45 protein-coding genes, 4 tRNA genes and 1 pseudogene are annotated in these 42,809 nt (G+C 68.8%); 38 read left to right on the top strand and 12 right to left on the bottom strand.

The features are described from left to right. Positions 1-225: pseudogene (locus ACFWY9_RS37630) on the top strand (ISAs1 family transposase); the annotation flags it as partial. A gap of 681 nt (positions 226-906) precedes the next feature. Here the strand turns inward: ACFWY9_RS37630 and ACFWY9_RS37625 are convergent. Together ACFWY9_RS37625 and ACFWY9_RS37620 are read right to left on the bottom strand one after the other, a co-directional pair. Further along, a complete protein-coding gene (locus ACFWY9_RS37625; RefSeq protein WP_378329680.1) occupies positions 907-1,317 on the bottom strand; it encodes an acyl-CoA thioesterase in 411 nt (136 codons plus the stop codon). After that, a complete protein-coding gene (locus tag ACFWY9_RS37620) occupies positions 1,311-2,588 on the bottom strand; it encodes a hydroxyacid-oxoacid transhydrogenase (protein WP_378329681.1) in 1,278 nt (425 codons plus the stop codon). Before ACFWY9_RS37620 ends, ACFWY9_RS37625 begins: the two co-directional genes overlap by 7 nt. Before the next feature lie 136 nt (positions 2,589-2,724). Here ACFWY9_RS37620 and ACFWY9_RS37615 point away from each other — a divergent pair, with 136 nt between their 5' ends. The 12 genes from ACFWY9_RS37615 to ACFWY9_RS37560 all read left to right on the top strand — a co-directional run bounded on the left by ACFWY9_RS37615 (position 2,725) and on the right by ACFWY9_RS37560 (position 12,546). Further along, positions 2,725-4,386: a thiamine pyrophosphate-dependent enzyme gene (locus ACFWY9_RS37615; protein WP_378329743.1), complete on the top strand. Its 1,662-nt coding sequence runs from the start codon at positions 2,725-2,727 to the stop codon at positions 4,384-4,386. 167 nt (positions 4,387-4,553) lie between these two features. Next, positions 4,554-4,724, top strand: coding sequence for a hypothetical protein (locus ACFWY9_RS37610; RefSeq protein WP_378329682.1), 171 nt, complete (start codon positions 4,554-4,556; stop codon positions 4,722-4,724). Positions 4,725-4,929: 205 nt separating this feature from the next. Then, a complete protein-coding gene (locus ACFWY9_RS37605) occupies positions 4,930-5,133 on the top strand; it encodes a cold-shock protein (protein WP_153036265.1) in 204 nt (67 codons plus the stop codon). Between the two features lie 145 nt (positions 5,134-5,278). After that, positions 5,279-5,503: a heavy-metal-associated domain-containing protein gene (locus ACFWY9_RS37600; protein ID WP_378329683.1), complete on the top strand. Its 225-nt coding sequence runs from the start codon at positions 5,279-5,281 to the stop codon at positions 5,501-5,503. Between the two features lie 108 nt (positions 5,504-5,611). Further along, positions 5,612-6,652 carry an ATP-NAD kinase family protein gene (locus ACFWY9_RS37595; RefSeq protein ID WP_378329684.1) on the top strand — a complete coding sequence of 347 codons (1,041 nt, stop codon included), beginning with the start codon at positions 5,612-5,614 and terminating at the stop codon, positions 6,650-6,652. Beyond that, complete coding sequence (locus ACFWY9_RS37590) at positions 6,649-7,539, top strand: thiamine pyrophosphate-dependent dehydrogenase E1 component subunit alpha (RefSeq protein WP_378329685.1); 891 nt, start codon at positions 6,649-6,651, stop codon at positions 7,537-7,539. The genes ACFWY9_RS37595 and ACFWY9_RS37590 overlap by 4 nt, the downstream gene beginning before the upstream one ends. Before the next feature lie 25 nt (positions 7,540-7,564). After that, a complete protein-coding gene (locus tag ACFWY9_RS37585) occupies positions 7,565-8,503 on the top strand; it encodes an alpha-ketoacid dehydrogenase subunit beta (RefSeq protein WP_378329686.1) in 939 nt (312 codons plus the stop codon). A gap of 88 nt (positions 8,504-8,591) precedes the next feature. Beyond that, positions 8,592-9,863, top strand: coding sequence for a GAF domain-containing protein (locus tag ACFWY9_RS37580; RefSeq protein ID WP_378329687.1), 1,272 nt, complete (start codon positions 8,592-8,594; stop codon positions 9,861-9,863). A gap of 262 nt (positions 9,864-10,125) precedes the next feature. Then, positions 10,126-11,268, top strand: a complete 1,143-nt coding sequence (locus ACFWY9_RS37575; protein ID WP_378329688.1) for a sensor histidine kinase — start codon at positions 10,126-10,128, stop codon at positions 11,266-11,268. After that, positions 11,265-11,903 carry a response regulator gene (locus tag ACFWY9_RS37570; protein WP_378329689.1) on the top strand — a complete coding sequence of 213 codons (639 nt, stop codon included), beginning with the start codon at positions 11,265-11,267 and terminating at the stop codon, positions 11,901-11,903. Before ACFWY9_RS37575 ends, ACFWY9_RS37570 begins: the two co-directional genes overlap by 4 nt. A gap of 108 nt (positions 11,904-12,011) precedes the next feature. Then, positions 12,012-12,359, top strand: a complete 348-nt coding sequence (locus tag ACFWY9_RS37565) for a hypothetical protein (RefSeq protein ID WP_378329690.1) — start codon at positions 12,012-12,014, stop codon at positions 12,357-12,359. Between the two features lie 31 nt (positions 12,360-12,390). Then, positions 12,391-12,546: a hypothetical protein gene (locus ACFWY9_RS37560; protein ID WP_378329691.1), complete on the top strand. Its 156-nt coding sequence runs from the start codon at positions 12,391-12,393 to the stop codon at positions 12,544-12,546. Between the two features lie 7 nt (positions 12,547-12,553). Here ACFWY9_RS37560 and ACFWY9_RS37555 read toward each other — a convergent pair whose 3' ends face one another. Both ACFWY9_RS37555 and ACFWY9_RS37550 read right to left on the bottom strand, forming a co-directional pair. Beyond that, positions 12,554-13,399 (bottom strand): LLM class F420-dependent oxidoreductase, encoded by an 846-nt coding sequence (locus ACFWY9_RS37555; RefSeq protein WP_378329692.1) that lies wholly within the window; start codon positions 13,397-13,399, stop codon positions 12,554-12,556. Positions 13,400-13,447: 48 nt separating this feature from the next. Continuing rightward, positions 13,448-14,368, bottom strand: coding sequence for an AraC family transcriptional regulator (locus tag ACFWY9_RS37550; protein WP_378329693.1), 921 nt, complete (start codon positions 14,366-14,368; stop codon positions 13,448-13,450). A 100-nt stretch (positions 14,369-14,468) separates the two neighbouring features. On the opposite strand from ACFWY9_RS37550, the gene ACFWY9_RS37545 reads away from it, so the two are divergent. From ACFWY9_RS37545 to ACFWY9_RS37520, 6 genes are all read left to right on the top strand, one after another. Beyond that, complete coding sequence (locus ACFWY9_RS37545; RefSeq protein WP_378329694.1) at positions 14,469-15,374, top strand: MBL fold metallo-hydrolase; 906 nt, start codon at positions 14,469-14,471, stop codon at positions 15,372-15,374. Between the two features lie 89 nt (positions 15,375-15,463). Next, complete coding sequence (locus ACFWY9_RS37540; protein WP_378329695.1) at positions 15,464-16,138, top strand: hypothetical protein; 675 nt, start codon at positions 15,464-15,466, stop codon at positions 16,136-16,138. Between the two features lie 207 nt (positions 16,139-16,345). After that, a complete protein-coding gene (locus ACFWY9_RS37535) occupies positions 16,346-17,740 on the top strand; it encodes a hypothetical protein (protein WP_378329696.1) in 1,395 nt (464 codons plus the stop codon). Then, positions 17,737-18,717: a glutamate ABC transporter substrate-binding protein gene (locus ACFWY9_RS37530; protein WP_378329697.1), complete on the top strand. Its 981-nt coding sequence runs from the start codon at positions 17,737-17,739 to the stop codon at positions 18,715-18,717. The genes ACFWY9_RS37535 and ACFWY9_RS37530 overlap by 4 nt, the downstream gene beginning before the upstream one ends. A 253-nt stretch (positions 18,718-18,970) precedes the next feature. Continuing rightward, a complete protein-coding gene (locus ACFWY9_RS37525; RefSeq protein WP_378329698.1) occupies positions 18,971-21,706 on the top strand; it encodes a tetratricopeptide repeat protein in 2,736 nt (911 codons plus the stop codon). A gap of 184 nt (positions 21,707-21,890) precedes the next feature. Then, positions 21,891-22,364 carry a carboxymuconolactone decarboxylase family protein gene (locus ACFWY9_RS37520; protein WP_378329699.1) on the top strand — a complete coding sequence of 158 codons (474 nt, stop codon included), beginning with the start codon at positions 21,891-21,893 and terminating at the stop codon, positions 22,362-22,364. 61 nt (positions 22,365-22,425) lie between these two features. Here ACFWY9_RS37520 and ACFWY9_RS37515 read toward each other — a convergent pair whose 3' ends face one another. Continuing rightward, a complete protein-coding gene (locus tag ACFWY9_RS37515; RefSeq protein ID WP_378329700.1) occupies positions 22,426-23,019 on the bottom strand; it encodes a PaaI family thioesterase in 594 nt (197 codons plus the stop codon). Between the two features lie 198 nt (positions 23,020-23,217). On the opposite strand from ACFWY9_RS37515, the gene ACFWY9_RS37510 reads away from it, so the two are divergent. After that, entirely contained in the window at positions 23,218-24,576 is a 1,359-nt protein-coding gene (locus ACFWY9_RS37510; protein WP_378329701.1) for an MFS transporter, read from the top strand. A 381-nt stretch (positions 24,577-24,957) separates the two neighbouring features. Here the strand turns inward: ACFWY9_RS37510 and ACFWY9_RS37505 are convergent, their stop codons facing one another. From ACFWY9_RS37505 to ACFWY9_RS37495, 3 genes are all read right to left on the bottom strand, one after another. Further along, a complete protein-coding gene (locus ACFWY9_RS37505; protein ID WP_378329702.1) occupies positions 24,958-25,428 on the bottom strand; it encodes a hypothetical protein in 471 nt (156 codons plus the stop codon). 4 nt (positions 25,429-25,432) lie between these two features. After that, positions 25,433-25,990: a SigE family RNA polymerase sigma factor gene (locus ACFWY9_RS37500; protein WP_378329703.1), complete on the bottom strand. Its 558-nt coding sequence runs from the start codon at positions 25,988-25,990 to the stop codon at positions 25,433-25,435. Between the two features lie 519 nt (positions 25,991-26,509). Continuing rightward, the gene (locus ACFWY9_RS37495; RefSeq protein ID WP_378329705.1) at positions 26,510-27,712 is read right to left on the bottom strand and encodes an Ig-like domain-containing protein; all 1,203 of its coding nucleotides are present in this window, start codon (positions 27,710-27,712) and stop codon (positions 26,510-26,512) included. Positions 27,713-28,171: 459 nt separating this feature from the next. On the opposite strand from ACFWY9_RS37495, the gene ACFWY9_RS37490 reads away from it, so the two are divergent. Then, on the top strand, positions 28,172-28,375 hold the full coding sequence (locus ACFWY9_RS37490; RefSeq protein WP_020669570.1) for a cold-shock protein: 204 nt from the start codon (positions 28,172-28,174) through the stop codon (positions 28,373-28,375). Between the two features lie 91 nt (positions 28,376-28,466). Here the strand turns inward: ACFWY9_RS37490 and ACFWY9_RS37485 are convergent, their stop codons facing one another. Next, positions 28,467-28,904, bottom strand: coding sequence for a hypothetical protein (locus tag ACFWY9_RS37485; protein WP_378329707.1), 438 nt, complete (start codon positions 28,902-28,904; stop codon positions 28,467-28,469). A 651-nt stretch (positions 28,905-29,555) separates the two neighbouring features. On the opposite strand from ACFWY9_RS37485, the gene ACFWY9_RS37480 reads away from it, so the two are divergent. The 6 genes from ACFWY9_RS37480 (at position 29,556) to ACFWY9_RS37455 (ending at position 32,307) form a co-directional block, all read left to right on the top strand. After that, a complete protein-coding gene (locus ACFWY9_RS37480; protein ID WP_378329708.1) occupies positions 29,556-29,810 on the top strand; it encodes a hypothetical protein in 255 nt (84 codons plus the stop codon). Positions 29,811-29,946: 136 nt separating this feature from the next. Next, positions 29,947-30,729: a hypothetical protein gene (locus ACFWY9_RS37475; RefSeq protein WP_378329709.1), complete on the top strand. Its 783-nt coding sequence runs from the start codon at positions 29,947-29,949 to the stop codon at positions 30,727-30,729. Positions 30,730-30,870: 141 nt separating this feature from the next. Beyond that, positions 30,871-30,943, top strand: a tRNA-Glu gene (locus ACFWY9_RS37470). A gap of 31 nt (positions 30,944-30,974) precedes the next feature. Then, positions 30,975-31,048, top strand: a tRNA-Asp gene (locus tag ACFWY9_RS37465). Between the two features lie 31 nt (positions 31,049-31,079). Continuing rightward, a tRNA-Phe gene (locus ACFWY9_RS37460) sits at positions 31,080-31,153 on the top strand. A gap of 860 nt (positions 31,154-32,013) precedes the next feature. Then, positions 32,014-32,307, top strand: a complete 294-nt coding sequence (locus tag ACFWY9_RS37455; RefSeq protein WP_378341133.1) for a YegP family protein — start codon at positions 32,014-32,016, stop codon at positions 32,305-32,307. 174 nt (positions 32,308-32,481) lie between these two features. Here the strand turns inward: ACFWY9_RS37455 and ACFWY9_RS37450 are convergent, their stop codons facing one another. The 3 genes from ACFWY9_RS37450 to ACFWY9_RS37440 all read right to left on the bottom strand — a co-directional run bounded on the left by ACFWY9_RS37450 (position 32,482) and on the right by ACFWY9_RS37440 (position 34,804). Continuing rightward, complete coding sequence (locus ACFWY9_RS37450) at positions 32,482-33,018, bottom strand: aminoglycoside phosphotransferase family protein (RefSeq protein ID WP_378341132.1); 537 nt, start codon at positions 33,016-33,018, stop codon at positions 32,482-32,484. 275 nt (positions 33,019-33,293) lie between these two features. Next, positions 33,294-33,965 carry an HAD family hydrolase gene (locus tag ACFWY9_RS37445; RefSeq protein ID WP_378341131.1) on the bottom strand — a complete coding sequence of 224 codons (672 nt, stop codon included), beginning with the start codon at positions 33,963-33,965 and terminating at the stop codon, positions 33,294-33,296. Then, positions 33,962-34,804 carry a GntR family transcriptional regulator gene (locus tag ACFWY9_RS37440; protein ID WP_378341130.1) on the bottom strand — a complete coding sequence of 281 codons (843 nt, stop codon included), beginning with the start codon at positions 34,802-34,804 and terminating at the stop codon, positions 33,962-33,964. Before ACFWY9_RS37440 ends, ACFWY9_RS37445 begins: the two co-directional genes overlap by 4 nt. A gap of 196 nt (positions 34,805-35,000) precedes the next feature. Between ACFWY9_RS37440 and ACFWY9_RS37435 the strand changes: the two genes are divergently transcribed. From ACFWY9_RS37435 to ACFWY9_RS37385, 11 genes are all read left to right on the top strand, one after another. Further along, complete coding sequence (locus tag ACFWY9_RS37435) at positions 35,001-35,471, top strand: hypothetical protein (RefSeq protein ID WP_378341129.1); 471 nt, start codon at positions 35,001-35,003, stop codon at positions 35,469-35,471. An 80-nt stretch (positions 35,472-35,551) separates the two neighbouring features. Continuing rightward, positions 35,552-35,764 carry a hypothetical protein gene (locus ACFWY9_RS37430; RefSeq protein WP_378341128.1) on the top strand — a complete coding sequence of 71 codons (213 nt, stop codon included), beginning with the start codon at positions 35,552-35,554 and terminating at the stop codon, positions 35,762-35,764. Positions 35,765-36,037: 273 nt separating this feature from the next. Further along, entirely contained in the window at positions 36,038-36,316 is a 279-nt protein-coding gene (locus ACFWY9_RS37425) for a hypothetical protein (RefSeq protein WP_378341127.1), read from the top strand. Next, complete coding sequence (locus ACFWY9_RS37420) at positions 36,291-36,554, top strand: AMED_5909 family protein (protein WP_378341126.1); 264 nt, start codon at positions 36,291-36,293, stop codon at positions 36,552-36,554. The genes ACFWY9_RS37425 and ACFWY9_RS37420 overlap by 26 nt, the downstream gene beginning before the upstream one ends. A 338-nt stretch (positions 36,555-36,892) precedes the next feature. Then, positions 36,893-38,470 (top strand): FtsK/SpoIIIE domain-containing protein, encoded by a 1,578-nt coding sequence (locus ACFWY9_RS37415; protein WP_378341125.1) that lies wholly within the window; start codon positions 36,893-36,895, stop codon positions 38,468-38,470. Further along, positions 38,470-38,856 (top strand): hypothetical protein, encoded by a 387-nt coding sequence (locus ACFWY9_RS37410; RefSeq protein WP_378341134.1) that lies wholly within the window; start codon positions 38,470-38,472, stop codon positions 38,854-38,856. Before ACFWY9_RS37415 ends, ACFWY9_RS37410 begins: the two co-directional genes overlap by 1 nt. Further along, positions 38,856-40,493 carry a replication initiator gene (locus tag ACFWY9_RS37405; protein WP_378341124.1) on the top strand — a complete coding sequence of 546 codons (1,638 nt, stop codon included), beginning with the start codon at positions 38,856-38,858 and terminating at the stop codon, positions 40,491-40,493. The genes ACFWY9_RS37410 and ACFWY9_RS37405 overlap by 1 nt, the downstream gene beginning before the upstream one ends. Positions 40,494-40,506: 13 nt before the next feature. Continuing rightward, positions 40,507-40,719: an excisionase family DNA-binding protein gene (locus ACFWY9_RS37400; protein WP_378341123.1), complete on the top strand. Its 213-nt coding sequence runs from the start codon at positions 40,507-40,509 to the stop codon at positions 40,717-40,719. Next, positions 40,719-41,852, top strand: coding sequence for a tyrosine-type recombinase/integrase (locus ACFWY9_RS37395; RefSeq protein WP_378341122.1), 1,134 nt, complete (start codon positions 40,719-40,721; stop codon positions 41,850-41,852). The genes ACFWY9_RS37400 and ACFWY9_RS37395 overlap by 1 nt, the downstream gene beginning before the upstream one ends. Positions 41,853-42,050: 198 nt before the next feature. Then, the gene (locus tag ACFWY9_RS37390) at positions 42,051-42,548 is read left to right on the top strand and encodes a hypothetical protein (protein WP_378341121.1); all 498 of its coding nucleotides are present in this window, start codon (positions 42,051-42,053) and stop codon (positions 42,546-42,548) included. After that, positions 42,513-42,609, top strand: a tRNA-Phe gene (locus tag ACFWY9_RS37385). Before ACFWY9_RS37390 ends, ACFWY9_RS37385 begins: the two co-directional genes overlap by 36 nt. Positions 42,610-42,809 lie beyond the last annotated feature (200 nt).

Here is a 42,809-nt window from a genome sequence, read left to right as displayed (position 1 = left end):
GGCCACTGGCACATCGAAAACAAACTCCACTACGTCCGCGACGTCACCTACCACGAAGACGCATCCCGAACCCGCACCGGCACCGCACCCCGCGTTATGGCCACCCTCCGCAACCTCATCACCAGCGCACTCAGACAAACCGGCTGGACCAACATCGCCAAAGGGCTACGCCACATGACCCGAGACATCAACCGACCACTCACCCTGCTCGGCATCCACCCCTAACCCCACAACGACTTTGCCGGAACCCTGCCCTCCCTTGGGGGGACTGCCCAGCAGCAGTCTACCGCGCACCCATGACAATTCCGGGGCGATGACGGAAACGGGGCCGAGTTGTCCACAATCGCCGGTGGCTGTGGACAAGTGGGTTCTCGTGTGGGCAGGGGTGCGCTGACGGATCATCTGGACGCCGCCCCTTGAAGTCCATTGTGGACGGTTACGTGACGAGGGGGCCCTTTGGTGCGTCCAGCGCACCGAAGGGCCCCCTCGTCACATCGGCGCCCCTTGTGGGAAGGGGCGGGAGAGGCTGCTGCGCCCGGTGGTGCGGCTGGTGCATCTCCTCGGCAAAAGGGCGGGCCCAGCCGACGCTGGACCGCCCGTTCGCTCGCTGCGACGCCGCTCGCCCCGAACGCTCCGAACGCGACACTCATCGTCCCGAACGGAGCGTTCGCGACGATGAGGCGTGGCGACCCTCGCGCCGCGCCAGTGCCGTGAACGACGCGTTCGCGACGTTCACCGTCTCCAACGACGCGTTCGAGACATCGCCGCCGACCCCTGGAGCCAGACTCGGCGCCCAAAGACCGTTCAACGGCATAACCATCCACAAAGGACAAACCAGCACGCCCCGCCCAGCGCGCACCCGAACCGATGGATCCAGCGCGGGCGATCTCGGCGGCAGTCAGCCCTTCAGACTCGCAACTCCTCCAGCGACTCCCGCAGTTTCCCCGCCACCGGAACCGGCCGCCGTGTCTCCCGGTCCACGAACACGTGCACGAAGTGCCCCTCCGCGACCAGCGTCTCGTCCGCCGTGTACATCCCGACCTCGTACCGCACACTGGATTTCCCCAGATGTGCCACCCGAAGCCCGACCCGCAGCGTCCCGGGGAAGGACACCGACGCGTGGTACCCGCACTTCGATTCCACGCACAACCCGATGACCTCACCGAGCGAGAAATCGAGCCCGCCCCGCTCGATCAGCCAGGTGTTGATCACCGTGTCCATGATCGAGTAGTGCACGACGTTGTTGACGTGCCCGTAGACGTCGTTGTCCTTCCAGCGCAACGGAACCGTCTGCCAGTGCGGGTACCCGTTCACCACAGCGTCACCGAGTCCCGGAGGATCGCTGCAAGATCCGAAGCAGACGCCGTGCGCGGAGCCATTGTCAAAAGCCGTTGCTGTTTCAGCGTTCCCTCCACCAGATTGTCCACATCGGACTCCGAATATCCGACGGCGCCGAGCCCGTTCGGGATACCGATCTCCCGCATCAGGCCGGTCAGCACCGCGGGCAGATGATCGGCGAAGTCGCCGGGCCATTCGAAGTCGGGTGCCAGCAGCCGGGCGACGCGCAGATGCCGGTCCGGCGCCGCCCCGAAGGTGAAGCGGAACGCGGCGGGCGCGGTCAGCGACACCGCCATCCCGTGTGGTACCAACGATTCCGAGGCAGGGTAACCGGAAGGGTGGAATTCGCCCACCTGCCCGGCGATCGGGTACGCGTTGGCGTGCGGGATGTGCACGCCCGCGTTGCCGAAGCCGAGCCCGGCGAGCGTCGCGGCCAGCGCCATCGCCTCGCGGGCCGCCGTGTCCGAACCGTCCCGCACGGCGGCGGGCAGCGCCCACGAAAGCAGCTGCAGCGACTGCTCGGCGAACATGTCGGCCAACGGATTCGAGCCGCAGTACGGCACCCGCTGCTCGGGACGTTTGCGTTCGAACGAGGTGAACGGTTTCGCGGTGTAGCTCTCCGCCGCGTGGCACAGGATGTCCATCCCGGCCGCCGCGGTCACCCCGGCGGGCTGGCTCACCGTGAGGCGCGGGTCGACGACCGCGAGCGTCGGGCGCAGCCGCAGGTGGCTGATCCCGCTCTTGACCCGCAGGGACAGCACGTCGAGCACGCACACCGTGGTGCTCTCCGCACCGGTCCCGGTCGTCGTCGGCACCGCGACCAGCGGTTTCAGCGGGTTCACCGGTGCTCGGCCGCCGCCGACCGGCACGTTGACGTAGTCCATCAGGTCGCCGTCGTTGCTGGTCAGCAGGTTCGCCGCCTTCGCGGTGTCGATGCTCGAACCGCCACCGACCGCGACGAACGCGTCCCACGGCCCGGTCCCGCGCGCGAACTCGACGGCCTTGCGCATGCTGACGTCGGTGGGTTCGACGTGCACGCCGTCGAACACCTCGGCTTCGATGCCGTAGCCGGTGATCCCCTCGGCGATGCGCCGCGGCCAGCCCGTCGCGGCGACGCCGGGATCGGTGAGCACGAGCACGCGCCGCGCGCCGAACTGCGTCAGGTCGTACCCGATCTCGTCGCTGGCGCCCGACCCGAATTTGAGCCCCGGCGCACCATACGTGAAGACTGTTTCATATTCGGTTGCCAAGGCCCTCGTCCTCGCTCTCTGCTCGGCCGAACGGATCTGTCGAAAGCGGACATTCAGTGCTATCCCAGTGTCTCTTCGTCCTGATCCGCCGAAGATCACTTGACGGCACTGAACGGTTCCCGCCTAAGCTTTCCCCATTAGATACCAACTAGGAGCGACCGTCGCCCAGACGGCAGTACGGATACTGACCGAAGCGGGAGTGGATCGGGTATACGCGGTCGTCGGGGAGTCCTTCCTGGAGCTTCTCGACGCTGTCCAGCGCGAGCGCTCGATCACCCTCGTCTCGGCGAGGCATGACGCCGGTGCCGCCTTCATGGCCGAGGCCGAGGGCAAGCTCACCGAGCGTCCCGCCGTGCTGCTCGCCGGCAGGGGGCCGAGCGCGGCGAACCTGGCCGTCGGCGTGCAGACCGCCTACCAGGACGAGACGCCGATGGTGGTGTTCCTGGAGACGCCGGCGATGGACCCGGCGCCCGGCAGCTCGCTGCCCGCCAGCGACCTCACCGCGATGTTCGAGCCGATCAGCAAGTCGTGTGTGCGGGCGCAGGACCCCGACGAGGTGCCCGGCCTGCTGGCCGAGGCGCTGACCTCCTCCCGTGAGGGACGGCCGGGGCCGGTCGTGATCGGCGTGCCCAGCGACGCGTGGGGAGTGCCCTACGACTCGGCGAAGCCGGTCGCCACGGTCCGCCCGCCCGCCACCGGCACTCTCGGCCGCTCCGCCGACGCGGTCGCGCAGCTGGTGGACGAGGCGCGGTATCCGGTGGTCATCGTCGGCGGCAGGGCCCGCTCGGCGCGCGAAGAGCTGATCGCCGTCGCCGACGAACTCTCCCTGCCGGTGTACAACGCGTTCCGGCGGCAGGACGCCTTCCCGGAGAACCACGCGCGCTACGCCGGTCACCTCGGCCTCGGCATCCCCGCCCGCCAGCTCGACGCGCTCGAGCGCGCCGACCTGGTGCTCGCGCTGGGCACCCGGCTGGACGAGGTCACCACCCAGTCCTACCGGTACCCGACCCCACAGCAGACCCTCGTGCTGGTCGGCACGGGCAGTGACGACACGCCGCGGCGCGGGCTGACGTTCCGGATCGACGCCGAGGTCGAGCCGTTCCTGCGTGAGCTGCGTTCGGTGGCCTCGCCGCGGACACGCCGGGCTTCGGCGGCCAACGCGGCGGTGCACACCTTCATGACCCCGCCCGACACCAGCGGCAACAGCAGGGTGCATCCGGCCGACGTCGTCCGCGCGCTGCGGAAGCTCTCGCCCGAGGACACCATCGTGACCAGCGACGCGGGCAACGTCGCGCAGTTCATGCACCGCTACTGGTGCTTCACCGCGCCACGCAGCCAGCTCGGCCCGAGCAACGCGGCCGTCGGCTACGCGGTGCCCGCCGCGGTGGCGGCGAAGATGGCCGAACCGCGGCGCACCGTGGTCGCGATGGTCGGCGACGCCGGGACGCTGATGACCGGCCAGGAGATCGAGACGGCGGTCCGCTACCGGGCGCCGGTCATCGTGGTGGTCTTCCAGAACGGGCTGCACGGCGGCTTCGCCGCGCACCAGGCGCGGGCCCACGGCAGGCTCACCGGTGTCACGATCCCGCTGGCCGATTTCGCTTCGTGGGCACGGGGGCTCGGCGCGGCGGGGTACACGGTGGACGACCGGGAGGAGCTCGAGCCGATCATCGCGAGCGCGCTGGTCCGCCAGCGTCCGTGCGTCATCGACGTGCGCACCGATCCCGACGTCGTGGCCCCGGACGTACGGCTGTCCGGGTTGCTGGGTGCGGTCCGTCCGCAACCTCCTGTGACATAAGGAATTTCTCAGGGACTCACAGGGAAGTTCTGCCGCGCCGGCGGAAAACTCCGGTAGCCTGACGGTGTTCCGGATCGGCGATGACGTCGCCGAACCTTTTTGTCGGTGCCCGGTGGCACCCTGGCGGTCATCACCCCAAGCGGGTCCCAGAACGAGGGGAGTTCGACATGGCCGACGAACAACGCGCGGCAGAGTCGCGCAAGGCGTCCGAAGTGGTCCCGGTGCAGTTCAGCGCCAGTGCGGAGGCCCACGACGACGTGGTGGTGGCGGCCCATCGGGACGCCTCGTGGCGGTCGCCGTTCGGCACTGAGCCGCGGCGGGCGGCGAGTGGCGGATAGTACACACCACTCTGGGTGACACGGGTTGTCGGCCGGGCCGACCCTGTGCTTTACTTCGAGTGGTCTTGTTTTTTGTGTTCGTGGTGAATCACGCTCGCAGAATTCAGCGGGCGCAGTGTCTCCTCATCGAGGAAGCAAACCGTCCGGGTTCGACCCGGGTCGCCGACTGGCTTCCTGATTTTGGTGTTATACATGGAGATTTTTGATGACTCAGGGCACTGTGAAGTGGTTCAACTCCGAGAAGGGGTTCGGCTTCATCACCCCCGACAACGGTGGCGGCGACGTCTTCGTTCACTACAGCGAGATCCAGGGTAACGGCTTCCGTACCCTCGAAGAGAACGCCCGGGTGGAGTTCGAGATCGGCCAGGGCCAGAAGGGCCCGCAGGCCACCTCGGTCAACCTGATCTGACCCACGCACTTACCGCAAGGGCCGCCACCGTTCGCCCGGTGGCGGCCCTTGCCGTGTCTGTGGTCCACAGTGGATTCCGCCGGCGCCGTCCACCGGAAATGGGATCACTCGATCGGGGACAGCGCTGGTCAGTAGGCTGCCGGGCATGGTTGAGACCGGGTACACCGTCTCCGGAATGTCCTGTGGCCACTGTGCGCAGTCGGTCACCGAAGAGCTCACCGAACTTCCGGGAGTGGCCGGAGTGGACGTCGACGTCGCCAGTGGCCGCGTCACCGTCCGCAGTGCCACACCCCTGGAGGCCGACGCGGTTAGCGCGGCGATAACCGAAGCCGGATATCGGTTCGAAGGCGTGACGAGCCTGGCGCCGTAGCGGGGCCTTCACCTTCGGCTTACGTTGCAACCCTGCTGCAACCCTTTCCCGCCGGGGACGTCCCGGAGTCTGCTGTTCCTCCAGTAACGCCGGCAGGGAGGGCACGCGGTGGGTGAAGCGGTGGCGGGCATCGTCGCGAATCCGGCGTCCGGACGGGACATCCGCAGGCTGGTCGCGCAGGCTTCCGTCTTTCCCACCGCCGAGAAGGCGAACATGGTGCAGCGCCTGCTCGCCGCCTTCGCCGCCAGCGGGGTTCAGCGTGCCGTTCTTTCGTCCGACCTCGGCGGGATCTCCGCTTCGGTGGGGCAGGCCCTCGACCGGGGTGGCCGTCCTCCCGAGGTCGAGTTCTGCGATGCGGAACCGCTCACCGGGACCGCCGTGGACACCACCAACGCCGTCCGCCGCATGGTGGACGAGGGCGCCGGGGTGATCGTGTGCCTCGGCGGCGACGGCACCGCGCGCGTCGCGGCCGCCGCCTGTGGCGACGTGCCGCTGCTCGCGTTGTCCACCGGCACCAACAACGCCTTCCCCGAGATGCGTGAGGCGACCGTCGCCGGGCTCGCGGCGGGGCTGATCGCGAGCGGCCAGATCGATCCGGACCTGGTGACCCGCCGGATGAGCGTGCTCGAAGTGGTCACCAAGGCCCGCCGCGAAATCGCCCTCGTCGACGTCTGTGTGTCGCTGATCAGGCACGTCGGCGCGCGAGCGCTGTGGGAACCCGCGTCGCTCACCGAGCTGTACTGCACTTTCGCCGAGCCCGACGGCATCGGGTTGTCCAGCATCGCCGGTCAGCTTTGCCCCAGCCCGAGATCGAGCGCCGACGGCGTCGCGCTGCAGCTCGGCCCGGTCGGGGAGACGCCGTACGTCGTGCAGGCGCCGATCGCGCCCGGGCTCGTCGTGCCGGTGGGGGTGCGCGGCTGGGGTGTGCTGCGGCCCGGGGTGCGGGTCGAGCTCGCGGCGGCGGGCGGGGTGATCGCGGTCGACGGCGAGCGTGAGCTGGAGCTGAAGAACGGCGAGAGCGCGTTCGTGGAGCTGCGCTCGGAGGGGCCGTGGTGCGTGGACGTCCGCGCGACCATGGCGGAGGCGGCCCGGCGGGGGCTGCTCCGCACCACCACCGCGGCGGCGCCGGGCAAGGAGCGCCGAAGATGACCGGGCTCCTGCGCGAGGCGTACCGGATGATGCGCACGATCCGGGTCTTCGAACAGTGCGTGCACGACGCTTCCGCCCGTGGCGAACTCCCCGGGGCCGAACGGCTGCACGCCGGTGACGAGGCCGCGGCGACCGGGGTCTGCCTGCATCTCGACGAGCGGGACGCGATCGCCGGAACCCAGCGGGGCTACGGTCACTGCATCGCCGGTGGTGTCGACGTCAAGGGCATGATGGCCGAGCTGTACGGCCGCCGTACCGGGTCCCGCCGCGGCAAGGGCGGCGCCCTGCACATCGCCGACCTCGCGCGCGGCATGCTCGGCGCGAACGGCGTCACCGGCGGCCCGACCCTGATCTGCGGTACCGCGCTCGCCGCGAAACAACAGGGCACCGGAGGTGTCGGCGTCGCGTTCTTCGGTGACGGCGCGAGCGGGGACGGCGCCACCCTCGAGGCGCTGCATCTGGCCACGACCTGGTGTCTGCCGGTGCTGTTCATCGCCGAGAGCACCGCCTGGCCCCGGCGGTCGCGCGGCTGGTCGGTGGCCTCGGACAGCATCGCCGATCGCGCGGCCGCGTTCGGCATGCCCGGCGAGATCGTCGACGGGCTCGATTTTTTCGCCGTCTACGAAGCCGCCGGGGAGGCCATCGTCCGCGCGAGGAACGGCGGCGGGCCGACGCTCATCGAGGTCCGGCGGCTCGCGATCCCGCCGGGGTGCGCGCACGGGGACTGCCTGGAACGGTTCCGTGGCACGGTACTCGACGGCGGCGGGCTCGAAGAGTCTATTTTGGACAGAATCGACGGCGAGGTGGCCGCGCTCGTCGCGGCTTCGGTCGCCGAAGCGAAAGCGGCGCCGGAACCGGCTTCGGCCGATCCGGAAGCCGACGCCTGAGTTCTCCGGTCGAGAGGAGCCGCCGATGACCCGCGCGACGAGCTACCGCGAGGCGATCATCGAGGCGCTGACGCAGGAGATGACGCGGGACGCGTCGGTCATCGTGCTCGGGGGCGGCGGGATTTCGGCGCCGGGACTTTCCGTGCGCTTCCCCGGCCGGGTGCTGGGTACGGCAGGCTCCGGCTCCGCGTTCGTCGGCGCGGCGATCGGTGCCGCGACCCGTGGGCAGCGGCCGGTCGCGGAGCTGGCGTTCCCCGGCTCCGGCGGCATCGGCCTCGACCAGATCTTCGGCCAGGCGGCCATGTTCCGCTCCCTGCTCGGGGGTGCCGCGAACACGCCGCTGGTGCTCAGGATGGCGTACGGGACCGGGCTGTGCCCGTACCCGATCTTCACCCACCTCCCCGGTTTCAAGGTCGTAGTCCCGGCCACACCGTATGACGCCAAAGGTCTTATGGTGCAAGCTATCCGTGACGAAGATCCGGTTATCTTCTGTGAGCACAAGGCTTTGTACGACGTCGTCGGCGAAATCCCTTGCGACACATACACTCTGGCGTTCGGTGACGCGAACGTCGTCCGCTCCGGCGGCGATGTCACACTGGTCGCGCTCGGCCGGATGGTGCCGCTCGCCGAGCAGGCCGCGCGCGAGCTGGCGGTGTCCGGAATCGACGCCGAGGTCATCGATCCCCGCACTACGAGCCCGCTCGACACCGCGACGATCCTCGGCAGCGTCGGCCGCACCGGTCGGCTGGTGGTCGTCGACGAGGCGTCGCCGCGGTGCAATCTCGCCACCGACATCTCCGCGTTGGTGGCGAAGGAAGCGTTCGGCGCATTGCGCGCGCCGATCGAGATGGTGACGCCGCCGCACGCCCCGGCGCCAGGTCCGCGTGTGTTGGAGAATCTCTGCCCGCCGGACACTCAGCGTGTCGTCAACGCCGCCAAAACCGTCGTCGGCTGGCGCCGGTGACGGTGCTCACGCGAGGAAATCCCTGCGTACAGGCTAGGAATCTCCGACTCCGTAGTGCAGACTCCCTCTGCGAGCACTGGGAGCGGCGGTGGGACTACGGAGCCTCGAGGCAGCGTTGCCGGCTGGGGTGGATCCTCGGCAGCACGCGCGCGTCCTCGCCCGCATCCATGACGCCGCGCTGTCCGGCAGGGCCCTGCCGGGCCGGCCGCGGCCGGTGATCGGCGCGTCCTGGCAACGGATGCGGCAGCTGGGGATGGACCCGGACCGCGGCGCAGGCGGGCCCCGTCTCAAGATCGAGGAAATCGAGGAACGCCGCAGGCGGTGCGGGCTGGCCGAGGTGCTCCCCACCCTGCGCGGCGGCCTGCTCGCGATGGCCGAGCAGGCCGCGCACATCATGGTCGTCACCGACGCCGACGGGCGGATCCTGTGGCGTGAGGGCAGCGCGCCGGTGCGGCGCCGCGCCGACGCCATCGGGTTCAGCGAAGGCGTCGACTGGCACGAGAACGCCGTCGGCACCAACGCGATCGGGACGGCACTCGTCGCGCGGCAGCCCGTCCAGGTCTACTCGGCGGAGCACTACGTCCGCGCGCAGCACGACTGGACCTGTGCCGCGGTGCCCCTGTGCGACCCGCGCGACGGGCAGCTGCTCGGCGCGGTCGATCTCTCCGGTCCGGCCTCGACGGTGCATCCGACGACGTTGGCCCTGGTGGACGCCGTCGCCCAGCTCGCGGAGGCCGGCCTGCGGTCCACCCACGGGACGGAGCTGGAGCGGCTGCGTGGCATCGCCGTCCCGGTGCTGGCGAAGGTGCGGGGACGCGCGATCGCCGTCGACGGGCACGGCTGGGTCGCGGCCACCGCCGGGCTCGCCCCGGTCGACCGGATCGCGCTGCCCGCGGGTTGTTCGCCGGGCCGGGCCTGGCTGCCCGCGTACGGAAGTTGCCAGATCGAGCCGCTGCCCGGCGGCTGGCTCGTGCGGCTCGCCGATGGCGGCGACGCGGCCGACGCGCAGCCGACCCGCGTCGTGCTCGACGTCCGCGCGCCGCGCGAGCCGACGCTGACCGTGTCCGGCGACACGGGCACCTGGACACACCGCCTCAGCCCGCGGCACGCCGAGATGCTGTACGTGCTGGCCTGCCGCAGGGACGGCCGATCGGCGTCGGAACTTTCGCTCGACCTCTTCGGCGACGCCGCGCGGACGGTCACCGTGCGTGCCGAGATGTCCCGGCTGCGGCGGCATTTCGGCGGCATCCTCGGCGGGCGCCCGTACCGGTTCGCCGACGACGTCGAAGTGGTGATCGAACGGCCTGCCGATCCGGCCGAGGTGCTGCCGCACTCGCTCGCCCCTGCCATCCGCGGCTGAAGCCGATCTCCACCCGCGCCTCCACCCGTCGACGGTCCCGCTCCACCCGGCCCCGTACCTAGCGTGATCGCCACGAACAAGGCGGCCCATGCCGAGGGGCGGGAACGAGGGGGAAGGATGAAGATGGTGATCGGACTGGTGGTGGTCGGCCTGATCGTGCTGATCGGGTTCATCGCCTACCGGTTGATCCTGGTGGAGCTGATCACGAAGATGAGCGATCACCACTGACGGGCACACCGTGGAGCACCGGCCGGAGGGGGACGTGGCGAGACGAGGGCGGCCGCTGCTGCCGGACACGATCGCGCCGAGCTGGCTCGTCGTGCAGTTGCTCGGCACGCTCTTCTCCGTCGCGACGCTGCTCACCGCGCGAGAGTCGCAAGCGTGGATCTGGGCGTGTTACGGCGTCTCCGCCGCGCTGTGGATGGGCTTCGTGGCGACCGCGCACTGGCGGCCGATCCCGGCGGCGGTGCTGCTGGCCGCGGCGAGCGTCGTGCCCGCGGCGGTGCTCGGCTGGGCGCAGGACTCGTCGGCGATCATCCTGTGTGTCATCGCGCTCGGCAGGCTCGCGACCCTGACGAGGGTCAGCGTCACGGTCATCGTCGGCATGGCGCTGCTGGACATCACGCTGGTCCTGTCCTCCAGCGCGTTCGCCGGGGCGAGCATGACCGAGGCGGCGACCGACGTCGGGATCATGCTGCTGCTGTTGCTGATCGGGCTCAACCGCCGCCAGTACGAGGTGCAGGCGGCGCAGGCCGAGCAGCTGCTGGAGCAGACCCGGCTCGCGCAGGCCGAGCACGCGCGGGCAGCGGCGCTCGACGAGCGCACGCGGATCGCGCGGGAACTCCACGACGTCCTCGCGCATTCCCTTGGCGCACTGGGCGTCCAGCTGGAACTCGCCGAGGCGCTGCTGGCCGAGAAGTCCGATGTGGACGGTGCATTGCGGACGGTCCGGCGGTCCCGGCGGCTCGCCGCGGACGGGCTCGCCGAAGCACGCGACGCGGTCGCGGCGTTGCGTCGCGACGTCCTGCCGCTGGCCGAAGCGCTGGCTGCCGTCGCCGACGCGCACGCCCGCGATCACGCGGTGAGCGTGGATTTCGCCGCGACCGGCGAGGTGCGCCCGCTGCCGTCGGCGGCGGTGGTCTCGCTGGTCGGGGTCGCGCGGGAGGCGTTGACCAACGCCGGGAAACACGCGCCGGACCAGCCGGTCACCGTGCGGCTGGCGTACGAGGCCGACCTCGTCCGGCTCTCCGTGAGCAGTGCTCTCGTTTCGGCCGGGCGCTCTCAGCCCGGTGACGGCGGCTTCGGGTTGACCGGGATGCGGGAGCGTCTCGCGCTCGCGGGTGGCACCCTGACCTCCGGCCCCTGCGACGGGGAATGGCGAGTGGTGGCGGAGGTACCGGCGTGATCAGGGTCGTCGTCGTGGACGATCAGCAGGTGGTGCGTGAAGGACTCGTCGCGCTGCTCGGGCTGCTGGACGATGTGGACGTCGTCGGCTCGGCCGCCGACGGACGGCAGGCGCTGACCCTGCTCGGTACGACACCGGCCGATGTCGTGCTGATGGACCTGCGGATGCCCGAACTCGACGGCGTCGCGGCGACCCGCATGATCACCCGTGACCACCCCGGCACCGCCGTCGTCGTGCTGACGACGTACGCCGACGATGTGTCCATTGCGGACGCACTGCGCGCCGGGGCGCGGGGTTACCTGACCAAGGACGCGGGCCGCGCCGAGATCGGAGCGGCGCTGCGCTCGGCCGCCGCGGGACAGGCGATCTTCGACGCCAAGGTGTCGGAACGTCTCGTGGCCGCGCTGGACGCGCGGCCCGCCACCCGTGCGAAACCGTCGTTGCCGGATGGCCTGACCGCCCGCGAGGCGGAGGTCGTCGGGCTCATCGCCCGCGGGCTGACGAACGCGGAGATCGCCGCCGAGCTGTACATCGGCGAGACGACGGTGAAGACGCACATCAACAACGCCTTCGCGAAGATCGGCGTGCGGCATCGTGCCGAAGCCGTCCGCTACGGGCTGGACCACGAGCTGTAGCCCGGTTTTCTCCACCCCGATCTCCACCCTCGGGGCGTCCCGATCCACCCGTGCCAGGACCTACCTTCGTTTCCGAAGGGCGAAGCGGAACGGTGCGGAGGAAAAGCCATGGGGCACATCGAAAACCTGGCCGAGGGCGGCAACACGAACATCGGCGAGATCATGAACATCCTGCTGGTCCGGTTCGGGGTGATGGCCGCGGGGATCGCCGTGCTGGTGCTCGTCGTGTTCACCATCGCCGTCGTCCTCAAGCGCAGGGGCAAGCTGGGCGCCGCCCGGCGCTACGTGGAGCCGCTGGCCCGCGGCTACGTCGAGAACCGTGCGGCGCGGCGTGGCAGGGGCGGGCGCCGGGGCGGCGGCTGGACGGGCGCTGTCGTCGAGGGCGTCGTGAAGTACGTGGAGAACCAGGACACCGGCCGGAACCGTCGCGACGACCGGGACGGCCCGCGGCGCTGATCCGCCAAGGAAATCGGGAAGGTGAGCGGAGATGGAACGGGTACTGGCCGAAGGCAACGGCGGCGAGATCATGGGCGAGCTGCTGCACGATTTCCTCATGAAGGGCGTCATCGTCGTCGTGCTCGTCGTGGTGGTGCTCATCGCCATGGTGGTGATCTGGAAGACCGTCGGCAAGAAGCGGGACTGAGGTCCCGTCACGAAGCGGCTGGATCGCGGAGCAACGGTTCGGCGACCTTCGCCAGGTGGTCGAGGCGCTCCAGGGTCCCGGCCTCGGGCAGCGTCGGCATCAGGAACGACACCTCGTCGACGCCGGCGTCGGCGAAACCCCGCACCAGTTCGGGGTCGCCGGGCGCGCCGAACACGCTGATCCGGACGTCGGCCCGGCCCTGGTCCGCGAGCCAGGAGCGCACGCGGCGCAGCTCGTCGAGCGGGGTCACGAAATGCGGCAGCCAGCCATCCGCGTGTTCGGCGAGCCGCTTGAGCCCCGCCGGTCCCTGACCGGCGACGTAGATCGGCGGATGCGGTTTCCGTACCGGCTTCGGCCACGAGAAGATCGGGTCGAAGTCGATGTGCTCGCCGTGGAACTCCGCCTCGTCCTTGGTCCAGATCTCCTTGAGCGCGCGCAACTGCTCGGTCAGCAACGCGCCCCGCGTCCGCGGATCGACGCCGTGGTTGCGCATCTCCTCGATGTTCCAGCCCGCCCCGACCCCGAACACCACCCGTCCGTTCGAGAGCAGATCGAGGCTGGCGATCTCCTTCGCCGTGTAGAACACGTCGCGCTGGATCATCAACGCCACCGCGGTGCCCAGCCGGAGTTTCGACGTCGCGGACGCGACGGCGGTCAGCGCGACGAACGGATCGAGGTTACGCGCGGCGCCGCGCGGCAGTTCGCCGCCGGGATAAGGAGTCTCCCTGCTGACCGGGATGTGGGAATGCTCCGGGAGGAACAGGGAGTGGAACCCGCGCTCCTCGATCGCCGCCCCCAGCACATGCGGCCGGATACCTTCGTCGGTCACTGATGTCGCGATCCCGAAGTCCATACCTGGCAACGACTCCGCCGGGCGCCCGAATATTCCGGCCGGCAGGTGTCAGGCGGCAGGTGACCGTTCCGTGATCTGCACGCGATACCGCCCCGGGGTAATACCGAACTCCCGCTCGAAGGCGTGTGAGAGTGCATACGGGCTCCCGTAGCCGACGCGGTCCGCGATGGTGGACAGGGTGTCGGGAGTGTCCCGGAGCAGGGTGGCCGCGAGCGTCAGGCGCCACCAGGTCAGGTACGCCATCGGCGGGCGGCCGACCAGAGCGGTGAAGCGGCGCGCCAGGGTGGGCCGGGAGACGCCTGCCGCCGCGGCCAGGCGGTCGTTGGTCCACGGGGCGGCCGGGTCCGAGTGCACTGCCCGCAGCGCGGCGACCGTCACCGGGTCGCTCAGCACGCGAGGCCAGGCCCCGCTGGTGGCCTCGTCCATCCACGAACGGATCACGTAGACGAAGAGAAGGTCGAGCAGGCTCGGGAGCGCGACGCAGGCGCCGGGCCGTCTTTCGTCCAGCTCACCGGCGAGCAGATCGATCGCGGCGCGGAGTTCGGGATGGCTGCCGACTCGGCTGGGCAGGTGCACGACCCGCGGTAGCTCGGCCATGAGCGGGTGCAGGCGGCTGCAGTCGAGCCGGTACTTGCCACAAAGCAGCTCCGTGTCGCCGCGATCGGACCGGTCGTTCTCCGCGAGCCGGCGCTCGAACGGCACCGCCCGCTCCAGCGCGTTCGCCGTGTCGGCGAGGGAATCGGCGAGCACATGGCCGGTGCCATGGGGCAGCAGCACCACGTCACCCACGCCGAGGGACACGGGGTCGCCGCCGTCGGGCAGCAGCAGGCAGCCGCCCTTCAGGACGACGGCGAAGCCCGCCCCGACGTACGGATCCAGTCGTACGCACCAGCTCCCGCCGATCCTCACCCGATCGGAAGAGGGGTGCCCGAGGCGCACGGCGGAGATCGCGTCGCTCACCACATCCATGCCAGGATCGTATCCCACACCTCAGCGGTGAGACGAATGCGTATTTCGCTGAGCTGGATAAGCATTGAGACGGTCGTCAAGCCTTCTTAGGATTGGTCGCATGACAACGGAACGCATCGTGCTGGGGGACGTCGAGATCATCCGGATCGCCGAGTGGCAGGGCCCGTTCATGCCCGTCTCCGACCTGGTACCGGACGCCGATGCGGAGGTGCGGAAGGACAACGAGGACTGGCTGGCGCCGGACCACTGGGAGCCGGACAGTGACCGGGCGGTGCTCGCGGTGCAGTCGTGGGTACTGCGCAGCGGCGGACGGACCGTCCTGGTCGACACCGGAGTGGGCAAGGGGCGCGAACGCCCGGCCTCGCCGCCGTTCCACCACTGGCAGAGCGATCTTCTCGAACTCCTGACGGCCGCCGGTGTCGACCCGCGCGAAGTCGACGTCGTCGTCAACACCCACCTCCACGTCGATCACGTCGGCGGGAACACCGTCGAGGCGAACGGGGAGTGGGTACCGGCGTTCCCCAACGCCGAATACCTCATTCCGGCCGCCGACGACTTCCATTTCGGTCCGGACAACGCTTATGGGAACACGTCACGGCAGGACGAACGCCTGATCCACGAGGACAGCATCGCGCCGCTGCACCGGGCAGGGCAGGCCGTGCTGTGGGACGGCAGCCACCGCATCGACGAACACCTCACCCTCGAATCCGCGCCCGGCCACACACCGGGTTCGTCCGTGCTGCGCCTGAAATCCGGCAGCGACCGGGCGGTCTTCGTCGGGGATCTGCTGCACAGCCCGGTTCAGCTCCTCCAGCCCTCGTGCAACAGCAGTGCCTGCCTCGCCCCGGACCAAGCGGCGGCCAGCCGTCGCCGGGTTCTCGCCAGGGCGGCCGACGAGCGGGAACTGCTCGTCCCCGCGCACTTCGCCGGTGCGGGCGCGGTGGAAGTCCGGCGGGAGAACGGGGAATTCACGCTCGGCCCCTGGGCGGCGACCGGTACGCGCTGAACAGCGTCGGTGTCGTCCTCCCGCACTCGGCGACGACCATCGTGCTGACATGCCGACTACCGGGTGCTCGTCGGCGCACACTCGTGCTCATGCAGGTCGAATCAGGCGACGAGAAACGTAGCGCGGTGGACCGAGAAGCCACCGGGAACGCACGACACGAACGTGAGCAGGCCGCCGACGAACGTGAGCAGGCTGCCGACGAACGTGAGCAGGCCGCCGACGAACGTGAGCAGGCCGCCGATGTGCGGGAGCGGATCGCGGACGATCGGGAGGGTCGCGCCGATGTGCGGGAGGAGGGACTTGCCGGGTGGGAGCGGCGGCTGGATCGGCGAGATCGTGTGCGTGGCGCGCCCGTCGCCAGTCCGTGGGAGCGCGGCCAGGAGGCCGCCGTGCGGGCTCGCGCGCTCCTGACGGCCAGCATGGCGCGGTTGGATCGCAGCGAGGAGGCCTTGCGGCGCGCGCGGCAGTGGCAGGAGCGGGAGCAGGACGCGGTCGATCGCGAGATCGCGGCTTCGCGGCGTGAGCGGTCTTCGTCGCTGGACCGGCAAGCGACGGGATCGCTGCTGGCCGCTGCGGCCGACGCGCTGCGAACGCAGCTCGTCGCGACGGCCCGCGAGCTGGCCGAGGTGGAGGAGTCCTTCGCGGACCATCATGATCGGCTCGCCCAGGAGGATTCGGACGGCGCGGCGGACCGGCGCCTGGCCGAGGCCGCTCGGGCCAGGGCCCGGGTGGCGCGCGAGACAGCCGAACGGTTCCTGCCTTGATACCGCGCATGATGGCGACGCGCTCGGCTGCCGACGGCACGCTCCCCGCGTCGCTCGCTCTGGCGTTCGACCCGATCGGCCGAACCGGGTGTCCAGTCCGTTGTGGACAGTGCGCTCCCCGCGCCGCGCTTCGAGCGGGTTGGGGACCGCGCCCATGCCCTGCGGCTAAGGTGACCACGGTCAGGTAGGACTTGGGGAGGAACGGCGATGACGACGACCGCGACGCAGCCCGCGCCGCCGGGCGGCCCCGGCGCTCCACCGCCCGAAGAAGGCCGCGGCGGAATCGCCGGTCTGCTCGAACTGCCGGGGCAGGCGGTGCGCGCGGTCACCCGGTCCGCCGCGACCACCCCCGGCAGGCTGACCGTGATCGCCGTCGGGCTGGTGCTGCTCTCCCTGCTGGCCGGTCTCGTCGCGACGTTGTCCGTGCAGGGGCGCAAGAACACGATCAACGGTCTCATCGAGCACCGTGAACCCCTGGCAGCCGCGGCACAGCAGGTCTACCGCGCGCTTTCGGACGCGGACGCCACCGCGGCGAGCGCGTTCCTTTCCACCGGCGTCGAGCCGCCCGAGCTGCGTCAGCGGTACGAACGGGACGTCGCCGAGGCGGGCGCGGCGCTGGCGAAGGCGGCGTCGGACTCCGCGGACGTCACCGAGGCGGCCGCCCAGGTCGACGTGCTCAGCCAGCGGCTCCCGGTCTACACCGGACTCGTCGAGACCGCGCGGGCGAACAACCGGCAGGGTTTCCCGGCCGGCGCGTCCTATCTGCGCGAAGCGTCCGAGCTGATGCGGACGAAGCTGCTGCCCGCCGCGCAGGAGCTCTACAAGGTCGACACCGCCCGCCTGGCCGACGAGCAGGACGACGCGACCGGGTTCCCGTGGCTGGCGACCCTGCTGGTGCTGGCGCTGCTCGCCGCGCTGATCGTCACCCAGGTGCATCTGACCCGGCGGACCAACCGCCTGCTGAACGTCGGCCTCGTGGTCGCGACCGTGTGCGTCGGGGTCTCGCTGCTGTGGGGCGCGGCGGCGCTGGTCGTCCAGGGCGTGTTCGTCGGGAACGGCCAGGACAACGGTTCCCGTCAGGTCGACGCGCTGGTGCGGACGCGGATCACCGCGCTGCAGGGCCGCGCCGACGAGACGCTGACGCTGGTCGCGCGCGGCGACGGCGGCGGGTACGAAAAGGACTTCGCCGGGCTCGCCGTCCAGCTCGTCGGCCAGGACGGCAGGAGCGGCCTGCTCGGCGAGGCCCGTGGCCTCGCGAACGGTGGTGACGCCACGGGCAAGATCGACGAAGCCGGGCGGGCGGCGGCCGACTGGCTGAAGGCACACAAGGAAGTGCGGCGCTTCGACGACGACGGCCAGTACTCCGACGCCGTCGACCTCGCCATCCGTCACGACCGGCAGAACGGTGCGGCCCCGGCGTTCCAGCGGCTCGACGACAGCCTGCAGGCCGCGATCAACGTGGGACGCCAGGCGTTCCTCGACGACACACGGGCGGGCGACCGCGCGCTCACCCTGCTGGCACCCGGCCTCGCGGTGCTGGCCGTGGTGGCCGCGGCCGGTGCGACGATGGGGATCCGGGAACGGCTGAGGGAGTACCGGTGAGGAAGCGGAATGTCGTGCGGGCGGGTGTGCTCGCCGCGGTCGCGGTGCTGGCTGGGTCGTTGTCGGCCTGCGGGAGCGCGGGCAAGCCGATGGATCCGGCCCCGGTCAGCGAGGCCGCCTGGCCGCCGCCCGCGCACGTGGCCGGCGGCGAGACGGGGGCGGGCGGGTCGTCGGACACCAGCTGCAACCCATTGGCCAGTCTCGCGCCGACCGGGGGCACGGCGATCTCGGCCGGATCGACCATGGCGAAGATCAAGGAACGCGGGAAGCTCATCGCCGGGGTCGACCAGACGACGTACCTGTTCGGTTCGCGCAATCCGGTGAGCGGCAACCTCGAAGGCTTCGACATCGACATGGTCAACGAGGTCGCCGACGCGATCTTCGGCAGCCATCAGGGCAAGGTGCAGTTCCGTGCGATCACCTCGGGCCAGCGCGAGGACGTGCTGATCAACCACGAGGTCGACATCGTCGTGCGGACCTACAGCATCACCTGCGCGCGCAAGAAGAAGGTCAACTTCTCGTCGGTGTACTACGTGGCGGGCCAGCGGATCCTGGCGCCGAAGGAGGCGAAGGCCGACACACTCGCCGATCTGTCGGGCAAACGCGTCTGCGCGGCGAAGAAGTCGACACCGCTGACGAAGATCACGACCGACCCGGCGAAGGTCGTGCCGGTGTCGGTGGACAACTGGTCCGACTGTCTGGTGATGCTTCAGCAGGGTCAGGTGGACGCCGTGTCGACCGACGACACGATCCTCGCCGGGATGGCCGCGCAGGATCCGCAGCGGATCGAGGTCAAGGGACCGCGGTTCACGACGGAGAACTACGGCATCGGCATCCCGAAGGAAAACGACGACATGGTGCGGTTCGTCAACGCGGTGCTGGAGAACGTGCGCAGGGGCGACTGGCAGAAGAGCTACGACGCCTGGGTCGGCAAGCCGCTCGGCGCGGCGAGCCCGCCCGCCGCGCAGTACCAGTGACCGCGCGTGCCGTCCCGAGGGACGCCCTTGTCGCACTCCGGCCAGCCGTACCAAAGGCGTCTGCAGCACATGGCAACCCCCATGGCCCCGGAACTTTTCAGCGAGCGGCGGTTGGCGGTGCGTCGCGAATGCTCCGTTCGGGACGATCAACGTCGCGAACGGTCCGTTCGCGCGCACGGCGGGCACCGCTGGACCGTTCGTGCCCCACTAGGATCGATGGCGGACTTCGTCGCGGTGAAAACGGGAGGTAGCAGTGTCGGAGGAACCACGCCGTCCCCGGCACGCGGCACCGGACGAACCGGAGGAGCGTGCCCAGCCCGTCGAGCCCGCCGGTACCCCGGGCTGGACGCCGCCCCCGCCGGTGCGCTGGGACACCCCGGAGCCGTCCATCTCGGGCCGTCTCGACGGAACGCCGGAGGAGAAGCCCGAAAGGCGGCCGTCCGGCGGCGACGCGGAGACCGTCTTCCACGCGCCCGTGCGGCGTCCGCCCACTCCGCCGCGTGGCCAGCCGCAGGCCCAGCCGCCGCGTCCGCCCCGGCAACCGCCGTCCCCGGTGGCCTCCGGTGCGGACGATCCGACCAGGCCGCCGGGTGAGCTGAACCCGGTCGCCCAGCCGACCCAGGCGGTGCGTCCCGTCGCGAGCGTCGCGCAGCCGACGAGTGTGCTCGCCGCGCCGACGCCGGAAACGCAGAGCATCATGCCGCCCGCGCCGCGCGTCGACGCCGGCGCGGAGCCCTTGCCGGACCCCGGCACCGAGAGCGTCCTGCCCGAGCGGTCCAGCGAGGGACACGGGACCGGGAGCCGCGGCACCGGGACGGGAACCGGCACGGGCACCGGGACCGGCAGTGGTTCGGGCGGTGGCGCGTTCCCCGCGACCTCGCGCCGGACGTCCTCGCGGACGTCGCGGCGGTCCCGGCGCGGCAGGCTCGGCGCCGGTCTGGTCGAGGTGCCGCCGGTGCCCTACCGCGACCCGTCGACGGCGGTGCTCGAGAACCCGGTCGTGTCGGAGGAGAAACGCTTCTGCGGCAGCTGCAACGCCAAGGTCGGCCGCGGCAAGGACGGCGAGCCCGGTTCACCCGAGGGCACCTGTGCCAACTGCGGCGCGCCGTTCTCCTTCATTCCCAAGCTGAAACCGCACGAGCTGGTCGGTGGCCAGTACGAGGTGCTCGGCGCGCTCGCCTACGGCGGCCTCGGCTGGATCTACCTCGCGCAGGACCACAACGTCAGCGACCGCTGGGTCGTCCTCAAAGGACTGATCGACACCGGTGACGCGACCGCGATGGCCGCCGCGGCCAACGAGGAACGGTTCCTGGCCGAGGTCGAGCACCCGAACATCGTCAAGATCCACAACTTCGTGCAGCACCCGGATCCGCAGACCGGGAACTCCGTCGGCTACATCGTGATGGAGTACGTCGGCGGCCAGTCGCTGCGCCAGCTCGCGCTCGCCCACCACCGCGAGACCAAGCGGCCGGAGCCGCTGCCGATCGGCCAGGTCATCGCGTACGGCCTGGAGATCCTCCCCGCCATCGGCTACCTGCACTCGCAGAACCTGTTGTACTGCGACCTGAAGCCGGACAACGTCATCCAGACCCACGAGCAGCTGAAGCTGATCGACCTCGGCGCGGTGCGCCGGATGGACGACTACGAGAGCCCGCTGTTCTTCACCACCGGCTACAGCGCGCCCGAGCTGGCGAAGCAGGGCGCGTCGGTCGCCTCGGACCTGTACACGGTCGGCCGGACGCTGGCCGTGCTGAGCTTCGAGTTCGTCGGCTACACGACGAAGTACAAGGCGACGCTGCCCGGGCCCGACGTGGTCCCGCTGTTCGCGTTGTTCGGTTCGTATCACCGCTTCCTCAAGCGCGCGACGCACGCCGACCCGGAACGGCGGTTCGTCTCCGCCGAGGAGATGGCCGATCAGCTGACCGGCGTCCTGCGCGAGATCATGGCGATGGGCACCGGGAAGCCGCGGCCCGGCGCGTCGACCGTGTTCGGGCCGGAGAGCCGCACGTTCGGGGTGGACATGGTCGTCCCGGAACCGGGCGCGAGCGTGCCGTTGCCCGAGCCGGTCGAGGTGGTCTCCGGCCTGCCGCTCCCGCAGGTCGACACGGACGACCCGGCGGCGGGTGTGCTGGCCACGACCACCGCGCTCGACCCGAAGGGCGCGATCGAGGCACTGGCCGGCGCGCCGCGCGAATCCATCGAGGTCCGGCTGCGCATCGTGCGGGCGCGGATCGAGCTGGGCGAGCTGGTCGAGGCGCAGCGGCAGCTGCAGGCCGCGCAGTACCTGGCGATCAGGGCCGGTTTCCCGCACGACTGGCGGATCGACTGGTACCGCGGCCTCATCGAGCTGGCCGGCGGGCGTCCGCGCGTCGCGCACGTCGCCTTCGACGCGGTGTACGACGACCTGCCCGGCGAGATCGCGCCGAAGCTGGCACTGGCCGTCAGCGCCGAGGGCGTCGGCGACTACTTCGGCGCCGCGCGGTTCTACGAGCTGGTGTGGCGAACGGACCGTTCGTACGTCAGCGCCGCATTCGGGCTCGCCAGGGTGTACCTGGCGCAGGGCGCGCGGGCGAGCGCGATCGAGGTCCTCGAAGCGGTGCCGCAGTCGTCGACGCACTACGTCGACGCGCAGGTCGCAGCCATCAAGATCAAGACCAGGGTCAACGGCGGCGGCAAGGAGCCCGCCGGTGTCTCCGAGCGCGACCTCGTCGACGCCTCAGGCAGGCTCGAACGGCTGAACCTGGACGCCGAGCGCCGCACGCGCCTGTCCGCCGAGGTCCTGGAGTCCGCGCACGACTGGCTGCGGGCGCCGGGCCAGACCGGCGCGTCGGCGGGCGCGCGGGTGCTGGGCTGCGCGCTGGAGGAGCGGGACCTGCGCTTCGGCCTGGAGCGCTGCTACCGCACGCTGGCCCGGCTGGCGGGGACCACGAAGGAACGCGTCGACCTGGTCGACCGCGCCAACGCCATCCGCCCGAGGACCCTGACCTAAGGTGACGTCGCGAATGCGCCATTCACGGCGTTGAACGTCGGCGATGCGCCATTCGCGACGCCACACCGGCGTGACCGCCGTCGTCGGGTGCGAGACGTAGGTCATACCCGGCGCTGTCACACCGGGCCGGGTCCTTCCGTCAGTGCTGTGTAACCAACGACAACAGCACTGGGAGCAGCGCATCATGGAAGCTCGGTTGAACGTCTTCGGTAACCCGGCCGCCGGCAAGTTCCTGAAGTACATCGCCTCGGCGGGCAAGGTGGTCACGGACTCGGCACTGCCCGCCGCGACGCAGGAACTCGTGAAGATCCGGGCGAGCCAGATCAACGGCTGCGGCATGTGCCTCGACATGCACACCAAGGAGGCCACCGCCGCGGGTGAGACCGCGGTGCGGCTCAACCTGATCGCGGCCTGGCGGGAGGCCACGGTCTTCACCGAGGCCGAGCGCGCGGCGCTGGAGCTGACCGAGGAGGGCACCCGCATCGCGGACACGGCGGGCGGGGTCGGCGACGAGGTGTGGGCGAACGCGGCCAAGCACTACGACGAGGACCAGCTCGTCGCCCTGGTGTCGCTGATCGCCGTCATCAACACCTTCAACCGGCTGAACGTCATCACGCGGCAGCCGGCGGGGAACTACCAGGTCGGCCAGTTCGGCTGACCGGGGGTAACGGTCCGGAGGGCGGCCGCGCGTCCTCCGGACTTCAGCCCGCGAAGGCCGGTCAGGGGTTGATCTCCCAGTCGCGCTCTTCGCGGGCGCGCTTGGCCTTCTCGTGGGCGGCGGCCAGTTTCTCCAGCGCCTGCGGGTCGCCGTGGGTGCTGAAGTGGTCGAAGCCGACGACGACGAACAACGCTCGCGCGCTGACCGCGATCGGCCCGTCTTCGGCGTCGAGACGCCCGTTGGCGCTGACGTAGATCTTGCGACCGGCGATGCCGTCGAGCCGCGTCGAGATGTACAGCGTCGATCCGACCGGCACCGGCCGCCGGAAGTCGGTCTCGAGCTTCCCGGTTACCGCGGGCCTGCGCAGCAGGTTCCCGACCGTCGAGCCGAGGGCCTCGTCGAACGCGCAGGCCAGCAGCCCGCCGTGGGCGAGGCCCGGCGCGCCCTGGTGCGCGGCGGTCACGGTGAACTTCGAGTGCACCGTCTGCCCCTCGCCGACCCGCGACCGCAGGTGCAGACCGGATTCCACCTCGTCGCCGCAGCCGAAGCACTCGCCGAAGTGCACACCCAGCTCCGTGCCGGCGGGCGGTGCCTTCGGATGGGCCTCGGCGGGCTCCACCGGCACCGGCGGCCAGGGTTGAGAAACACGACTCATGGACTGACGTTAACTCGACAGTGGTTACGCGCCGCACGCGACCCACGCGCCGTCGGCCTGCACCGTGAGCGCTCCGTAGTCGGAAATTGCCGAACCGTAGATCATTTCCGATTCGTTCTGCCGAGACGGCTCCGTCACGCAAGACTGGGTCGATGAGCTCGAAAGAAACCGTTGCACGCGGAGGAGGTCGTCGCGGGGATGAGTGACGCAGTAGCGCAAAAGCCGGAGGTGGACCAGAGAACGGTCAGGCGGGCGGTCATCGCGTCCGCGATGGGGAACGCGACGGAGTGGTACGACTACGGCGTCTTCACCTCGGGGGCGATCGCCACCAGCATCGGCACGGTGTTCTTCCCCGGCGAGGGTAACGCGGTGCTGAAGTCGCTCGCGCTCGTCGCGGTCGGCTTCATCGTCCGCCCGTTCGGCGGCGCGTTCTTCGGGCCGCTGGGGGACAAGCTCGGCAGGCAGAAGGTCCTGGCGATCACGATCCTGCTGATGTCCGGGTGCACGTTCCTGGTCGGCTGCCTGCCGACCTACGCGGGCCCGTACAGCATCGGCATCGCGGCCCCGGTCGCCGTCCTGCTGCTGCGGCTGATCCAGGGCTTCTCCACTGGTGGCGAGTACGGCGGGGCGGCGACGTTCATCGCCGAGTACGCGCCGACCAAACGCCGGGGGTTCTTCGGCAGCTTCCTGGAGATGGGCACGCTCGGCGGGTACGTGCTGGGCAACGTGGTCGTGCTGGCCGTGACCCTGTCGCTCTCGCACGAACAGGTCGAGTCCTGGGGCTGGCGGATCCCGTTCTTCGTGGCGCTCCCGCTGGGCCTGATCGGTCTCTACCTGCGGTCGAAGCTGGAGGACACGCCGGAGTTCCGCAGGCTGGAGGCGACCGGGAAGAAGCCGGAGAAGGCGCCGCTGCGGGAGACGCTGACCCGCAACTGGCGGATGATCCTGAACCTCATCGGGATCGTGCTCCTGCTCAACATCGCCGACTACATGCTCTTGACGACGATGCCGACGTACTTCACCGACACGCTCAAGATCAACGACAACACCTCGACGCTGATCATCATCGGGGTGGAGCTGGTGCAGATGGCGATCATCCTCCCGCTCGGCGCGCTGTCCGACCGGATCGGGCGGAAACCGCTGCTGCTCACGGCGGCGATCGGGTTCGCGGTGCTGAGCTGGCCGTCGATCAAGCTGATGCAGTCGGGCAGCATCCTGTGGCTGGTCGTCGGCTTCCTGATCGTGGCGGTGCTGCTGGTGTTCATGCTGGCGGTGATCGGCTCGACGTTCCCGGCGATGTTCCCGACCCGCGTGCGGTACGGCTCGTTCGCGATCGGCTACAACATCTCGACGTCGATCTTCGGTGGTACCTGCGGTGTCATCGTGACCGCGCTGATCAAGACCACCGGTAACAACGACTGGCCCGCGTACTACCTCATAGCCGCGGCGTTGATCGCGATCGTGCCGATCCTCAAGATCCCGGAGACGTCCCAGGTGCCGATCGAGCAGATCGACACCGCGGACACGGGTGGCTCACTGGTCGGTGCCAAGAACTGACACCGGCGCCCGCCGAACGCGGAAGTGCCCCCGTCCATTGTGGACGGGGGCACTTCGCGTAGGTCGGTGTCAGCGGGTGGCTTCGGCCACCTCGACGCGAGGAGCGAAGCGCTTCTGCGACCAGACGGCCAGCGCACTCGCAACCGTTACTGCGACACCGGTTTCGATCAACAGGGCAACGAAGACCATGGCTTCCTCCTCGGATTCTCGGGCCGGCGAAAGGGGAGCCGGCTGAGCAGTTTGTCGGCGGCGGAACGTGCCGCCACAGGGCATATCGCCACCGTAAGCCCAGGTATTTCACGGTGGGGCCGCTTCAAACGGTGATCTCGGCCACAGCCTCACGCGCGCGTGAAACGCCGGTGAATCAGCGGTTTCCGCGCTTCAACGAGTGGTGCGTTCGGTGCCCGGCGCCGCGGTCGGCACCGGTGCGCTCCCCGGCACCTGCCTCGTCGGCGTCGGTCCCGGAAGCCGTTGGGAGGTCTTGGGAACGCTGGTGCCAGGTGCTCCCGGCGTGGCGGTCCCGACGTTCGGTTGTTCCGGCACGGACTGCCTCTCGGGTGAGGTGGCCTGCTCGGGCGCGGGGACGGGGGACGAGGGGGAGGACGGGACCGTGGAAAGACCAGGACCGGCGGGCTGGATCGGCGCCGGATCGGCGCCGAGGTGGTGACCGGCCATGAACCCGGCCACCACGAGGATCACCGCCGTCGCGGCGGAACTGCCCGCCATCGCCCAGCGCTTGCGGCGCCGCCGGATCCGCCCGCCGCGCGCGATGACGTCGGCCGCGTCGAAGCGCATCGGCGGTCCGCTCGCCGCCGAGGAGAGCACGGTCCTGATGTCGTCGTTCTCGTCCATCTCGTCACCTCCCTTCCAGACCGCTGGTGCTGAACGACAGCGACTCGAAATGCGGGCCGAGCCGTTTCCGCAGGGTCGCCAGTGCGCGTGCCGCCTGGCTCTTCACCGTGCCGGTGCTGCAGCCGAGCGCCTTGGCCGTCTCCTCGACGCCCAGGTCGTCGAAGTACCGCAGCACCAGCACGGCGCGTTGTCTCGGCGCCAGGACACCCAGTGCGTGCCGCACCAGTTCGTCCTGCTCGGTCCCGGTCCGCTCGACCGGGACCTCGGGTAGTTCTCCGGTGAGCCGCTCCCGTTTCCACCGGACCTTGCGGTGCTCGGCGAGGAACGTGCGCAGCACGACCTTGCGAGCGTAGGCGTCCAGCGTGTCGTGCCGCGCCAGCCGCGGCCACGCCAGGTACAGCTTCAGCAGCGCGGCCTGGGTGAGGTCCTCGGCCTGGTGCCAGTCGCCGCAGAGCAGATATGCCGTGGCCCGCAGGCTGTGCGCGCGCTCGCCGAAGTACCGGGCGAACTCGCCGTCCCACGGCGAGCCCGCCCGGTCCTCCGGACGAGAGCGAGGTGTCACCGGGTTACTTGACCTCCCCGATGGCGGGCAGCCAGGTGGCGCCGATCGGCCCCGCCGGAATCGCCGTGGGCACGCGGGCTTCGCCCGGCTTGCTGGTCTGCCTGGGCGCGCCGGGGGCCGCGGCCGGGGCCTTGCTCGTCTGCCGGTCGGTGGCTGCGGGCGCCGGGGCGGGGGCCTCGGTGGCGGTCGGGGGGGGGGGGCGGGGGGGGGGCGGGGGGGGGGGGGGGGGGGGGGGGGGGCCGCGGGGGGGGGGGGGGCCCGGGGCGGTGGTCGGCTCGTCGGTCGCCAGCGCGGTCCCGGCGGTGGCGGCGCCACCGGCCAGCAGCAGGGCACCTACGGTCAAGGCCATACGAATACGCAAGTCGAACTCCTCGGTACTGGCGCCGCACCGGATCAGCGGCGCCCTTCGCGGTAAGTCATGCCGCCGCGGTTCCCCGGGGTTGCATCGAATTTCCGGCGGAGACACGAACGGCCAGGAAACCCGTGGGGAATCCTGGCCGCCCGCTGTTCGCCGGATGTTCAGCTCGCGAGCGCCGACAGCTTCTGCCAGTCGGCCCAGTTGTAGGTCCAGTCGCTGTAGTCGCCGTCCTTGGGACCGAGCTGCTGGGTGCTGCCCACGATCTCGACCGGGTCGCCGGGGAGCACGCCGTCGTAGTACTCCTTGGCGTTCGCCGGCGACAGGTTCAGGCAGCCGTGCGAGATGTTCTGCTTGCCCTGCGCCCACATCGACGAGGCGAGGCCGTGGATGAACTCGCCGTTGTTGGAGATCCGCACCGCCCACGGCACGTTCACGTCGGTGTAGCCGTAGCGCGGGTTGCTCATCGAGTACGTCGCGTGCTTGGACATCACGACGTGGACGCCGCTGTTGGTGACCCGGCCGGGGTCGGAGTCGAGCCCGTAGCTGACCGGGTAGTCGGCGATCTGCTGGCCGTCCCGGATGACCTGCATCCGGTGGGTCCGGGGATCGCCCTTGACGACCTGGGAACGCCCGATCTTGAAGCTGGCGGAGACGTCCTGCTGGCCGTAGACGCCCTCGCCCATCTTGACGCCGTAGATCTTGGCGTTGACCTTCACCTCGGTGTCGGGCTTGAAGTACTCCTTCGGCCGCCAGTGCACCGAGGTGTCGCCCTCGACCCACGCCCACGAGCCCTCGGTCTTCGGCGTGGTCTCCACGGAAAGCGCCTTCTCGACCGAAGCCTTGTCGGTGACGCGGCTGGGGAAGGTCAACGTGATGGGCATGGCGATGCCGTAGGTCTGGCCGTCGCCGACGTTGAGGCTGCCCGACATCTGCCGCCTCGGTTTGACCGTCGTGAAGGCGCCGCTGATCGGTGCCGGCTTGCCGTCGGCACCGATGGCCTGGCCGGACCACGTGTAGGTCTTGCCGAAGCCGAGTTCCTCGGTGGTCTTCCAGCTCTTCTTGTCCGGAGCCGCCTGTCCCGCGACCTGTTTGCCGTCCGGGTTGGTCAGGACGACCGAATCGAGGGTGCCGTCGGTGACGCTGACGGTGACCGGTTCGCCGGGCGGGACATCCTGCGCGCCCGCCGTGGGTTGCACCGTCACCTTCGCCGGCAGCGCGGCGGGCGCGGACTGCGTCGGGCCCCCGCCGGTGGTGCCGCTGGCCGACACCGCGGATCCATCGCTGCACGCCCCGAGCGTCAGCACCGCGACGAGCCCCAGCACCGCGCCCGCCACTCGACGGTGCGCGGAGTTCCTGAATGTCACACCGATCCCCAATCTCCCCTTTGCTGCCCCAACCACCGAGACGCCTGGATCAGTCCGGACGTTGATCCCCTGCGAAGTGACGAGTGTCACAATCGGCAAGAATTCCTTCACGCACAAGACATGACCGACTCCGTGCCGTATCCGGTGATCACCGGCTTCGGTGTGCGACGTCCAGACTAGCCGGTACCGCCGACAAGATCAGTCGTGCGCGGTACGAGGGCCCGGTCGCTGCGGGAACCGTTGGTCCATCCGCTCGATCACGGGGTTCAGATTTGGCCAGATCCCGGTAGGCTGCTCTCAGGCCGTCGTTTTGCGTGTTAGTGGCTTCACACTCGCGGAACTTCTGACGCGAGCCGCGGAGCCGACACGCTCTTCGCTCGTCTCGTTGGAACCGCCCGGGACGGTCGGGGTGCCGCTTCGGTGGCATTCGAAGCGGAATCTGTAACGAGGAGTACAGCGGTGGCGCAAGGCACTGTGAAGTGGTTCAACGCGGAGAAGGGCTTCGGCTTCATCGCGCAGGACGGCGGCGAAGGCGACGTTTTCGTTCACTACTCGGAGATCGATGGGCGCGGTTTCCGCACTCTCGAGGAGAACCAGCGAGTGGAGTTCGAAGTCGGCCAGGGGCAGAAGGGCCCGCAGGCGCAGAAGGTCCGCCCGATCTGAGTCAGGCCCTCGGCGTTATCCAGGCCTGAGAAAAGGCCCCCGGTGTCCGCACCGGGGGCCTTTTCTTTGGTGTTGCTGTGTCTTGCGCGCGTCAGCGCCTGCCCGCCACGGGCTCGTCGAAGGCGCCGGCGGGGAAGTGGAACTCGTCGGTGAGGGCGGCGTCGACGTCGGACTGTCGGTGGTCCTGCGCGGACGCGGCCTGGCTCTCCCAGGAGAGCCGCTCGAGGATCCACTCCTGGGCGAGTGCCTGCGGTGAGATGTTGCGCTCGCCGGCGATGTCCTTGAGCTGCTGGCTGGCGATGAGGTTCATGCGCAGCTGGTAGACCTGCGCCTCGCCGAAGCGCTTGCCGCTGCCCGTGGTTTCCGGGGCGGACTCCGGCGCGAGTGCGGCGAGGTAGCTGGTGAGCTCCTTGTCCTCCTCGCCGACCTCCTCGGCGGGTGCGGCCTTGGTGCCGTCGCGATGACGACCGGACGACACGGCCTTGAGGTTGGTGCGGGTCCCGAGACGACCAAAGGATGGAAGAGGCACGCCGCAACGATAACGGCGAGGTCTCGGAAACCCAACCACTGTGAGCCACAACACACCAAACGCCGTAACACAATCAGCCCAACCACCCCCCGCTCAGCCCAACCCACCCACCCCTCTGCCCTAACCCTTAGCAACCACAAACAACAAAACCGAGCGAATAGGCCGACAAACACGATCAAGGTGCCTGGGCTCGCCAGAGCCGCCAGGCCCTAGGCGAACAACGGTGACCACGCTGGTTCAGGAACCGACCGCACCGTGGGGGTCCGGGGGGCTCGGCCCCCCGGGTAATACGCGCGGGGGACCGTCTGGGAGGGCGAGGAACGAGCCCGACCAGACATGGAGAGACCCCCGCGCCAGGGGGAGGAACGCGGGGGTCGGAGGGGATCTCCACAGGCGCTGACCGGGGGTGTGTCAGCACCTCTAGTGTTGCACGACTTCCGGGGTTGGGCGAGTGGAAGCCGGGAAAATTCCGTTGCTGGTGTCCACTCCGTCGTGGTCTGTTGTTCATTTGCGGGTCCGGGGTTCTCCTGTCGTGCTGGTTGCGCAGCGTTGAGCGGAGTGTGGCCTCAGGTTCACTCTCCGGGGGGCTGTGTGTGGCGGCCGGCGCTGGTTAGCCTCGCGGCCAGGTCGTTGTGAGCCGATGGAGGGGCAATGGGCGGGTCTGCGGAAGTGCGGCAGTTCCTCCTCCGGTACGAAGGTGCCGATGGGGGGAGCGCGACGTTCGCCGGTGGGTTGCCGGCGCAGCGCAGTGGTGGTTCCGACACTCAGCGGGTGTCGGATGATCAGGTCCGGCGTGCGCGTCTTGCGGTGGCGAATGGCGCACTCGGGGTGGAGGACTGTGTGATGTTGCTGGACATGCTCGGGCTGACGCTGGACGACGACGGCCAGGCGCCGGTGCAGCGGTGACCCGGCGGGTCTGACGGTCTTCTTGGTGGGAAACCCGCTGCTTGCGGCGGGTTCCTGAAAGTGTTTTACGAATCCGTGCGGTTTCTGGCGGGCGTTTCGTAACAGTGTTACGGTTCCTGGGACGAAAGGAGCTGACATGGTCACGAGCGACGGGACGATCGAGCTGGCGCACCGGATCCGACCAGTGGTGCAGGTGCTGGGCGGGCAGTTCATGACCTCGCCGGAGCTGGCGGAGGTGGAGACCGAGACGGGCTTGCCGCCGCGGACGCTGTACCTCCGCGGGCGCTCGGCGGTGCTCGGGGACGCGCCGCCGAAGGTGGTCGCGGAGCTGTTCGGGATCTTCCCGCACTGGCTTTTCGAACTCGCGCTGCCGCCCGCGATCGAAGCCCTGTCGGCACCCGATGCAGTGCGTGCCTACACCGAGTCATCGGCTCGCTGGTCCCGTGGCCATCTTTCGGGTGTATCCGAATCGGGACGGCTCGCGGATCTTCTGTTCCGTTTGGTGGACGGCGCCGACGCGAGCGGCCTTGCGCTGTTCGCGGGCTGGCAGTCCGCCGAGCGGCCGGAAGGAGCGGCCGAACGGCTCGGATTCGCGCTGATGGTGTTCCGCGAGCTACGCGGCGGCCTGCACTTCGCCGCCTTGCGCGCGTCGGGGCTCACGATCCCGGAGGCCGTGCTCGCCGACCCGGAAGGCGGTCGCGAGCGGCTGCTGCGAACGGCGTGGTCCGCCGAGGATGCCGACGCGCTGATCGCTTCCGCGTCGGCGAAGCCGGATCTGGTGGACCGCTGGCGCGCCGCCGAGCGACTGACCGACGAACGCGTCGCCGAGCTACTGGAGGCGCTGCTGACGGAAGCCGAACGCGACGAACTCGCGACGCGCGTGGCCGCACTGGGCGAACTTGTGGCCGTTACGGCATGATGGGTGCTGTTCCCGCAGGTCCCAGCCCTGCGGTGCGCTTAAGGAACCCCCTGTGCAGGGCGGCTGCGACGTGCCCTATGCTTGTAATCGCTCCCGGGGGGACCTGAGAGCGCGGTCGGTCGGTTCGCCGAAACCGGCCGAGCTCCCATCGTCCAGCGGCCTAGGACTCCGCCCTTTCAAGGCGGCAACGCGGGTTCGAATCCCGTTGGGAGTACGTAGTACCCTTCATTTCGATGAAGTTGCAAGGCCCTGTGGCGCAGTTGGTTAGCGCGTCGCCCTGTCACGGCGAAGGTCGCGGGTTCGAGTCCCGTCAGGGTCGCAAGATCGTTCGGCTCCTTGCCGGCGTTCCCGGCCAGGTAGCTCAGTTGGTACGAGCGTCCGCCTGAAAAGCGGAAGGTCGCCGGTTCGACCCCGGCCCTGGCCACCCGCGTAGAAGCCGCCCCGACCCAGGTCAGGGCGGTTTTTTCTGTTCCTGGGTGGATCATGAGCCTGGCCGATGTTGACCTTGGTTGACCGCCGTTGGCCGTCGCTAGTCGCACGTGGGTTGCACGGCGGGTCTGGACCTCTGTCAGCTCGAAGCGGCTCCACAGTGCGAGCTGGTTCGGGCTGAGCTGGTGGCTTGGCTGCTTCATCGCTGGTCCTCCTGGCTGGTCGACGACGGCGGTTGAGTTGTTCGGTGCCTGTTCGCTGCCGTTTCCCTCGCCCCTGCTGTGCCTTGCGCTGAGTCGGTCGTGTCAAGGCACTCTTTCCCGCCTTGATACGGGCGGCTCGGCGTAAGACGCTGAGAAGCGAGGGACCCCCTGGTGGCCACTGCTCCGCGGCTTGGTGGGTCGGGCGGTTGTGCCGTCTTGGTCGATGAATCTCCGTCGTCGTCGGTGGCGCGCTGTGCGGTGCTGCCTGTCGGCGGGCGCGTCCGGCGGCGCGTCGCCCAGAGCGGAGCGGGGGGCGGCGTGTCGCACTCGGGCGGGCGCGCCGTACGGGCGGTGACGTGCGCGCCGCCGACGGCGGCGCCTTGATCCCATAGAGCCAAATTCGGCAGCTTTCCATGACCTGAAGCGCGCAAACACTCAGAACGGGCCGATCGTTAGCGCCCTTTGGACACCGCCCATCCCCCGTCGCCAAACACTCGAACACCCCCATTAGAGTGAACTTTGACCCGAACACTGGGTCGATTTTTTTAGCTTAGGGTAAGCGAATGACAACGTTGTAAGATTACTTTTCGCGTCTATCCGTGCACGGTACTCATTGGTAGTCAGCCTTACGGTCACTAAATATCGCATATTTATGACTGCGACACCCCTACATGTTGTGCTGCGGTCGGCCGTGTGGTGCTTGCGCAACTTTCCGATGCAAGTCAAGCTGAGGCAGCGCACCGAACACGATGCGTATACAGATCAACATCCGGAGAAACCTGTGGTTTTCAAGATCGAACCAAGCTATGGCCAGTGGTACTTCAACATCATTTCCAGCAACGGAAATACGCTGGCGACGAGCGAGCGCTACCGGAACAAGGTCGACGCTGTTCATGCCGCCCAGTTGATCATTAACCAGGCGGGAGGCGGTCGCATCACCTACTGATGTGAGAAGGCCCCGCGTTCCGAAGTGCTTGCGACACCTCGGACTGCGGGGCCTTCGCACGGTAGTCACAAACCGGCTAGCCGTACAGCCCCCTTCGAGTTCCAACCTTCGGACCGCCTAGCGAGCCTCTTCGGTCATCCCGTCGACTCGACGGAGCTGCAACACATCCCGCAATCAGACTCGGGCCGCTCGGGCAATGGTGGTCCAGGCGCGGACGCGATCACAATCGAGTTCGGCGGCGTCCGCTACAACAACGGCCATATCTGGTACTGACGGCACGGCCGCAGAGATCTTGATGGCCATGACGGCCGCGTCGTACTCGACTTCACCGTGTAAGCCGCGCGGGTCGATGAGCAGCCATCGGCCGTCGGAACCACGGAGGACGTTCCACGGTGAGGGGTCGCCGTGGCACAGACTCGGGCGCGTGTCGGTGGCCAGTTCGTCGAGCACGTCGAGTGCGCGCTTGCGCTCGGGAAGCGGCGCGGCGGTTTCGCCGGGCGGGAGGTCGGTGAGGTTGTCGTCTATCAGGCGTTGGTGAAGCCAGTCAGCGAGGTGTGGCAGGTCATCGGCGGGCGCTGGTGCTGCGGCTATCGCGCGTAGCGGAGCGGTCAGCTCGTCGAGGGTGACCGTGGCCGGGTCGGCGTCGGCGAGTGGTGTTCCGGGGATGACATGATCCATCACGGTCCACGTACCGGTGTCGGTGGCGGTCACGGTGTGGATAGCGGGGCCGATGCCGAGTTGTGCTAACTCCGCCGAGACTGTGGCTTGAGCTGCTGCGTCCGGGTCGGTGCTCGCGCGCAGGATGAGAGTTCGGTCTGCGGTCTTGGCTGCGACGACTAACGCGTATCGAGCGGGTAAGACGCGTTGGGGCGTAGCGGAATGACGACGGCAGAGGTCGGCTAACTCGGGCTCGACGGCGGTAAGCCATGGGTCGGCGCGGTCAGGCCAGCGGGCGCGGACGGAGCGGGCGAGTTCCGCGGGGACTTTCACGAGACAGGGACCAGGCTGGCCAAGGTCTCGGTGATGGCGTCGGCCTCGGCGGTGGTGAACTTGGCGCGCTTGCCGGGCTTGTTGGCGTAGCCGATGACCCGGACGCCTGCGGCGTGGGCGGCCTGGATATCGGTCACCGAATCGCCGACGAACACGCAATCGCCCGGGGAGACGTCGAGCGTCGCGATTGCCTGGCGAAGTAGATGTGGACTCGGCTTGAGCAATCCAGCGTCGGAGCTGGTTCTTGCCTGCACGGTGTCGACGGCGGGCCGGAGGTTGTAGAGGTCGAGATAGACGCTGATCGCTGCGGCACTGTTGTTGCTCACGATGGCCAGCGGGCGACCGGAGACCTGCCACGCCTCGATGAGGTCGTGTGCCCCGTTGGCAGGGGTTGCACCGGGGATGGCCTCGACCTCGTGCGCGGTGAAGGCTGCTTCGACGTAGCGGGCCTCGTCGGCGCCAAGCGTGGCCGCGTAGCGCAGGACGTCGAACGGGTCCGCACTCGCTGCGACGGCTTCGGGCAGCTCGGCGTGTCCGCCTTCGGCGAGGATCTCGCGGAGCTGGTCGGCCACCGTGGACGCAGGGATGCTTGCGAAGACCGAACAGACCGGGCCGTCGAAGTCGAGCAGGAGCACGCGGGCCTGGGTGAGCAGGTCGGCAGGGTTCATCGCTGGAAGTCCTCGGCGACGCTGTCCCACACGCTCTCGAACCACGTTCGCGCCTGGTCGACGTACTGCGATCCGGTGGAAGTGTCGTCGTCGCTGATCGAGTGGTGGAACAGGACAGCGTCTTTGCCCATGAGGTCGTAGATCGCCTTGGTCTCGTCGCCGAAGTTGATGACGTGTTCGCGGACGGGGTAGAAGCCGAAGAACGCTTCTTCGTTGTTGATCAGGTAGAGCTTGAACATCGGCGGCGCGGGGTGCACCCGGACCTGAGCTGTGGCCTTGCTGATCAGACCTAGCTCCCCGAGTTCGGTCACGGAGTCGACGATGGCTAGCGTGTGCCGCCGCATGATCTCGGTTGCTCGCTTGCGGAACGCGGGGCTGTCGGCGTGCTCGTCGACGGTGCACGGGAGCGACCACGGTTGAGTCGGGTCCGGGACGAGCAGACGCACGGTGATCGACTCGGGGCGCAATCGGCCGATACGGATCTTGTCCAGTGGCTCGGTGATGACGCCGTGCAGGGTCTCGCCGGAGAACCCGGCGAAGTCGATTGTGACGTCTTGGGCCTCGAAGGCGCGTTCGATGTGCGGCCGGAGGCCGATGGGGCGTTCGGTGCGCTCTCGGACGAACACGCCGCTGCCCTGCCGTGACACGATCAGTCCCTCTTCACGCAGTTCGCGCAGGGCGTTCTGCACGGTCATCGGCGCGACGTTGTACGTCTTCGCGAGCTCATTCCGGGATGGGAGCTTGTCGCCCGGCGTGAACTTCCGGGTCAGGATTGCGGCGCGCAGAGCGTTCGCTACCTGCACGTATGGCGGTCGCGGATCGTCTGGATCGAGTGGCACCGGGCCTCCTTGTTTCCTTTGCTCTGCCCTTGGGCGGTGTAAAGCAAGTCTCCCTGACCTGCGCGGAGGCTGTCTAGGCGACCTAGAGAGCTAGGCATTTTTCTGCTTGATTGACTTGTCTAGCCAACCTAGCTATTCTGGCCATGTCAGCCACGCTAGGCGGCGTCGCACGAGGCGCAGACAGGGAGCAATTGAGATGGCAGTACCGCGCGGAACGCGCTTCGAGATCGAGCATGACCACGTCTTTCCGGCCGGAGCCGCGATTGTCGGTCCGGTGACCCCGGACATGGAGTACGTGTCCAATGAGGACAAGGCCCGGGGCAAGCAGCCCAAGCAGAAGATCGACGAGCAGACCGGGCTGCCGCAGTGGAAGGTCACGGTGACTGACCCGTCCGCGGAGAAGGACCGGGACAAGTCTGCGACGGTCACGCTGCTGGACCGGGTCCAGCCGGTGCCTCCCCCGGCGGCTATGCAGGGTTTCGACTTCCGGCCGGTCGTCTTCGAGGGCCTGATGGTCGAACCCCGGGTCATGGGCGAGAAGTTCAAGTATCAGGGCTGGGTGCTGCGGGCGACCGGGATGCGTGAGCCCGGTGGCGCTGCGGCGTCCAAGCCTGCGGCGTCGAAGGGCACCAGCGGTCAGGGTGCGAGCGGTCAGAAGGCCGCGTGATGGCGGGGCGGCCGTCGCGTGAGGCGGTCGCTCGGTGGAACGACGCGTATGCGGAGCAGACGGCCGCACTGTTCGCCGCGATGCGATCGGCATCCGACGACGTGGCGGCGGTGCGCCGTCTCGCTCACGCGTACCACGCTGTCGCGCTCGCCTGGCGCACGTTGTCCGGCGAACTTGCCGCTCCCCTGTGGGCGCGGAACGCGGCGGCCGTGGCGGCTGAGGAATTCGACCGACGGGCGCGGCTGGAGATGGGACGCGCCGATTCGGCCCAACACAAGGGAGAGGCGACATGAGCGGCACGGCTCGTGACGCTGCGGCGTTCCAAGAGCTGATCCAGGCGTGGGAGACGGCGTACCGGGACTACATGGCGGCCTGGGAGCGGTACCGGTCCGATCGCTCGGTGGCGGTTGCACAGAACGCGGCCAACTCGGCGCGGCGGGTGTCGAGCACCTGGCTCGGGCTGGCGGGAACGCACGACTTGCCGTGGTGGTGCGTAGCCGCGTTGAAGGCAGCGGCCGAAGGTTTCGCCGAACTGGCAATGGATTGGGCAGGCAAGGCAGGCAGTGATGAACGTGCGGGACGGGCTGTCGTGGGTGGTCGGACCGTGGGACGAAGTCGAAGTGACGGAGACCGGTTCAACCCCGAGGTGCCCGCCGGTCCTGGAGCTGTCAGGCGGCCCCGGCGTGCTGACGCTGTGGCCACCGACCGATCCTCGGCGGTGGATGGAGTGCGTCGTGTTCCTTCGCCAGCTCCGCGATTGCGCCGAGGACCTGGCGACGCTGCTGGAAAACCGCGCGGCGGAAATGCGGCGGGTGAGTAATGGCGACGTCGAAGAAGAAGCCTGAGCCTGAACCCCGGACCTTGGCCGAGGCGCACGAATTCGTCCAGCGGACACGCCCCGCATCGGACGCGAGTCCGGCCGTGTGGCTGGCATACCGCCGGGCGAACGCGCGCCTCTATGACCATATCGCCGACGTGGACCGTGGGCACCACCACGAATCCAAGTACTACGTCGGCTATGAGCAACGAAAGGCCGAAGAGATCGCCGCGCAGATCCAAGAAGAGGACCAAGCGGACAATTAGTCACATGTAGACATTCAATAAGTCAAGTGGCTCAACGAAAAACGCGCGCTATGTCGCGCGGCGGTGAAACGCGCCCTCATTCGGGATCGCGGATCGTAAGGCGCAGAAGCGGAAACCGGCTACCAACCTCGCCGCTCCTGCGCCGTCCACAACCTTGGGAAGTGAACAATGTCAACGCTAAACGATGGCAACGAACACGCGCTAGGTGGGGTCACCCGAACGCGCTGCGCAGTCTGCAAGCGGTTCGCGAAGCTGCTGCCCGGGGAGACGAAGTGCGCTCCCTGCCGGGGAATGCTGCCGCTGGAACTGCCCGTTACCGCTCGGCGGGGTGGTCGCTGATGGCTACGGGCGGGCTGATTCTGGGGCTTCTCGCGCTCGGGCTGGGCGTGTGGGTGCTGCACAAGGTGGGTAAGGCGCTGGCGTGGCTGCTGGAGGCCCTGGCGGCGATCGCGGTGGTGTTCCTCGCGCTGTGGGGCGCGGTGAAGTTCCTGCTGTGGCTGGGAAAGCAGCTCGTCACGCACTGGCGGACCAGCCTGGTCCTGGTGGCGCTGGGCGCGTGGTGGTTCTGCCTGGGCTGGCTGTCGCTGGCCATCGTGGTGTGGTCGCTGCTCGTGCTGCTGGTCGCCTGGCGGCTGATCGACGTGATGTCGTTCGACCAGTGGTGCGGCCGGTTCCTGCGGTCGTGGTGGCTGCGCTGGGCGCTGTATGCCCGCAAGCTCCCCGGCTGGCTGCACGCCTGCGGGCTGTCCATTTCGGACGGAACCCTGCCGGTGGAAGTGACGGTCAACCTCGTCGGCCGTCGCCGAAAGGCAGTCTCCCGTACCGGTGGCGGCGGTGCTGCGCTGCGGGTGCCCAAGGTGCTCGGCGTGCGTTCGGGTGCCTCCTGGGATGAAGTCCGGGTGGAACTGGTCCCGGGCCAGAAGCCGGAAGACTTCGATGAGGCGGCGCGGGCGTTGGCCTCGGCGCGCAAGGTCACCCGTTGCCAGGTCCGCGAACTGGAGCCCAACGTGGTGTCCCTGGACTTCATGCGCCGTGACCTGCTTTCCGCGCCGGTGGCCTGTCCGACACTGCCGGATCTTGTGGCGGTCGACGGCACGGGTGTGGATCTGCGGCACGCGTTCGCCGGGCGCACGGAGTACGGCAAGGAGTGGACGGTGCCTTTGGTTGGTCCTGGTGCTCATTGCCTGACCGCTGGTGCGACCGGTGCGGGCAAGGGCTCGGTGATGTGGTGTCCGCTCGTCGCGTCGGCCTCGGCGATCCGTTCCGGGGTGATCCGGCTGTCCGGGATCGACCCCAAGGGCATGGAACTTGCCTACGGGCGCGGGATCTTCGCCCGATACGCAGTGTCCGGAAAGGACACCCTGGGCGTGCTTGACGCGCTACTGGAGGAACTGGAGCGGCGCAAGGCGGAGTTCGCGGGCAAGGTGCGGTCGGTGCCGATCTCGACGGAGTGGCCGTTGGAACTGCTGGAGTTCGACGAAATCGGCGCGCTGACCCGCTACACCGATCGGCAGACCCGGGAGAAGATCGTGGAACGGGTCGCCATCCTCAACACCCAGGGCCGCGCGCTCGGGTTCACGGTGCGCGGGTATGTCCAGGAACCGACGAAGGACACGGTTCCGGTGCGGGAACTGTTCCCCCGCCGGGTGTGCCTGCGCGTCACCTCGAAGACCCACGTCGGCATGGTGCTCGGGGACAACGCCTACGAACGCGGGGCGTGGGCGAACCGCATCCCGGAATCGGCTGCCGGTACCGGCTACGTGTGGGGTGAGGGCATCCGGGAACCGTTGCGTGTCCGGGCGGGCTGGGTGCCGGACGAGACGGTGAAGGCGCTGGAGCGCTACGTCACCAACGGCGGCGCGCACGTGATCGACCTGTCCGCCCGACGTGGTGACGGCGAGAAGGGGGCGGCGTGATGAACCCGGTCATGGTTTTCCTGGACGCGATTCGTGATCACCTCGACCTGCACGAGTTGCCTCCGGTGGGCTCGATTGACGTCACGAAGTGGTCCAATCCGATCACGGTGCAACTCGACGTTGACGGCTTGGCCGACGTGGCGCGGGCGCTGCTGGTGTGGGCGAACACCCTCGACGCGGTGACCGCGCAGATTCAGCGGATGCGAACGGTGGGATCCGTGCATCTGTCCATCTCGGGCCGGACTCCGTGCGGGGCTCCGGTGCTGGTGTATGGCTCGGTGCCCTTCTCCGAGGACGTGTTCCCGGACCTGCCCGCCGGGGCGAAGCAGGACATGCCGGTGTTCGTGCTGCGGGGCTGGGCCGACGCGGGGGAGGTGGCAGCCTGATGACGGGAGCAAACCTCACCGAAGAGGCCGGCGGGACGCCTGCCGGTTCTCCTCGGGTACGGCCGCCGCTGGCCTCGGATGTCGTGCGGGCGACGGCGGAGAAGCACGGGGTGTGTGTCCGGCCGTTCACCATGGAGGTCGGCGACACGGAAACCGGGGAGCTGCGCTACATCCCCGTGCCGTGCGGGTCCACTGTGGAATCGGTGTGTCTGCCGTGTGCGCGCAAGGCGAAGGCGCTGCGGCAGGCCCAGTGCCGGGAAGGGTGGCACCTCGACGCGGAACCCGAGATCGCCTCGGCGTCCCCGACCGAGGATCACAAGGAGCTGCTGGAGTTCCGCGCGGATCTCGTAAGCGCTTACCGCCAGGTGGTGAATGAGGACCAGGCGGAGGCGGAGAACCTGCGTGAGGAGATCCGCACGGTGGACGCGGAACTTCGGCAACTTGGCATGCGTGGGCGTCTCCCGGCCGTGGACCTGCCGGACAGGAAGGCGGTGAAGCGGTCGACGCGTCGGCGGCAGGACGCTCCGAACCTGCCTCGGCGCAAGGTCGCCAAGACGACGGTGGGTCGCGAGTATGCGGGGCGGTTCCGGCCGTCGATGTTCGTCACGCTGACCTGCGACACCTATGGGCCGGTCCGCGGTGACGGGTCGCCGGTGGACCCGGCGTCGTATGACTATCGGCGGGCGGCTCGGGACGCGGTGCACTTCTCGGCGCTGGTGGATCGGTGGTGGCAGAACCTGCGTCGGGTCGTCGGCTGGGACGCGCAGTACTTCGCCACGGTCGAGCCGCAGAAGCGGGCGGCGCCGCACCTGCACACCGCCGTTCGCGGCTCGATCTCGCACGAGACCATCCGCCAGGTCACCGAAGCTACCTACCACCAAGTGTGGTGGCCGAATCACGACCGGATCGTCTACGTGGACCGGAAACCGGTCTGGGACGGCGATAGGCGCGTGTTCGTGGACCCGGACACCCGAGAACCCCTGACGGCGTGGGATGACGCGGTGGAGGATCTGGAGACTCCGGCGCACGTGGTCACCTTTGGACGGCAAGTGCACTCCAAGGGCATCCTCGGCGGTACGGAGGAAGCCGGGCGGCACATCGGCTACCTGACGAAGTACCTGACCAAGTCCACGGGCGAGGTCGTGTCGGCCGAGTCGGCGCGGCAGGAAGACCATCACGAACGCTTGCACGCGGAGCTGTCGGTGACCCCGTGTTCGCCTCGGTGCGCGGTCTGGCTGCTGTATGGCATCCAACCCAAGGGCGCCAACGGAAAGATGACGCCGGGGCACTGCAAGGGGCGGGCGCATCGGCGGGTCACCCTCGGGCTTCCGGGGCGGCGGGTGCTGGTGTCGCGCAAGTGGTCGGGCAAGACGCTCGGGGACCACAAGGCGGACCGCCAGGCGTTCGTCGCGCGGGCGCTGGCGGCGGTCGGGATCGTGAAACCCGCACCCAGCAAGGAAAACCAGGTCTGGCGCAAGGTCGAGCCCGGGGACACCCACGTACCACCGCGAGATCACCTTGTCATGCACGCCATCGCCGAACGCATCACGTGGAAGGCCGAGTACGACCGGGCGCTACTGGCCGCGCAAGGGCCACCCGGCGGCGAAGAAACTTCGGCAACTTGGCTGGCGGCGTAGGGAGGGGATGCACGTGAACACGAGGTACCTGAACGTCAAGGAAGCGGCTGCCTACCTGAGTACGACGGAGCGATTCGTCCGGCGGCTGATCGCTGAACGGCGTATCGCCTTCCACAAGCTTGGGACGCATGTCCGGTTGGCTGTGAGTGATCTTGACGCGTTCGTTCGGGCCGGTCGTGTCGAGCCGGTCACGGTGCGCTGGTCCGGTGGACGGGTGGTGGCCTGATGGTGAAGAAACAAGGCCGTCGTCGGTTCGGCTCGGTTCGCAAGCTGCCGTCCGGGCGGTTCCAGGCGTCGTTCATCGGTCCGAACGGGGAGCGGCAGTACGCGCCGGACACGTTCCGGACGAAGACGGACGCGGATCGCTGGCTCGTCGGTGTCGAGGCGGACATCAGTAAGGGCGCCTGGCTGGATGACAAGCTCGGGCGGGAAACGTTCGGCAACTACGCCAGTGCGTACCTTCGCGACAACCCGAACGTAGGGGACCGGTGGGAGGAGACGTGTCGGCGGAACATGCGGCTGCACATGACCGCACTACTCGACCTGCCGTTGATCGCGATCACTCCGCCGGTTGTCCGGAGCTGGTATGCCAAGGCATTAGCCGGGGACGGCGGCAAGACGTCCATCGGGCAGTCGTACCGGTTCCTGCGGGCCGTGATGAACTCGGCGAAGCGAGACGGCGCGATCATGACGAACCCGTGCCAGATTCCCGGCGCGGGCTCGGACAAGGCCAAGGAACGCGGCATCGCGACTCCCACCCAGGTGGTCGAGGTGGTCGACGCGATCACTCCTCGGTACCGGGCGGCCGTGCTCCTGGCGGCGTGGTGCGGTCTCCGTCGTGGGGAGGTGTGCGGGCTACGGACGGAAGACGTCGACCTGGTCGACCGTGTCGTGTGGGTGCGGAAGAACCGCGTAGAACTTCTGGAGAGCCCAAAGAAGTACGACAAGGACCCCAAGTCGGACGCGGGTCGTCGACCGGTCTCGATTCCTCCTCACCTCATGCCGTACCTCCGGGACCACATGGCGGAGTGGGCTGGGCGAGAACGCTTCTTCATCGGACGCGACGGGCAGCCAATGCGGGGAAACGCGGTCTATCAGGCGTTCGTTCGAGCGCGTGAGCGTGTGGGCATCGGCGTGAGCTTTCACGATCTGCGTCACACCGGTCAGACCCTCGCCGCGAGTGCGGGGGCGACCCTGGCGGACCTCAAGAAGCGGCTCGGCCATGCGTCGGCTGCCGCGTCGCTCCGGTACCTCCACGCGGTCGAGGGCAGGGACAAGGAAGTAGCCGACCAGTTGAGCAAGCTCGCCGCTCGTGGTGACGCCGCGAAGCTGCCTAAGTCGATCATCGTCAAGCACTGACGACTAACGATCTCTTAATGATCAATTCCTGGTGTCACTTTGGCGACTCGGTAAACGGACCGATCAAGGGGGCGACTTCGTAGTATGGATAGCGCCTTGTTGGTTCCCGCTGTTGGCTTCCTCGGGATCTTGGTGGGCCAGTGGCTCACGTCTCGCCGGGACGCCTTGGGGCGTGGACAGCAGCGGAAACTAGCCAGGATGGAGACCTACTCCGAGTTTTACCACTCCATCGTCAAGCTGGTCGATAACGTCGAGAATGCGCGTTGCGACAAGCTCGTTACGTCGGGTCAAGTCGTCGTACGCAAGTACTTCCCCTTGAGTATCACGGCCTCACGCCCGGTGGATGTGGCTGCTGCGACGATTGCGGTTAAGGCGGGGTCCTTGTCGACTGATCAGGTTCTTTCTGGCGCTGAAATGGAAGCGCTAGAGACGGAGCTGTCCGACCTGGCGTCTGCCGTCCTGACTGCGATGAAGATCGACTTGGACAGTGAGAATCGCGGTTGGGTGTACCCGCTGTCGGGGTGGGTCAGACATCCTGTGTTGTCGTCTCGCAGGCTGAACGTCAGGCGACGGGATCGATGGGAAGGGTTCGTGGCAGCGCTTCGACTCGAAGCCGAGGCACGCCCGGTTGTTGAGGAGCCTAAGAAGGATGATGTTGCACGTGTAACGCACGTGCCCGGCGCACAGACCTCCTGACCTGCAAAAACATGCCCGCCTGAAAAGCGGAAGGTCGCCGGTTCGACCCCGGCCCTGGCCACCCGAGTCGCCCGAGGTATGTCTGCGGAAAGCGCGGACCGTGCCTCGGGTGTCGTGTTTTGTGGGGGTGCAACCCCCACGCCCCGCGCGGGGGGGGGGGGCCCCCCCCCCCCCCCCCCGGTGTGGTTTGCTTTAGTTGGGTGGTGACCCTGCTGGGTGTTCACCGTTTTTGGGGGGTTTTAGTAGAGCGTGGTTTGGTGT

The sequence above is a fragment of the Amycolatopsis sp. NPDC059027 genome (assembly GCF_042739735.1).
In the GTDB taxonomy this organism is placed as follows: Bacteria; Actinomycetota; Actinomycetes; order Mycobacteriales; family Pseudonocardiaceae; genus Amycolatopsis.
This window is presented reverse-complemented; position numbering and strand designations above follow the sequence as displayed.

What these genes read in the sequence shown, in the direction of transcription:
- ACFWY9_RS37610 (WP_378329682.1), top strand. Translation starts at nt 4,554, where the DNA reads ATGGCCGACGAACAACGCGCGGCAGAGTCGCGCAAGGCGTCCGAAGTG.
- ACFWY9_RS37605 (WP_153036265.1), top strand. Translation starts at nt 4,930, where the DNA reads ATGACTCAGGGCACTGTGAAGTGGTTCAACTCCGAGAAGGGGTTCGGC.
- ACFWY9_RS37600 (WP_378329683.1), top strand. Translation starts at nt 5,279, where the DNA reads ATGGTTGAGACCGGGTACACCGTCTCCGGAATGTCCTGTGGCCACTGT.
- ACFWY9_RS37590 (WP_378329685.1), top strand. Translation starts at nt 6,649, where the DNA reads ATGACCGGGCTCCTGCGCGAGGCGTACCGGATGATGCGCACGATCCGG.
- ACFWY9_RS37585 (WP_378329686.1), top strand. Translation starts at nt 7,565, where the DNA reads ATGACCCGCGCGACGAGCTACCGCGAGGCGATCATCGAGGCGCTGACG.
- ACFWY9_RS37565 (WP_378329690.1), top strand. Translation starts at nt 12,012, where the DNA reads ATGGGGCACATCGAAAACCTGGCCGAGGGCGGCAACACGAACATCGGC.
- ACFWY9_RS37560 (WP_378329691.1), top strand. Translation starts at nt 12,391, where the DNA reads ATGGAACGGGTACTGGCCGAAGGCAACGGCGGCGAGATCATGGGCGAG.
- ACFWY9_RS37555 (WP_378329692.1), bottom strand. Translation starts at nt 13,399, where the DNA reads ATGGACTTCGGGATCGCGACATCAGTGACCGACGAAGGTATCCGGCCG.
- ACFWY9_RS37550 (WP_378329693.1), bottom strand. Translation starts at nt 14,368, where the DNA reads ATGGATGTGGTGAGCGACGCGATCTCCGCCGTGCGCCTCGGGCACCCC.
- ACFWY9_RS37545 (WP_378329694.1), top strand. Translation starts at nt 14,469, where the DNA reads ATGACAACGGAACGCATCGTGCTGGGGGACGTCGAGATCATCCGGATC.
- ACFWY9_RS37540 (WP_378329695.1), top strand. Translation starts at nt 15,464, where the DNA reads ATGCAGGTCGAATCAGGCGACGAGAAACGTAGCGCGGTGGACCGAGAA.
- ACFWY9_RS37535 (WP_378329696.1), top strand. Translation starts at nt 16,346, where the DNA reads ATGACGACGACCGCGACGCAGCCCGCGCCGCCGGGCGGCCCCGGCGCT.
- ACFWY9_RS37520 (WP_378329699.1), top strand. Translation starts at nt 21,891, where the DNA reads ATGGAAGCTCGGTTGAACGTCTTCGGTAACCCGGCCGCCGGCAAGTTC.
- ACFWY9_RS37515 (WP_378329700.1), bottom strand. Translation starts at nt 23,019, where the DNA reads ATGAGTCGTGTTTCTCAACCCTGGCCGCCGGTGCCGGTGGAGCCCGCC.
- ACFWY9_RS37510 (WP_378329701.1), top strand. Translation starts at nt 23,218, where the DNA reads ATGAGTGACGCAGTAGCGCAAAAGCCGGAGGTGGACCAGAGAACGGTC.
- ACFWY9_RS37505 (WP_378329702.1), bottom strand. Translation starts at nt 25,428, where the DNA reads ATGGACGAGAACGACGACATCAGGACCGTGCTCTCCTCGGCGGCGAGC.
- ACFWY9_RS37480 (WP_378329708.1), top strand. Translation starts at nt 29,556, where the DNA reads ATGGGCGGGTCTGCGGAAGTGCGGCAGTTCCTCCTCCGGTACGAAGGT.
- ACFWY9_RS37475 (WP_378329709.1), top strand. Translation starts at nt 29,947, where the DNA reads ATGGTCACGAGCGACGGGACGATCGAGCTGGCGCACCGGATCCGACCA.
- ACFWY9_RS37455 (WP_378341133.1), top strand. Translation starts at nt 32,014, where the DNA reads ATGACTGCGACACCCCTACATGTTGTGCTGCGGTCGGCCGTGTGGTGC.
- ACFWY9_RS37445 (WP_378341131.1), bottom strand. Translation starts at nt 33,965, where the DNA reads ATGAACCCTGCCGACCTGCTCACCCAGGCCCGCGTGCTCCTGCTCGAC.
- ACFWY9_RS37435 (WP_378341129.1), top strand. Translation starts at nt 35,001, where the DNA reads ATGGCAGTACCGCGCGGAACGCGCTTCGAGATCGAGCATGACCACGTC.
- ACFWY9_RS37430 (WP_378341128.1), top strand. Translation starts at nt 35,552, where the DNA reads ATGCGATCGGCATCCGACGACGTGGCGGCGGTGCGCCGTCTCGCTCAC.
- ACFWY9_RS37425 (WP_378341127.1), top strand. Translation starts at nt 36,038, where the DNA reads ATGAACGTGCGGGACGGGCTGTCGTGGGTGGTCGGACCGTGGGACGAA.
- ACFWY9_RS37420 (WP_378341126.1), top strand. Translation starts at nt 36,291, where the DNA reads ATGGCGACGTCGAAGAAGAAGCCTGAGCCTGAACCCCGGACCTTGGCC.
- ACFWY9_RS37415 (WP_378341125.1), top strand. Translation starts at nt 36,893, where the DNA reads ATGGCTACGGGCGGGCTGATTCTGGGGCTTCTCGCGCTCGGGCTGGGC.
- ACFWY9_RS37410 (WP_378341134.1), top strand. Translation starts at nt 38,470, where the DNA reads ATGAACCCGGTCATGGTTTTCCTGGACGCGATTCGTGATCACCTCGAC.
- ACFWY9_RS37405 (WP_378341124.1), top strand. Translation starts at nt 38,856, where the DNA reads ATGACGGGAGCAAACCTCACCGAAGAGGCCGGCGGGACGCCTGCCGGT.
- ACFWY9_RS37395 (WP_378341122.1), top strand. Translation starts at nt 40,719, where the DNA reads ATGGTGAAGAAACAAGGCCGTCGTCGGTTCGGCTCGGTTCGCAAGCTG.
- ACFWY9_RS37390 (WP_378341121.1), top strand. Translation starts at nt 42,051, where the DNA reads ATGGAGACCTACTCCGAGTTTTACCACTCCATCGTCAAGCTGGTCGAT.